Here is a 57,671-nt window from a genome sequence, read left to right as displayed (position 1 = left end):
CATCGCCATGATGCTGCTGATCATCGGTGGTGGCGGTGCGTTCAAACAGGTTCTGGTTGATAGCGGCGTGGACAAGTACATCGCTTCCATGATGCATGAAACCAACATCTCCCCCATCCTGATGGCATGGTCTATCGCGGCGGTCCTGCGTATCGCGCTGGGTTCCGCAACCGTTGCGGCTATCACCGCGGGTGGTATCGTTGCACCACTGATTGCGACCACCGGCGTCAGCCCTGAGCTGATGGTTATCGCGGTCGGTTCCGGTAGCGTGATTTTCTCTCACGTAAACGATCCGGGCTTCTGGCTGTTCAAGGAGTACTTCAACCTGACCATCGGTGAGACCATCAAATCCTGGTCCATGCTGGAAACCATCATCTCGGTTTGCGGGCTGATCGGGTGTCTGCTTCTGGGTATGGTTGTCTGATGTGACATTGCCGGGTGGCGGCTACGCCTTACCCGGCCTACAAAACTGAACCGGTGAACGTGCGACAATTATCCGCATAATCCCCGTAGGCCCGGTAAGCGCAGCGCCACCGGGCAATAAAAAACCCGCCATCTGGCGGGTTTTTGTTTTACTTCTTCGCAGCCGCTTTTCGCCGCTTGTCCAGGTCCTTAATCAGCTTGTTCACCCCTTCGTCAGCAAACATCGCTTCAAGCGAGGTGGACAACTTACGCCGCCAGTTTTTGTACTGGTAGCTGGTGCCCGGAATGTTTACCGGCTCCGCCATATCGATCCAGTCTTCCGGCTGCAGCCCTAACAGGGCGCTGTTACTGTCGGCGATGTAACGCTGCAGGCCGCGGTTAAGCGTGGCGGTCATCGACATCATCGACGCCTTATGCCCGGTGCGTTTCGGCAGGCAGCCGTGCGCGTGCAGCGCATCCAGCAAACCCTGCTTCGACAGCTCGCGATCCTGGTACAGGCCGCGCAGCATCACGTCGTCAGGGTAGAGACCCAGCGTCTTGCCCAGGGTAAGGTCACCGCTGTCCCACCAGCCCCGAAGCGTAGGAAGGTCATGCGTCGTCGCGACTGCCATTGATTGTTCTGGATACGCCTCCGGCGCGCGGAAGTTCTTCTCAAGGTCGTTTTCAAAATAGAGCACTTTGTAGGAGTAAACGCCGCTGTCACGCAGCTTGCTGACGATTTCCACCGGCACGGTGCCGAGATCTTCGCCAATCACCATGCAGTTGTGGCGCTTACTCTCCAGGGCAAGGATAGAGAGCAGATCGTCCACCGGATAGTGCACGTAGGCCCCGTGGTCGGCGGTTTCGCCGTACGGGATCCACCACAGGCGCAGGACCGACATCACGTGGTCGATACGCAGCGCGCCGCAGTTCTGCATGTTGGCGCGCAGCAGTTCGATAAAGGGCTCGTAGGCGCGGGCCGCAATCACGTGCGGATCCATCGGCGGAAGGCCCCAGTTCTGACCCAGAGGGCCAAGAATATCCGGCGGCGCACCAACAGACGCTTTCAGGCAGTAGAGCTCGCGATCGCACCAGGTCTCCGCCCCGCCCTCGGCCACGCCCACCGCCAGGTCGCGGTAAAGACCAATCGGCATGTCATAGCCCTGGCTCTCCTGCCAGCAGGCCGCAAACTGGCTGTAAGCCAGCCACTGCAGCCAGAGGTAGAAATCGACTTCTTCGGCATGCTCTTCGCAAAACGCTTTTACCGCCGGGGAATCGACGGACTGATACTGCTCAGGCCAGACCGGCCAGCCCCAGCGCATTTCGTCCTCTTTCACCTGATACGCATGCAGCGCGTCAAACGCCGCCTGCCAGTAGAGGCTCTCCCCTTCCCGGGTAACAAACTCGCGGAACGCCGCCATCTGGTCGTCCTCACGCTGCGCAAAGCCTTTCCACGCCATGCGCAGGGCGGCCATCTTCAGCGCGGTGACGCTGGCGTAATCCACCCACTCGGCATCGCGGGCGCGCTGCAGCGCCTGACGGGTGGTCTCCATGCCCCACCACGCCTGGGCCTCGTCGCTGTTGCGGAAATCTTCAACGGCGTTCACGTCGATGTAAATCACGTTCAGCCAGCGACGGGACGACGGGCTGTACGGGCTGGCGCTCTCCGGGTTGGCCGGATAGAGGGCGTGAATAGGGTTGAGGCCGATAAAGGCCCCGCCGCGCTTGCCGACATCGGTCAGCATCTTTTTCAGATCGCCGAAATCGCCGATCCCCCAGTTAGCCTCAGAGCGCAGAGTGTAGAGCTGCACGCAGGCGCCCCACAGCTTCTTGCCCTCTTTCAGCGCCTGCGGCTCGTAGCAGCGTTTTGGCGCCACAATCACCCGACAGTGCCAGCGACTGCCGTCCTGGGTCAGCGTCAGGGTGTGGTAGCCCTCCGGCAGTTTTGCCGGAAGGTTGAGTTTTTTACCGCCCGTGGCGTGGCCTTTGTGCTGATGCCCCTCTTCAGTGGTCAGCAGCCAGCTAAATTCGCCGCTGCCTTCGAGGGTCAGCGGCATCTTTTTCCCCGAGGTGTAGACCATCACGTTCGGGACGGGAGTGACCGCCGCTTTCGCGACGGGTTTGGCTTTATGCATGGCATCCAGCAAACGTCTCTTGGTTTCAGCACCAATAGACTGCGGTTTACCATGAGCATTGATGTAGCTGGGGCTGATCCCCGCCGCCAGCGCGGCATTATCGAGACGTTTACTTTCCATCGCGCTTCCTTAGCGTTTTGCCTGCCAGATGCGGGCCTGGTAGTCGCGGATTGAACGGTCGGAGCTGAACATGCCGCAGCGCGCGGTGTTCAGAATGCACGCCCGGGTCCAGGCTTCCTGGTCACGGTACAGAACATCAACCTGCTTCTGCGCCTCGACGTAGCCGGCGAAGTCCGCCATCAGCAGGTACGGGTCGCCGCCCTGCTTGCCGATGCTGTGCAGCATCTGGTCGAACGCGTGCTTGTCGCCGTCGCTGTATTTGCCGCTCTCCAGCTCTTTCAGTACCGCATCCAGCAGTTTGTCTTTTTTACGCCACTTCACCGGGTCGTAACCTTTGGCTTTGATGGCTTTCACCTCTTCCACAGTATGGCCGAAGATAAAGATGTTCTCGTCGCCCACCTGCTCGGCGATCTCCACGTTCGCGCCGTCCAGCGTACCCACGGTCAGCGCGCCGTTCAGGGCCAGCTTCATGTTGCCGGTACCGGAGGCCTCTTTACCGGCAGTCGAAATCTGCTCGGAGACATCCGCCGCCGGGATCAGCAGCTCAGCCGCAGAGACGCAGTAATCCGGCAGGAAGACCACTTTCAACTTGTCGCCCACTTTCGGATCGTTATTCACCGCGTCGGCCACTTTATTGATAGCGAAGATGATGTTTTTTGCCAGGTAGTAACCCGGCGCCGCTTTCGCGCCAAACAGGAACACGCGCGGCATGCGGTCGGCCTGCGGGTTCTCGCGGATCTCTTTGTAGAGCGCCAGAATGTGCAGCAGGTTCAGGTGCTGACGCTTGTACTCGTGCAGACGTTTAATCTGGATATCAAAAATCGCGTTCGGGTTGATCTCAATCCCGGTGCGGGTTTTGACGAACGCCGCCAGGCGCACTTTGTTGTCCTGCTTGATGGTGCGGTAGGTCTCGCGAAACGCCGCATCGTCAGCATACTTTTCCAGGTTGATCAGCTGGTCGAGATCGTTAGCCCACTCTTTGTCGAGCGAGGCATCCAGCAGCGCGGCCAGTTTCGGGTTGCACTGTTTGATCCAGCGACGCGGCGTGATGCCGTTGGTGACGTTGTGGAACCTGTTCGGCCACAGCTGGTGATATTCCGGGAACAGATCTTTCACCACCAGGTCGGAGTGCAGTGCTGCCACGCCGTTCACCGCAAAACCGCTGACCACGCACAGGTTAGCCATGCGAACCTGCTTGTCGAAGACCACCGCCAGCTTCGCCCAGACCGCTTTATCGCCCGGCCAGGTTTTATCGACCAGCTTCTTAAAGCGGTTGTTGATCTCATTGATGATCTGCATATGACGAGGCAGCAGGGTTTTAATCAGCTTCTCGTCCCAGCACTCCAGCGCCTCTGGCATCAGGGTGTGGTTGGTGTAGGCGAAGGTCTTGCTGGTGATGGCCCAGGCGTCGTCCCAGCTCAGCTGATGCTCGTCGATCAGCACGCGCAGCAGTTCCGGGATGGCGATGGTCGGGTGGGTGTCGTTCAGCTGGATCACTTCGTAATCCGCCAGCTCGGTGAGTTTGCGGCCCGCCAGGTGATGGCGACGCAGGATATCGGCTACGGAACAGGCGCACTGGAAGTACTGCTGCATCAGGCGCAGCTTTTTGCCCGCCAGATGGTTGTCGTTCGGATAGAGAACTTTGGTCAGCTTGTCGGCGTCGATGCCCTGCTGCTCGGCACGCAGGAAATCGCCGTCGTTGAATCGGGTCAGGTTGAACGGGTGAGCGTGCGTCGCCTGCCACAGACGCAGCGGCTGCGCCACGCCGTTACGGTAGCCCAGCACCGGCAGATCCCAGGCCTGGCCGGTGATGGTGAAGCCCGGCTCCCACTGGCCCGCTTTCGTCACTTTACCGCCAATGCCCACCTGCACATCCAGCGCTTCGTTGTGGCGGAACCACGGGTAGCTGCCGCGATGCCAGTCATCCGGGGCTTCCATCTGCTGGCCGTCGGCGAAGGACTGGCGGAACAGACCGTACTGGTAGTTCAGACCATAGCCAGTAGCCGACTGCCCTACCGTCGCCATCGAGTCAAGGAAGCAGGCCGCCAGACGACCCAGGCCACCGTTGCCCAGCGCCGGATCGATCTCCTCTTCCAGCAGGTCGGTCAGGTGGATGTTGTGCGTGCTCAGCACGTCGCTCACCTCCTGATACCAGCCGAGGTTCAGCAGGTTGTTGCCGGTCAGACGGCCAATCAGGAACTCCATCGAAATATAGTTGACGTGGCGCTGACCTTTCACCGGTTTAACCGCGGGTTGGGCGCTCAGCAGCTCGGCGAGCGCTCCGCTGACGGCCTGCCACCACTGGCGGGAGGTCATCTCTTCAGCGGCATGTAGTCCAAAACGCTGCCACTGACGCGTCAGGGCAGCCTGGAATTGAGCTTTGTTGAAAGTAGGCTGTGACATAGGGAATCTGCATCCTGTAGAGAGAAATTAACACGTTGGTGCTAGTGTGCCTGGCTCCTTATGGCTCTTCCTCCTCCCGCCGGGGATTAGGCGGGGAGGAGTAGCGGGGATGAGCGATAAAGTGTGATCGTGGCCACTTTCTGCTGCCGGAGTGTGGGGCATTGAGGATGAAATTAACGGGAAGAGGCTCAAAAAAATGAAATGCGGTTTCGCCTGAAATATACCGCACGGAAATAATTACTTACCCGACGTAATATCACTCAGAATTTACTGCATCTCAAATCGTTATTTCAGGAAAGTAATGATTCCGCGACTTAATTAACTTTTCACAGCATTTACGCTTCTATATTCCTTTTTATGCTTAACCGTCCGAAAACTCGCCAGGCCAGTATCCATGCGCTTTGGAGGCTCACTGGAAAAGTTCCCTTCCCCCCACATAACTTTTTGTGACAGAGTGCAAATTCAGGGACATAAAACCCGGACATAACTTGCAATAAAAAGGTTTCTGACCGACCTTATATGCATTAATTACGAAGCGCAAAAAAAATCAAAAATCTCGATTTCCACACAGTGAAGTGAAACCTATGTTGATTCCGTCCAAATTAAGTCGCCCGGTTCGTCTTGACCATACTGTGGTCCGCGAACGGTTGCTGGCGAAACTTTCCGGCGCGAACAATTTTCGACTGGCGCTGGTAACGAGCCCTGCCGGGTACGGCAAAACAACGCTCATTTCGCAGTGGGCATCCGGCAAAACCGATCTCGGCTGGTACTCCCTGGATGAGGGCGATAACCAGCAGGAGCGTTTCGCCAGTTACTTGATCGCCGCCATTCAGCAGGCGACCAACGGACACTGCGTGACCAGCGAAAGCATGGTGCAAAAGCGGCAGTACGCCAGCCTCTCCTCGCTGTTTTCCCAACTGTTTATTGAGCTGGCCGAATGGCATCGCCCGCTCTATCTGGTCATTGACGATTACCACCTGATCACCAACCCGGTCATTCATGAGTCGATGCGCTTCTTCCTGCGCCATCAGCCGGAGAACCTGACCCTGGTGGTTCTGTCGCGCAACCTGCCGCAGCTGGGCATTGCCAACCTGCGCGTGCGCGACCAGCTGCTGGAAGTGGGCAGCCAGCAGCTCTCCTTTAACCATCAGGAAGCGAAGCAGTTCTTCGACTGCCGTCTGAAATCACCAATTGAGGTGGCCGAGAGCAGCCGTCTGTGCGACGACGTGGCAGGCTGGGCGACCGCCCTGCAGCTGATTGCCCTCTCCGCACGGCATAACAACAGCTCGACGCAGCAGTCCGCCCGCCGCCTGTCGGGGATCAACGCCAGCCACCTCTCCGATTACCTGGTGGATGAAGTGCTCGACAGCGTCGATCAATCCACCCGCCAGTTCCTGTTAAAAAGCTCCCTGCTGCGCTCGATGAACGATGCGCTGATCGTGCGCGTCACCGGCGAAGACAACGGCCAGATGCGCCTGGAAGAGATTGAACGCCAGGGATTGTTCCTGCAGCGCATGGACGACTCCGGCGAATGGTTCAGCTACCACCCGCTGTTTGGCAGCTTCCTGCGCCAGCGCTGTCAGTGGGAGCTGGCGACCGAACTGCCGGAAATCCACCGCGCCGCCGCCGAGAGCTGGATGGCACAGGGTTTCCCGAGCGAGGCTATCCACCACGCGCTGGCAGCGGGCGACGCCCATATGCTGCGCGATATCCTGCTCAACCACGCCTGGAGCCTGTTTAATCACAGCGAACTGGCCCTGCTGGAGGAGTCGCTGCGCGCCCTGCCGTGGGAAAGCCTGCTGGAAAACCCGCGTCTGGTACTGCTGCAGGCCTGGCTGATGCAGAGCCAGCATCGCTACAGCGAAGTGAACACCCTGCTGGCCCGCGCCGAGCAGGAGATGAAAGGCGAGATGGACGCCGCCCTGCACGGCGAATTTAACGCTCTGCGCGCGCAGGTGGCGATCAACGACGGCGACCAGGAAGAGGCCGAGCGGCTGGCGATGGTCGCGCTGGAAGAGCTGCCGCTGGCAAACTTCTACAGCCGTATCGTTGCCACCTCGGTGCATGGCGAGGTGCTGCACTGTAAGGGCGATCTCACCCGCTCCCTGTCGCTGATGCAGCAGACCGAGCAGATGGCGCGCCGTCACGACGTCTGGCACTACGCCCTGTGGAGCATGATCCAGCAGAGCGAAATTTTATTTGCCCAGGGTTTCCTGCAGGCCGCCTGGGAGACGCAGGAAAAAGCGTTCAACCTGATCCGCGATCAGCATCTGGAACAGCTGCCGATGCACGAGTTCCTGCTGCGCATTCGCGCCCAGCTGCTGTGGGCGTGGGCGCGTCTGGACGAAGCCGAAAGCACCGCCCGTCACGGGGTCGACGTGCTCTCCACCTACCAGCCGCAGCAGCAGTTACAGTGTCTGGGCCTGCTGGTGCAGTGTTCCCTGGCGCGCGGCGATCTGGACAATGCCCGTAACCACCTTAACCGTCTGGAAAACCTGCTCGGCAACGGTCAGTATCACAGCGACTGGGTATCCAACGCCGATAAGGTGCGGGTGATCTACTGGCAGATGACCGGTGACAAAAAATCGGCGGCCAACTGGCTGCGCCAGACGCCGAAGCCGGCGTTCGCCAATAACCATTTCCTGCAGAGCCAGTGGCGCAACATTGCCCGGGCGCAGATCCTGTTAGGCGAGTTCGAACCGGCAGAGATGGTGCTGGAAGAGCTGAACGAGAATGCCCGCAGCCTGCGTCTGATGAGCGATCTCAACCGCAACCTGCTGCTGCAAAACCAGCTCTACTGGCAGGCAGGTCGTAAAAATGACGCCCAGCGCGTGCTGCTCGAAGCGCTGCAGCTGGCGAACCGTACCGGGTTTATCAGCCACTTTGTGATTGAAGGCGAGACCATGGCGCAGCAGTTGCGCCAGCTGATTCAGCTCAACACCCTGCCGGAGCTGGATCAGCACCGCGCCCAGCGCATCCTGCGGGAGATTAACCAGCATCACCGTCACAAGTTTGCCCACTTCGATGAGACCTTTGTCGAGCGTCTGCTGACCCACCCGGAAGTGCCGGAGCTGATCCGCACCAGCCCGCTGACCCAGCGCGAGTGGCAGGTTCTGGGGCTGATTTACTCAGGTTACAGCAACGAGCAGATCGCCGGTGAGCTGGCCGTGGCGGCCACCACCATTAAAACGCACATTCGTAATCTGTATCAGAAGCTGGGGGTTGCCCACCGTCAGGATGCGGTGCTGCATGCGCAGCAGCTGTTGAAGATGATGGGGTACGGGGTGTAATTCATTGCCCGGCGGCGCTACGCTTGCCGGGCCTACGCTTTTCGTAGGTCGGGCAAGCGTAGCGCCGCCCGACACCACCGTCAGCACAGTTCTAACTGCAACTTATTATCCCGAATCACTTTTAACACCCCTTCCGGCGGCATCACGTCCGTATAGACCGCATTCACCATGCTGATGCTGCCCATATTCACCATCGCGTTACGGCCAAACTTGGAGTGATCCACCACCAGCATCACGTGCCGCGAGTTCTCAATAATCGCCCGCTTGGTACGCACTTCGTGGTAGTCAAACTCCAGCAGCGAGCCGTCGCTGTCGATACCGCTGATGCCCAGGATGCCAAAGTCGAGGCGGAACTGGGAGATGAAGTCGAGGGTCGCCTCGCCGATTATGCCGCCGTCGCGGCTGCGCAACTCACCGCCCGCCAGAATGATGCGAAAGTCCTCTTTCTGCATCAGGGTGGTGGCCACGTTCAGGTTGTTGGTGACGATGCGCAGGTTTTCATGCCCGAGCAGAGCATGAGCCACCGCTTCCGGCGTGGTGCCGATGTCGATAAACAGCGTCGCGCCGTTGGGGATCTGGCTCGCCACCTTGCGGGCAATGCGCTCCTTCTCGGAGGTCTGCGTCGCCTTGCGGTCGTGCCAGGAGGTGTTCACCGAGCTGGACGGCAGCGCCGCGCCGCCGTGGTGGCGCAGGATGCGGTTCTGATCGGCCAGGTCGTTAAGGTCGCGGCGGATGGTCTGCGGGCTGACGGCAAACTGCTCCACCAGCTCTTCGGTACTGACGTATCCCTGCTTTTTCACCAGATCGATAATGGCGTCGTGACGTTGTGTTTGTTTCATCGGAGTTCCCTGCCAGAATTATGTTCGTTTTCGCGCATTTAGCGTATCGGCAAACGCCATCGCCAGCCCGACCGCCAGCCCGGCTACGTGTGCGCCGTTGGCAATCGCCATTCCAAACAGATCAAACCATCCGGCAATAATCCAGATTAAGGCAAAGGTCATCAACCCGCGCTGCAGGTAGATGCCGCTCTGGGGATCGCGCTCGCCGCGCAGCCAGACGTAGCCCATCAGCGCGTAGACCACGCCGGAAAGCCCCCCGAACCACGGGCCGCCAAACTTATGCTGGATAAAGCCGCTGAGCAGCGCGCTGATAAGGGTGAGTACGATGAGCTTGCCGCTGCCGAGCCGCTTCTCCACCGCCCCGCCGAGATACCACCACCACAGCAGGTTAAAGAGAATATGCAGGAACGAGAAGTGCATCAGCGCGTGGGTAAAGTAGCGCCAGAATTCGAACTCCACCGAGGCGTCATAGGGCCAGGAGAGCATCAGCATCACCTGCTGATCGCCCACCACGCTCATCATAATGAAGACCAGAATACAGGCCGCCATCAACACCAGAGTGAACGGCCCCGCGCGTTCGCGCACGGTCGCAAGGAAAGGAAAGCGCTGGTAACGCAAACCGCTCCCGGTATGGCCGGACTGCCAGCTCGCCGCCAGATAGCGCGCATCGCCGGGGTTTTCCATAAAGCGCGCCAGTTCAGCGTTAACCCGGTCTGCCTGGCTCTCATCCGCCAGCCAGACGTCGGTCTGCGTATGTTGTTGAATGGTGAGGATAACCCCCTGCGTCGCCATGTAGTCGACAAACGCCTGGGCAACGCGCGGGTTGTTAAAAGAGGTAATCAGTAGCATCGGCGGCAGTCGCTTATTCCACACAAAAGGGGACAGTATATACCCTAAATGCCGGCGTGCTCGACTTCTGCCGGGAAATGACGGTGCCAGGCATCGAATCCGCCGTCCACGCTGTAAACCGCGTCATAGCCCTGTTGCAGCAGATACTGCGCCGCACCCTTGCTGCTGTTGCCGTGATAGCACATCACCATCACCGGGGTATCGAAATCGTTGTCGCGCATAAACTCGCTCAGCGAGGCATTGGTCAGGTGGAATGCGCCCGGCGTGTGGCCCATGGCAAAACTTTGCGGATCGCGAATATCCACCAGCACCGCCGTTCCCTGGTGCATCTTCTGATGGGCTTCTTCTACGTTAATACATTCAAATTGTTCCATGGTGCTCTCTTGTCTGTTTGCTCCCTCGCCCCTTTGGGGAGAGGGCCGGGGTGAGGGGAAAAATATACCGCGTAGTGTACGTCGTGGCGGCGGGTAAACGCCATTATGTTAGCTCTATCACTCAAAATTGTTTTTTTGATGTTACAAAAATCCATTTCCTTTGCTAGTATGAGCGATATCGAACATTTTTGAGCTTTAACGAAAGCGGTGTGAGGATACAATGGAAACCAAAGATCTGATTGTAATAGGTGGCGGAATCAACGGTGCGGGCATTGCGGCTGATGCTGCCGGACGCGGGCTATCTGTCCTGATGCTGGAAGCGCAGGATCTCGCCTGTGCCACCTCCTCCGCCAGCTCCAAATTGATCCACGGTGGCCTGCGTTACCTGGAACACTACGAGTTCCGCCTGGTGAGTGAAGCCCTGGCCGAACGTGAAGTGCTGCTGAAAATGGCCCCGCATATCGCCACGCCGATGCGTTTTCGTCTCCCGCACCGTCCGCATCTGCGTCCGGCATGGATGATCCGCATTGGTCTGTTTATGTACGATCATCTGGGCAAACGCACCAGCCTGCCGGCCTCTGCCGGTGTGCGTTTTGGCGCAGACTCGGTGCTGAAGCCGGAGATCGTGCGCGGATTCGAATATTCCGACTGCTGGGTGGACGATGCCCGTCTGGTGCTCGCCAACGCGCAAATGGTTGAACGCAAAGGCGGCGAGGTCAAAACCCGCACCCGCGCGGTCTCGGCGCGCCGGGAAAACGGGCTGTGGATCGTTGAAGCCGAAGATATCGATACCGGCGAGCGTTTCAGCTGGCAGGCGCGTGGCCTGGTCAACGCCACCGGTCCGTGGGTGAAACACTTCTTTGACCACGGGATGCAGCTGCCGTCGCCATATGGTATCCGCCTGATCAAGGGCAGCCATATCGTGGTGCCGCGCGTGCACACCCAGAAGCAGGCCTACATTCTGCAAAACGAAGACAAACGTATCGTGTTTGTGATCCCGTGGATGGATGAGTTCTCCATCATCGGCACCACCGACGTGGAGTACAAAGGCGATCCGAAGAACGTCGAGATCGACGAGAGCGAAATCAGCTATCTGCTGAAGGTCTATAACGCACACTTTAAGAAGACCCTGGGGCGCGACGACGTGGTCTGGACTTACTCCGGCGTGCGTCCGCTGTGCGATGACGAGTCCGACTCACCGCAGGCCATCACCCGCGATTACACGCTTGATATTCACGATGACCACGGCAACGCACCGCTGCTGTCGGTGTTTGGCGGCAAGCTGACCACCTACCGTAAGCTGGCGGAGCACGCGATGGAAAAACTGGCGCCGTATTATAAAGGTATCGGCCCGGCCTGGACCAAAGGGGCAGTGTTGCCTGGCGGCGATCTCGGCGGCAACCGCGATGACTACGCGGCCAAACTGCGCCGTCGCTATCCGTTTATCAGCGAATCCATGGCCCGCCACTTTGCCCGCACCTACGGCAGCAACTGCGAGTTGATCCTGAAAGAAGCCAAGGATCTGACCGATCTGGGCGAACATTTTGGTCATGAGTTCTACGAGGCGGAGCTGCGTTATTTAGTCGACCACGAGTGGGTACGCCGCGCGGACGATGCGCTGTGGCGTCGCACCAAAGAGGGAATGTGGCTGAACGCGGAGCAGCAGTCGCGCGTAGCGCAGTGGCTGGCTGAGCAGACGGGAAAGCGTGAGCTGTCGTTAGCGTCGTGAGGAAATGCCCGGTGGCGCTGACGCTTACCGGGCCTGCAAGATTCGTGCGCGCTTCTCGCCCGGTGGCGCTGACGCTTACCGGGCCTACAAAAGACTAAGGAACGTAGGCCGGGTAAGGCGAAGCCGCCACCCGGCAAAAAAACAGCGGTGCGGCCTGATGCCCTCACCCCGGCCCTCTCCCACAGGGAGAGGGTGCAAACACTAAAAAAGGCAACTTTCGTTGCCTTTTTGCTTTTACAACCGCACCGGATCAATATGCCAGATCGTCTCGGCATACTCTTTGATGGTGCGATCCGACGAGAAGTAGCCCATGTTGGCGATGTTATGCATCGCTTTGGTGGCCCACTCTTCCGGCTTGCGGTACAGCTCGTCCACGCGGTCCTGACAATCCACATAGCTGCGGTAGTCCGCCAGCACCTGATAGTGATCCCCGAAGTTAATCAGCGAATCCACCAGGTCGCGGTAGCGGCCAGGCTCGTCCGGGTTGAATACCCCGGTGGCGATCTGGGTCAGCACCTGACGAAGCTCTTCATCCTTTTCGTAATAGTCACGCGGCGAGTAACCCTTCGCACGCAGCGCCTCCACCTCTTCCGTGGTGTTGCCGAAGATAAAGATGTTTTCTTCACCCACGTGCTCCAGCATCTCAACGTTGGCGCCGTCCAGCGTGCCGATGGTCAGCGCGCCGTTCAGGGCAAACTTCATATTACTGGTGCCGGAAGCCTCAGTGCCTGCGGTCGAGATCTGCTCCGAGAGATCGGCCGCCGGAATGATCAGCTGCGCCAGACTCACGCTGTAGTTCGGGATAAAGACGACCTTCAGCTTGTCACCAATCTGCGGATCGTTGTTGATCACCTTCGCCACGTCGTTGATCAGATGGATGATGTGTTTCGCCATGTAGTAGGCCGAGGCCGCTTTACCGGCGAAGATGTTCACGCGCGGCACCCACTCGGCATCCGGATCGGCCTTGATGCGGTTGTAGCGGGTGATCACGTGCAGCACGTTCATCAGCTGACGCTTGTACTCGTGGATACGTTTGATCTGCACGTCGAACAGCGCTTTCGGGTTGGCGACCACGTTCAGATGCAGCGCCATCCACACCGCCAGCCGCTTTTTGTTCAGCAGCTTGGCGTCGCGTACCGCTTTATTCACCGTCGGGAAGTCAGCGTGCTGCTCCAGCTCGCTCAGCTGGCTTAAATCGGTGCGCCAGGTACGGCCAATGTTCTCGTCGAGCACCTCGGAGAGCGGCTGGTTAGCCAGCGCCAGCCAGCGGCGCGGCGTCACCCCGTTGGTGACGTTGCAGAACCGCATCGGGAAGATTTTTGCAAAGTCGGCGAACAGCGACTGCACCATCAGGTTAGAGTGCAGCTCAGACACGCCGTTGACCTTGTGGCTGATCACCACCGCCAGCCACGCCATGCGCACCCGGCGGCCATTGGATTCATCAATGATGGAGGTGCGGCTCAGCAGGCCGGTGTCGTGCGGATACTGCTCCTGCAACGTTTTCAGGAAGAAGTCGTTAATCTCAAAGATGATCTGCAGGTGGCGCGGTAGGATTTTGCCGAGCATATCCACCGGCCAGGTTTCCAGGGCTTCACTCATCAACGTGTGGTTGGTGTAGGAGAAGACCTGGCAGGTCACCTCGAAGGCCTCGTCCCAGCTGAACTTATGCTCGTCGATCAGCAGACGCATCAGCTCGGGGATCGACAGCACCGGATGGGTGTCATTCAGGTGGATACAGGTCTTCTCGGCCAGGTTGGCGTAGGTTTTGTGCAGCTGGTAGTGGCGGCTCAGGATATCCTGAATGGTCGCGGAGACCAGGAAGTACTCCTGGCGCAGACGCAGCTCGCGCCCCGAGTAGGTGGAGTCGTCCGGGTAAAGCACACGGGAGACGTTCTCGGAGTGGTTTTTATCTTCCACCGCCGCGAAGTAGTCGCCCTGGTTGAATTTACCGAGGTTGATCTCGCTACTGGCCTGGGCGTTCCACAGGCGCAGCGTGTTGGTGGCATCGGTGTCGTAGCCGGGGATAATCTGGTCGTAGGCCACGGCGAGGATCTCTTCGGTCTCGACCCAGCGGCTCTTTTTGCCTTCCTGCTGAATACGGCCACCAAAGCGGACCTTATAGCGGGTGTTGTGGCGCTTGAACTCCCACGGGTTGCCGTACTCCAGCCAGTAGTCCGGGGACTCTTTCTGTCGGCCATCGACGATGTTCTGTTTGAACATGCCGTAATCGTAGCGGATGCCGTAGCCACGCCCCGGCAGGGCGAGGGTCGCCAGCGAATCGAGGAAGCAGGCCGCCAGACGACCCAGACCGCCGTTGCCTAAGCCGGGGTCGTTCTCTTCGTCAATCAGCTCTTCTAAATCCAGCCCCATCTCTTCCAGCGCGGTTTTGACGTCGTCATAAATACCCAGCGACAACAGCGCGTTGGAAAGGGTGCGGCCAATCAAAAACTCCATCGACAGATAGTAAACCTGGCGAGTCTCCTGTGAGAGCTGGGCGCGGTTGGAGCGCAGCCAGCGTTCAACCAGCCGGTCACGCACCGCAAACAGCGTGGCGTTAAGCCATTCGTGTTTGTTGGCGATGACCGGATCTTTGCCGATGGTGAACATCAGCTTGTAAGCGATAGAGTGCTTTAACGCCTCAATGCTTACCGTGGGAGACGCATAGGAAAAGGGTGCATTCATATCTCTGATTCCAGCGTTGTTACATCAAGCGTTGATAAAGATCGCGGTAGGACTGCGCCGCAACTTGCCAGCTAAAATCCATGGCCATCGCCTGGCGTTGAACAAAACGCCATAAAGAGGGACGTGACCACAACACGAAGGCACGACGAATCGCGCGTAACAGCGACCAGGCATTACTGTCCTCGAAGACAAATCCGCTGGCTATTCCGTCTGCCAGGTTCTCCAGCGAGGTGTCGGATACGGTATCCGCCAGCCCGCCGGTACGACGCACCAGAGGCAGCGTGCCGTACTTCAGGCCATACAGCTGGGTTAAGCCGCAGGGCTCAAATCGGCTCGGCACCAGGATAACGTCGGCGCCACCCATGATGCGATGGGAGAAGGCTTCGTGATAGCCAATCTGCACCCCCACCTGCCCCGGATGCTCGGCGGCGGCGGCGAGGAAGCCCTCCTGCAGCACCGGATCGCCGGCCCCCAGCAGCGCCAGCTGTCCGCCCTGCTCCAGCAGACCCGGCAGCGCTTCAAGCACCAGATCGAGCCCTTTCTGGCTGGTCAGACGGCTCACCACCGCAAACAGCGGCACCTTGTCGTTGACCTTCAGCCCCATAGCAATCTGCAGCTGACGTTTGTTCTCGGCCTTATCTTCCACCGAGTCGCGGTTATAGCGCGCGCTCAGCAGCAGATCGGTCTCCGGGCTCCAGATTTTTTCATCCACGCCGTTGAGAATGCCCGACAAGCGGCCTTCACGGTGGCGCTGGGTCAGCAGCCCTTCCATGCCGTAGCCAAACTGCGCTTCGGTGATCTCCCGCGCGTAGGTCGGGCTTACGGCGGTGATGTGATCGGCGTAGTACAGCCCGGCCTTGAGGAACGAAATCTGCCCGTTGAACTCCAGCCCATGGATATTAAAGAACGACCATGGCAGTTCTATTTCATCCATGTGTTTGGCTAAATACATCCCCTGATACGCCAGGTTATGCACGGTAAAGACCGATTTTGCCGGATGGCCACGCACCGCCAGATACGCCGGGGCCAGGCCAGCGTGCCAGTCGTGGGCATGCACGATGTCCGGACGCCAGAACGGATCCAGCCCGCAGGCCATCTCCGCACCGACCCAGCCGAGCAGCGCGAAACGCAGCACGTTGTCGGTATAGGCAAACAGGTTAGTGTCGTGGTACGGGCTCCCTGGGCGGTCATAAAGATGCGGGGCATCAATCAGGTAGATGCCCACGCCGTTGTAATGGCCAAACAGTAATGTGATGCGCCCGGCAAAGGTCTCACGGCGGCTGACAATCTGCGCGTCAGGCACGCCGCGACGAATATCCGGAAAAGCAGGGAGAAGCACGCGAGTATCGACCCCACCGGCGATTTGCGCCGCCGGTAACGCCCCAATCACATCCGCCAACCCGCCGGTTTTTAGCAACGGGAACATCTCAGAACAAACGTGTAAAACCTGCATCATCGCTCCTGTTTGATCTGCAGTTTACGCAGCATTTCACGCGTAACCAGCACGATACCTTCTTCTGAGCGGTAGAAACGGCGTGCGTCCTCTTCCGCATTTTCTCCAATTACCATGCCTTCCGGGATGACGCAGGCACGGTCGATAACGCAACGACGCAGGCGGCACGAGCGGCCCACCCAGACGTCGGGTAACAGTACTGACGAATCAATGTTGCAGAAGGAGTTCACCCGCACGCGCGGGAACAACACCGACTGCACCACCACCGAGCCCGAGATAATGCACCCGCCGGAAACCAGCGAGTTCAGCGTCATGCCGTGGCTGCCCGAGCGGTCCTGCACAAATTTCGCAGGAGGCAGAGACTCCATGTGGGTGCGGATCGGCCAGTTATGGTCGTACATGTCGAGTTCTGGCGTTACAGAGGCCAGGTCGAGGTTGGCCTTCCAGTACGCTTCCAGGGTGCCCACATCGCGCCAGTACGGTTCTGAATTCGGATCGGACTGTACGCAGGACAGTGGGAACGGATGTGCATAGGCCATGCCAGATTTGGTGATTTTCGGGATAATATCTTTGCCGAAGTCGTGGCTGGATTTCTCGTCCTTGTCATCCTCTTCCAGCAGCTGGTAAAGGTAATCGGCATCAAAGACATAGATACCCATACTGGCGAGCGACTTAGTGTCATCCCCCGGCATTGAAGGCGGGTTCGCCGGTTTTTCCACGAACTCGATGACTTTGTCGTTTTCATCCACCGCCATAACGCCAAACGCCGTCGCCTCGGCAACGGGCACCGGCATACAGGCCACGGTGCAGCGCGCCCCTTTTTCGACATGGTCGATTAGCATGCGCGAGTAGTCCTGCTTGTAGATGTGGTCCCCGGCGAGGATCACCACATACTCGGCGTCGTAGCGACGAATAATGTCGAGGTTCTGCGTGACCGCATCGGCGGTGCCGCGATACCAGTTTTCGCCGTGTACGCGCTGCTGGGCAGGCAGCAGATCGACAAACTCGTTCATCTCCTCACTGAAGAACGACCAGCCGCGCTGAATGTGCTGCACCAGGGTGTGGGACTGATACTGGGTGATCACGCCAATACGGCGAATACCGGAGTTAAGGCAGTTTGACAGAGCAAAATCGATAATACGGAATTTACCGCCGAAGTGGACGGCGGGTTTGGCACGTTTAATCGTTAAATCTTTTAATCGGGTACCGCGTCCACCAGCAAGAATCAGGGCAACAGACTTCAATGGCAGCTGACGCGCCAACATTAGAGGGTCGTTCTTATCTAACCTAACCATGATCAACTCCTTTTATTATCATCTCTGGAATACACATACACCGTGCGCAGGCCCATGCCAGGCAGTCATAACGACCGGATTATCCTCTCCGGCAAAGGGGGGGATAGCCCGCCACTCCCCTTCGGGTAAAGCAATTTCTGCGACTTCATTGGTGGCGTTGAAGGTGATGAGCCAGCAATCCGAAAGCAGGATCTGCAGGCACGGCACGCCGCTCTGCCACTCGTGCGCGTCCAGGGGTTGCGCCTTTTTATTTAACCAGCGAACATTGCCATCGCCCTCTTCCCACCACTGATTCAGGGTGAGCGCCGGGATCTGCTTGCGCAGATGCACCAGCGCGGCCGTAAAGGCGACCAATCCCTCGTTGGCCTGTTGCCAGTCCAGCCAGGTTAACGCGTTATCCTGGCAATACGCGTTGTTGTTGCCGTGCTGACTGTGGCCATGTTCATCGCCCGCCAGCAGCATCGGCGTCCCCTGTGACAGCAAAAGGGTGGTCAGCAGCGCATGCACGCTGGCGCGCCGCCGTTCAATCACATCCAGATTGCCACTTAATCCTTCAACACCATGGTTAAAACTGTGGTTATTGAAGGTGCCGTCACGGTTTTCTTCGCCGTTTGCTTCATTGTGTTTCTGATTGAAACAAACGCAGTCACGCAGGGTGAATCCGTCGTGCGCCGTCAGCAAATTGACCGACGCAGATGGCAAACGCCCGTTGCGTTTAAACAGATCGCTGGACGCCGCGAAACGTCCGGCAAAGGCCCCCAGCGACAGATCGCGCGCCAGCCAGAAGCGGCGCGCCGCATCACGATAGTGATCGTTCCACTCGGCAAACAGCGGCGGGAAATTCCCCACCTGGTAACCGCCCGGGCCGACATCCCAGGGTTCAGCAATCAGCTTCACGCCCGAGAGCAGCGGGCAGTTTTTGATGGCCTCAAACAGCGGCGCCTGCTGGCTGTATTCCGGCGTGCGTCCCATTACCGGGGCCAGGTCAAAACGAAAACCGTCGATGTGGAAGGTTTCAACCCAGTATTTCAGGCACGCGTACGCGTAATCTGTTACCGCCGGATGGCTGAGGTTGAGGGTGTTACCGCACCCGGTCCAGTTGTGATAATCCCCGTCCTCTCTTAACCAATAATAGCTAGGGTTATCAATTCCGCGCAGGGAGAAGGTCGGCCCCTCAAGATCCAGCTCGGCGCTGTGGTTGAGAACGATATCCAGAATGACCTCGATACCCGCTTCGTGTAGCGCCTTCACCGCGTCACGAAACTCATCCCGCGCCCGGTCGGGATGCGAGGCGTAGCGCGGCTCGAGGGCAAACATCGCCATCGGGTTATAGCCCCAGTAGTTGCTGAGGCCGAGGCGTTGCAGGCGCGGCTCGCTGGCGAAATGGGCCACCGGCAATAACTCCAGAGCCGTGATGCCGAGCTGCTTAAAATAGGCAATCATCACCGGATGGCTGAGCGCCTGATAGGTGCCGCGGATCTCTTCCGGGATTTCAGGGTGCAGCCAGGTCAGCCCTTTGACGTGCGCTTCATAGATGACCGTGTTGCCCCACGGCGTGTTGGGCGGGGCATCCTCTTCCCAGTCGTAATGATCGTTGACCACCACGCTTTTCGGCGCGACGGCGGCGCTGTCGCGGTGATCCGGGGTCTCTTTGCCGCTGTGCAGCAGAACGTCGTCATTCAGCGTGCCATCGACCTGATACGCGCAGGGGTCGAGCAGCAGTTTCGCCGGGTTAAAGCGCAGCCCTTTGGCCGGATCCCAGGGCCCATAAACCCGATAGCCGTAGCGCATGCCGGGGCGGGCATGTTCCAGATAGCCGTGCCAGATATCGCCGCTGCGCGCCACCAGATCGTAGCGATGTTCAATGCCTTTGCCGTCAAACACACAGAGTTCAACCCGATCCGCGTGGGCGGAGAAGAGCGTGAAGTTCACCCCCTTCCCGTCGTAGCACGCACCGAGCGGGGCGGGTTTACCGGCAGTGAGTTGCGTCATTCCCCCTCCCGGACCAGCCAGATAGTGGACAGCGGCGGCAGCGTCAGGCTCAGGGATTGTGGACGACCATGGCTCTCCTGTTCATCGCTCTGCACCAGCCCACCGTTACCCGCATTGCTGCCGTGGTAGTGCATGGAGTCGGTGTTCAGCACCTCGCGCCATTTGCCCGGCTGATTGATGCCGAACCGGTAGTGATGGCGCGTCACCGGGGTGAAGTTGCTGGCGACGATGATTTCGTTGCCCGCTTTATCACGACGGACAAAGATCAGCACCGAGCGTTCGTGGTCATCCACCACCAGCCACTCAAAGCCGTAATCATCGAAGTCCAGCTCGTGCAGGGCCTTGTGATGACGGTAGGTATGGTTGAGGTCGCGAACCAGGCGCTGAACGCCGTGGTGCCAGTTGTCGCCCCCTTCCAGCAGATGCCAGTCGAGGCTGGAATCGTGGTTCCACTCGCGGCCCTGGGCGAACTCGTTGCCCATAAACAGCAGCTTTTTGCCCGGGAAGGCGAACATCCAGCCGTAGTAGGCGCGCAGGTTGGCAAATTTCTGCCACGCGTCGCCCGGCATACGGTCGAGAATCGATTTTTTGCCGTGAACCACTTCGTCGTGGGAGAGCGGCAGGACAAAGTTTTCGGTGCCGTTATAGAGCATGCCGAAGGTCAGCTTGTTGTGGTGATACTGGCGATGCACTGGATCGAGCTTCATGTAATCCAGGGTGTCGTGCATCCAGCCGAGGTTCCACTTGTACCAGAAGCCGAGGCCGCCCATGGAAGGCGGACGGGAGACGCCCGGGAAGTCGGTGGACTCTTCGGCCATCGTCACCGCGCCCGGCGACTGCTCGCCGAGAATGCGGTTGGTGTTACGCAGGAACTCGATCGCTTCGAGGTTTTCGCGGCCGCCGAATTCGTTCGGGATCCACTCCCCCTCTTTGCGGCTGTAGTCGCGATAGATCATCGACGCCACCGCATCCACGCGCAGGGCATCAATGCCGAAACGCTCGATCCAGTAGAGCGCATTGCCCACCAGGTAGTTGGTCACTTCCCGACGGCCATAGTTGTAGATCAGGGTATTCCAGTCCTGGTGATAGCCTTCCCGCGGATCGCTGTGCTCATACAGGCTGGTGCCGTCGAACTGCGCCAGGCCAAAATCATCGGACGGGAAGTGGCCCGGGACCCAGTCGAGGATCACGTTCAGCCCGGCGGCGTGCGCGGCGTTGATAAAGTAGCGGAAGTCATCCCGGGTGCCGAAACGGCGGGTCGGGGCATACATCCCGGTCGGCTGGTAGCCCCAGCTGCCGTCAAACGGGTGCTCGTTGATCGGCAGCAGCTCCAGATGGGTAAAGCCCATCCATTTCACATAGGGGATCAGCTGGTCGGCAAGCTCCCGGTAGCTGAGCCAGAAGTTGTTATCGGTATGACGACGCCAGGAGCCAAGATGGACTTCGTAAATGGAGATCGGCATATCGAACTGGTTGGCCCGGGCGCGCTCTTCGCTCTGGGCGACTTTCTCCGGCAGGCCGCAAATCAGTGACGCCGTTTCCGGGCGCATCTGTGCCTCGAAGGCATAGGGGTCGGCCTTGATGCGCAGCTTGCCGTGAGCATCGATCATCTCATATTTGTACAGCTGGCCGTTTTGCGCGCCGGGGATAAACAGCTCCCAGATGCCGGTTTCACGGCGCAGGCGCATCGGGTGGCGGCGGCCATCCCAGTAGTTGAACTGCCCCACCACGGAGACGCGTTGGGCATTCGGTGCCCAGACGGTAAAGCGGGTGCCGGTGACGCCGTCCATCGTGTCGGCGTGCGCGCCGAGGGTTTCATAAGGCCGCAGGTGCGTACCTTCCGACAGCAGCCAGGCGTCCATCTCCTGCAACAGAGGACCAAAGCGATAGGGATCGTCGATCAGATTCTGCTGACCATGCCAGATCACGGCGAGCTGATAGCGGAAGAAGTTTTTACGGCGGGCCATCACGCCAGCGAAGAAGCCGCGTGAATCGATACATTCGAGTTTACCGACCTTGCGACCGGTTTTGGGTTCAATCACCCACACTTCCGTTGCGTCAGGTAACAGTGCCCGGACTTCCAGCCCGGCGTCAGTGCGGTGCATGCCAAGTACAGAAAACGGATCCGCAAAGTGACCCGCAATAAGCGCATTAATCACGTCTCTATCAATACGAACAGACATGGTGTTCATCCTGTTTTTTTAGTTGCCGCCCCTTTCGCGCGCCGGGTACGACCTTGATGTGACCTGAATGGAACAGCACACTGTGCATCCTCTCTGTTCCATCCAACCTCCAGGCGGAATATGTGGCATCCCGCATAAAGCATAGCCAACGCTTTATATGACTCCCGAAAAATAATGGATCATTTGCGTTTTCGTCCTTTAGTACGCAAAAAAAGGGGTGATAAATCACCCCTTAGTATTAAGTATTTATTACGCCAGCTGACGCAGCATCCTGCGCAGCGGCTCGGCGGCACCCCATAACAGCTGGTCGCCGACGGTAAAGGCGGAAAGGTATTCTGGCCCCATATTTAGTTTACGCAGGCGTCCAACAGGGGTAGATAATGTGCCGGTCACTGCCGCAGGGGTCAGCTCGCGCATGGTGATGTCGCGGTCGTTTGGCACCACTTTCGCCCACTGATTGTGCGATGCGAGCAGCTCTTCCACCGTCGGAATAGACACATCTTTTTTCAGTTTGATGGTGAATGCCTGGCTGTGGCAGCGCAGCGCGCCGATGCGCACGCACAGACCATCAACCGGGATCACGGAAGAGGTACGCAGGATCTTGTTGGTCTCGGCCTGGCCTTTCCACTCTTCGCGGGTCTGGCCGTTATCCAGCTGTTTGTCGATCCACGGGATCAGACCACCGGCCAGCGGTACGCCGAAGTTATCCACCGGCAGCTCGCCGCTGCGGGTCAGCTGAGTCACTTTACGCTCGATATCGAGAATGGCGGACGCCGGATTTGCCAGCTCTTGCGCAACGCTTGCGTGCAGCTGGCCCATCTGGGTCAGCAGCTCGCGCATATGACGCGCGCCGCCGCCGGAGGCTGCCTGATAGGTGGCAACCGAGACCCACTCCACCAGATCCTGAGCAAACAGGCCGCCCAGCGACATCAGCATCAGGCTGACGGTGCAGTTGCCGCCGACGAAGATTTTCACGCCCTTGTTCAGGCCATCGGTGATGACATCCTGGTTAACCGGGTCAAGAATAATGATGGCGTCGTCTTTCATGCGCAGCGAAGAGGCCGCGTCAATCCAGTAGCCCTGCCAGCCGCTTTCACGGAGCTTTGGATAAATTTCGTTGGTATAATCGCCGCCCTGGCAGGTCACGATAATGTCCAGCGCCTTCAACGCTTCCAGATCAAAAGCATCCTGCAACGTGCCTGTGGAACCCCCAAAGGACGGAGCAGCCTGGCCGAGCTGGGAAGTGGAGAAGAAGACCGGGCGGATAGCGTCGAAGTCGCGCTCTTCAACCATGCGTTGCATGAGTACAGAGCCGACCATACCGCGCCAGCCGATAAAACCAACGTTTTTCATAGCATTTTTTTCCTGCAGAGGGTGTGTGCTGTTTATGCAAGCCAGTATTGAACTGGGATATGCTTCACATTACAAAATGCTGCCAAAGTCGCAAGCGAAATTAATCGATGATTGCCCGGCTATCAGAAAAAGAGCTAATCATCCGAGAAACCATACAAGTATCAGGGATAACCTACGATGAGCGAAATCATTTCCGCAGCTGTTTTATTGATCCTAATTATGGATCCACTCGGAAACCTGCCTATTTTCATGTCGGTGCTGAAGCACACCGAGCCGAAGCGCCGTCGGGCCATCATGATCCGCGAGCTGCTCATCGCCCTGCTGGTGATGTTTATCTTCCTGTTTGCCGGCGAGAAAATTCTCGCGTTCCTGAATTTACGCGCTGAAACGGTCTCGATTTCCGGCGGGATTATTCTGTTCCTGATCGCCATCAAAATGATTTTCCCGAGCAGCGAAGGCAACAGCAGCGGCCTGCCTGCGGGTGAGGAGCCGTTTATTGTGCCGCTGGCGATCCCGCTGGTCGCCGGGCCGACCATTCTGGCGACGCTGATGCTGCTGTCGCATCAGTACCCGAATCAGATGAGCCATCTGGTGATTGCCCTGCTGATAGCCTGGGGCGGGACCTTTATCATCCTGCTGCAGTCGTCGCTGTTTTTGCGCCTGCTGGGGGAGAAAGGGGTGAATGCGCTGGAGCGATTGATGGGGTTGATATTAGTGATGATGGCAACGCAGATGTTCCTGGATGGGATTCGGGCGTGGATGAAGGGGTGACGAACGATCCCCTCGCTCCTTTGGGGAGAGGGTTAGGGTGAGGGGAACTTGCGGCAGAAGTGGTAATTCCGTTCACCTCACGTTCCCTGCTTCTCTGTTACTCCCGCACCGGTGAACGTGCCAGGGTGGCTCAATCGCCACCACCCTGGCAACCCGGGCTACCGGCAAGAAAATCGCCGCTTCGCGGTCCCTTCGTCTTATTCCTTCCGGCTATCGGGTCGGGCACCAGCCTGCATCCATGCAGGCTATGCCCTCTCGGCGCGTCCATGCGCCTCGCCCCGGCCTACAGGAAACGACTCAGCGATTTTCAGCCGGACCTGGGTGTCGCGGTAGTTTTTTTACTTTCCTTTAATTTGGTCATCGCGGTGAGTAATGTAGGCCGGGTAAGCGCAAGCGCCACCCGGCTTTTTACAGCAGCACGACACCTTCATCTGTACACAGCCAGCGCGGTGCTTTTAGCGTATCGCTATAAAATCCAACCAGTTCCTGGAGTAAATCTCCTGCCACTCTTTCATCATTTTTTGACAGCGATTGATTCAGCATCAGCTGGGTTAAAAGCTGGCAAAAACGCCCTAACTGATCCGCTGCCGGTTCAAATACAGGCTGTTCCAGCGGTAAGTCATCCACCGTCAGGCTCGCCTTTAAATGCTCGGGAACAGGTTCAAGCAGCGTTGGCTGAAGCAGCGCAAGACAGGCGGAAAGCCGCCCACACAGCGCCATTTTTTCGGCGGGATCGTCGCATTCAACCAATGCATCAACGAATTGCGCACAGTTGTCTGCCAGATCGGTGAAATCGGTGTTGTGATCGAATGGTGTAGTGAATAAAGAGTGAGAAAAGCTAAGGGTAGTAGTCATAAGACAGCCTCCGATGAGTAGTGTTTTTCCACCACTGGAGAGGCTAATCTCGCTGGTGGTGGAACCGAACAGGGTTAGCCTTACCGGCCTCATCGGATACCGGCGCGTCTTTCGACGCCCCCGCCCGGCCCACCCTTGGAGTGTAGCTAAGCGTGCGGCACAATAAACTTGTGCCGCCGATGAGGATATCAGAAGGCTAATTCCGGCGCCTGATTTTGCAGTCGCAACAAGAAGATACTGCGTTATCGGGCGGGTAGCAAGATAGAGAAATCAGGCTCTGGAAGGCTGCTCGCATAACCAGAAATTAAATCTTCAGCCGCGAGAATAGTCAGGTAAGCAAAACACCCGCAGCGGCTCCCTGGTCCGGCTGAAAATCGCCGAAGCGTTGACTGAAGGCCGGGGCGAGGCGCATGGATGCGCCGAGAGGGGCGACCTACAGGGATGTAGGATCGCCCCCGACCCGATAGCCGAAAGGAATAAGCTGAGGGTACCGCGAAGCGGCGATTTTCTTTGCCGGGAGCCGGGGTGGTCAGGGGGGCGGCGGCAAGCCCCCTGACACGTTCACGGATGACGTGGCATACAGAGAAGCAAGGAACGTAAAGTGAACGGAAACACCACCGTTGCCACATGTTCACGCCGGGTGGCGGCTACGCCTTACCCGGCCTACGTCCCTGCCCTCATATCCAGAAATTAAATCTCCAGCCGCGAAAATAGTCAGGTAAGCAAAACACCCGCAGCGGCTCCCTGGTCCGGCTGAAAATCGCCGAAGCGTTGACTGAAGGCCGGGGCGAGGCGCATGGATGCGCCGAGAGGGGCGACCTACAGGGATGTAGGATCGCCCCCGACCCGATAGCCGAAAGGAATAAGCTGAGGGTACCGCGAAGCGGCGATTTTCTTTGCCGGGAGCCGGGGTGGTCAGGGGGGCGGCGGCAAGCCCCCTGACACGTTCACGGATGACGTGGCATACAGAGAAGCAAGGAACGTAAAGTGAACGGAAACACCACCGTTGCCACATGTTCACCCCAGTGCGGGGTGCCAGAAGCCGGGTGGCGGCTACGCCTTACCCGGCCTACGGTTTACGGTCTGGTAGCCGCTAGCTCAACAGCGTAAACGCAATCATCCCCACAATCGCCCCGGTCGTCCCGAGGATGGTTTCCATCATCGTCCAGGTTTTCAGGGTCTGCGCTTCCGTCGCCCCGGTAAATTTACCGAACAGCCAGAAACCGGCGTCGTTAACGTGCGACACCACAATCGACCCACCCGCGATACAGATAGACAGTGCTGCCATCTGCGCGCCGGAGTAGTTCAACTGCTCAATCACCGGCATCACCAGCCCGACGGCGGTTAAACAGGCCACGGTCGCGGAGCCCTGAATGATACGCACCGCCGCAGCCAGCACGAAGCAGGTCACCGCAACCGGCAGGCCCATTCCGGTGAGCGCCCCACCCAATGCCGGGCCAACGCCGGAATCGACCAGCACCTGCTTGAACACCCCGCCCGCACCGATCACCAGCAGGATAATGCCCGCCGGCTGCAGCGCGTGACCGCAGATCTCCATTACCCTGTCTTTCGCCATACCCTGGCGCATCGCCAGACCGTAAATCGCCACCAGACAGGCCACCAGGATCGCGGTGAACGGATGGCCGATAAACTCAAACCACTCGTAAGCACTCGAGCCCACCGGCACAAAGCGCGCGGCAATGGTTTTCAGCCCCACCAGCACCAGCGGCAGCAGGATCAGCGCGAGGCTAAAGCCGAAGGACGGCATTTTGTTTTCGCCCAGATGCGGCTCGGAGACGTCATCAGGAATGTGCAACTCAACGTAACGGCTGATAAAATTGCCCCACAGCGGACCGGCAATCAGCATCCCCGGGATCGCCGCGCACAGACCAATCAGGATCATCCAGCCAAAATCCGCGTGCATCTGCGAGGCCAGCAGCATCGGCGCAGGCCCCGGCAGCAGGAACGCCGCGGCGGCGGCCACACCGGCAAACAGCGGGATCACCAGCTTCACCAGGTTGGTGCCGGTATGGCGGGCCATGGAGAAGGCCACGCTAATCAGCAGCACCACCGCCACTTCGAAGAACAGCGGCAACGCGCAGATCAGACCGGCCAGACCAATGGCGTAGTGCGCCCGGCTGTGACCGAAGGATTTCAGCATTTTGACGGCGATCTGATCGACCGCGCCGGTTTCATGCAGGATTTTGCCGAACATCGCGCCAAGCGCGACCACAATCGCCAGGAAGCCTAACGTGCCTCCCATCCCTTTTTCCATGGTCGCTGCGATTTTATCGAGCGGCATTCCGGAAAAGAGACCTGCACCAATAGAGACCACCATCAAAGCAACGAAGGCGTGCATACGGGCCTTCATTACTAAAAACAGCAGCAACAGCACGGAGCCGACTGCTGTTAAAACAAGCGTTAACGTACTCAAAACTTACTGCCTTTTGTTAATGACCTCGATGGTGCTTGCTACAACACCGTCCAGCGGTTGATCGATATCTACCACCAGCACATCGCTTTCGTCAGCGCCCGGTTCCTGCAGCGTTTCGAACTGCGTCACCAGCATCTGGGTTTTGAAGAAGTGCCCTTTGCGCGCTTTCAGACGGGTTTCGATCACGTCGAAATCGCCCTTCAGGTAGATAAAGGAGAGATTGGCATTACCTTCGCGCAGCTGGTCACGGTAGGTCTTTTTCAGCGCGGAGCAGACGATCAGCGACACTTTATTGGTGCGCTGCATGGCAAAGGCGGCATCGTTCAGCGCCTGCAGCCACGGCTTACGATCGTCGTCGTTCAGCGGCTCACCGGAGGCCATTTTGGTGATGTTGCTGCGCGGATGGAGAAAATCACCATCAAGGAACGCGGCATGAATTTGATGCGCCACTTCACTGGCAACGGCGGACTTACCGCTACCGGAAACGCCCATCAGGACATAAACGTGGTGATCAGGATTAGTGGTGCTCAAGGTATGTCCCTCAGTCGATTGTTACGGGTAACAGTTATCGGTAACATTGTCCTGCCGGGGCTATCGAGAAGCAATATCCAAACGTGCGCGAAGTGAATAAGTGTGAGCTAGTTCAAACTTGTCAGGCTAAATAGATCCACCTGGTGACAGCGTGAAACCTAAATCTAACATTTTAGGCGTCACCGTCTCACCGCGAATGCGCGCCAGCAGGCGTTCTGCACCGATACGCCCCATGCGCTCGCGCGGCGTCAGGACGCTCGCCAGACGCGGCTCCATCACCTGGCCGATGTCGTGACCGTGGAAACCGGCAATCGCCATATCCTGCGGGATGGAAAGCCCGAGACGCTGGCATTCGAAAGCGGCGCCCACCGCGAGGTCATCGTTGGTACAGAAGATGCCATCAAGCTGCGGATATTCACGACGCGCCTGACGCATCAGCTCAATGCCGGAGGTGTAGGAAGAGGATTGCTCGACCATCACACTGTACGGCGTTAAGTTCGCGTCGAGCATCGCCTGCTCGTACCCCTTCTGTTTGATGATAGTACGTTCATCCAGACGTGCGCCAAGATAGGCGACATGACGATGGCCGCGGGCGATGATCGCCGCCGTCATCTGGCGGGCGGCTTCAAAGTTGTCGAATCCGACCGCGATATCGAGACAGGGTGACTGGCTGTCCATCAGCTCCACCACCGGAATACCCGCCACTTCGATCATCTTCAGGGTGCGGGGGGTGTGGGTGCGCTCGGTGAGGATCAGACCGTCAATGTTCCAGGAGAGCATCGACTCCAGACGCTCCTCTTCCAGCTCCGGCTTGTAGCCGTAGTGGGCGAGCATGGTCTGATAGCCAAAGGCGTCGGTCACGCTTTCAATGCCGCGAAGCACTTCGGCGAAAACCTGGTTGGTCAGGGAGGGAAGCAGGACACCCACCGCGCGGCTGGTGGCGTTGGAGAGAATATCCGGGGCGCGGTTAGGAATATAACCCAGTTCATCGAGAGCAGCGGCAATCTTGCCACGTAACGCCACGGAGACCTGCTCCGGGTTACGTAAGAAACGGCTGACCGTCATTTTAGTCACACCGACGCGATCGGCTACATCCTGAAGTACGGGTCTTTTCTTTTTCATCGTCCTGAGAGAAATCGGTAGCAATAGATTTCCTCAGTTTATCACGGACAAAGACCAACCTTCCCCTGCGAAAGGAGAAGGCTGGAAATTATTTATGATTTAGACCGGCGGCAGGTCGAACAGCAGGATTTCAGCGGCGCTGTCGGCATGCACGGAGATCGCCTGCTCATCCCAGATAGCCAGACCGTCGCTGGTGGTGGCTTTAGTGCCGTTGATGGTCACTTCGCCTTTCACCACCTGGATCCACACTTTGCGGTTGGCGGCAATCTGGTGCACGGACTGCTCGTCTTTCGCCAGCGCCCAGCGGTAGAGCTCCATGTCCTGATGCACTTTCAGCGAGCCGTCACGCGCATCCGGGGAAAGCACCAGCTGTTTACCCTGCTGCGCGTCAAAGCGGCGTTGCTCGTAGCGCGGGGTGATGCCTTTCGCTTCCGGAATGATCCAGATCTGGTACAGACGCAGACGGTCGGTTTTGCTTGGGTTGTACTCGGAGTGACGCACCCCGGTACCGGCGCTCATAATCTGGAACTCGCCCGCCGGAACCTGCTCTTTGTTACCCATGCTGTCCTGGTGCTCAACCGCCCCTTCCAGCACGTAGGTCAGGATTTCCATGTCTTTGTGCGGGTGGGTACCAAAGCCCTGGCCGCCATCGATCACGTCATCGTTAATCACGCGCAGTGCCGAGAAACCCATAAAATTCGGGTCGTAATAATCGGCGAACGAGAAGCTGTGCCATGAGTCCAGCCAGCCATGGTTTGCGTGACCGCGGTCGTTTGCTTTGCGTAAGAAGATCATTGTTTTTACCCTCAGTTCGTTTCGATGGAGTAAGTGTGGACGCAATCGACCTGGGATCATAGAGGGTGAAAATTGACTCCTCTGTTCAAAATATCTGAACAAACACAGAGGAGTCATTCAGGCTTATCTCGCAAGGGTTACTGTGGCAGGTGAAGCCTGTTCAAAGGCCTGTTCAAGGATTTCAAGGTTGGTCATCACTTCAATTTCCTTGACGTAATTAGGGGCGCCGCTGGTGAGGGTCTCAAACAGCGCGTCGTAGACCTGACCGTAGTCGCCGGTGCCCGGTTTGATCTCCTCTTTCACCGTCACGCCCGCGTCGTTAACGTACTCCAGCACGCCCACGGAATCATCCGCCGCAAACCCCGGCTCACCCGGCATGATGTTGGCTTTCAGGCTGGTCTCCTGCTGGTCGATACCGTATTTGATAAACGAGCCTTTGGTGCCGTGGACGATGAATTTCGGGTAGTCGATTTTCACCAGATGGCTGGTTTTGACGATTGCCTTCAGGTCACCGTAGAACAGCTGCGCTTCAAAGGTATCGTCCGGGTTAGCTTTGTTACGCAGGCTGCGGATGTCATAGGCCACGTGGTCCGGGCGACCGAACAGGGAGATGATTTGATCCATGGTGTGCACGCCGAGGCCGTAGAACGAGCCATCCTGCGGCAGGCCGGGTTTGGTCTCGGCCACCGGACGGTAGTAATCGAAGTGGCTTTCAACTTCGACGATGTCGCCCAGCTTGCCGCTCTCAATGGCCTGTTTCGCGGTGAGGAAGCAGGTGTCGAAGCGGCGGTTCTGATACGGGCTGACGGTCAGCCCTTTGCTGCGGGCCAGCTCGAAGAGCTCTTTTGCTTCGGCCATCGTCGGGGTGAACGGCTTTTCCACCAGCACGTTTTTACCGGCTTCCAGGGCGAGTTTTGCGTACTCAAAATGGCTGTCGGCATGGGTACAGACGATCACCAGCTTCACTTCAGGATCGTTCAGCACCTCGTCGAGATCGCTGGTGAAGTGAATATGGGAGTACTGCGGGGACTGCTCTTCCGGTTTCGGGTGGCGGCGGAAGATGTGCGCCACGTGCCAGCTGGCTTTACGGGTAAGAACATACGGAAGGTGATAGCGGGTGGTGCTTTTGCCAAATCCAATAAATGCGCAGTGTAGTGTCATGGTGTTGTTCCTGGCTAAGGTCTCTGCTTTCAACCATAGCGCAACATGACGCTGAAATATATTTCTATAACGAATCCTAAAATGGCAGCCATGACCTTGATCCTGGCCGAAATTATCAGGATAAGGAGGCGGTCAAATCAATCTGCTCGCGAACGGAGTCGCGCTCATTTTCTATGGACAGAAAATATCTCGCGTTGAATAGCGCACTTCTCTTCTGGCTGCTCGCCCTGGTCGCCTGGTGCTTTAACGCTCGCTCCCTGACGTGGCTGTTCGCGGCATTGACCCTAATGGCTTTTGCTATTCCCCTCTTATCTAATCAGGTCAACCTTATGTTTAAAAAGCAAAAAATCACCGAAATTGACAAGCCAGAGATGATCGCACCGGCCCCGGTCAGCGAGAAAGAGCCCACCGCGGTGGAGAAACACGGCACCACCGTTATTGCCAGCGATGTGCACTTTGAAGGCAATATCGTCTCGGGCGGGCACGTCTACGTTCACGGTACGCTGACCGGCAATATCGACTCCAAAGAGAGCCTGATAAAAATCATGCGTGGGGGCCAGGTGGAGGGAAACATCACCTGCCGGGAGCTGATTGTCGATGGCAAGGTCATCGGCCAGTGCAGCGGCGATGCCATTGAGATCTGCGAAAACGGTCAGGTCACGGGCACCCTGCTCTACCGGACGCTGGCGGTCAAAAAGGGCGGTGTGTTTTCCGGCCAGGCGGAGGTGTTACCTGCTCTCGCCGAGAAGAACAACGTGGTGGGCCTGATGAAAGAGAACGTGCCTGACACGCCTGAACTCATACCGTTGCAAAAGCTTTAGGCAAAAAAAAGCCAGCGAAACGCTGGCTAAAATAATACTGGAAGCAATGTGAGCAATGTCGTGCTTTCAGGTTTCCGTCGCGGACTTCCTGAATGCAGGACAATAATAATCATTCTCATTCGCACTTGTCCACTCATTTTTGCAAAAAATGCTAGTTGACTCACATTTCAATCTCATGGATGTTGGAAAGGAACCTAACTAACTGAGGACGAAGGAATGAGTGAGATAGTGATACGCCACGTTGAAGCCGCCGATGCCGAAGCTTTACGCCAGCTAAATGCCCATCCAGGGGTGTATCACAACACACTACAACTTCCTCATCCTTCGATGGAGATGTGGCAGGAGCGGGTGATGAGAAAGCCAGGCAGACGCCAACTGGTGGCCTGCCTGGACGATAAGGTAGTCGGTCATCTGGTGCTGGATGTGATGGAAAACCCCCGCCGCAGCCATGTGGCAACCTTTGGCATCGGCGTTTCTGCCGACGTGCAGGGCCACGGTGTGGGCAGCGCGTTAATGCGGGAGATGATCAACCTGTGCGACAACTGGCTGCGCATCGAACGCATTGAGCTGACGGTATTTTCCGACAATCCGTCCGCCGTTGCCCTGTACCGCAAATACGGCTTTGTCGTGGAAGGCACCGGGAATAAGTTTGCCCTGCGCGACGGCGAATTTGTGGATGCGCTTTATATGGCGCGGGTGAAGTAGTTTTTGCCGGGTGGCGGCTTCGCCTTACCCGGCCTACGTTCGTGCAGTTGTAGGCCCGGTAAGCGCAGCGCCACCGGGCAACGGGCTAATATCCCGCTGTCAAATCATCCACCGTACGCGGATCCGACGCCCCATACAGCGTGCCATCCGGCCCGACCATAATGCTCTGGGTGCTGCCCATCGCCTCTTTCACCGCCACTTTCTGCCCGCGCTGCTCCAGCAGTTTCAGGGTGTCCGGGCTGAAGCCCTTCTCCACCCGCAGCTCATCCGGCAGCCACTGGTGATGGAAGCGCGGCGCGTTGGTGGCTTCCGCCACGTTCATCCCGAAATCGATGCTGTTGACCACCATCTGCAGGACGGTGGTGATAATGCGGCTCCCGCCCGGGCTGCCGGTCACCAGCCAGGTTTTACCGTCTTTCACCACGATGGTCGGCGACATCGACGACAGCGGACGCTTCTTCGGCCCGACGGCGTTGGCATCCCCGCCCACCAGCCCGTAAACGTTCGGCACGCCCGGCTTGGCCGAGAAGTCATCCATCTCGTTATTCAGCAGAATGCCGCTGTTGCCCGCCACGATCCCGGTCCCGAAGGTGGTGTTGAGCGTATAGGTCACCGCCACCGCGTTTCCGTCTTTATCCACCACCGAGAAGTGGGTGGTCTGGTTGCTCTCATACGGCGCCAGCTTGCCGGGGCGGATCTCGCTCGAGGGTCTGGCTTTGTTGATATCGATCTGATCGGCCAGGGATTTGGCATAGGCTTTGTTGGTCAGCGCCTGCCACGGCACCTTGACGAAATCCGGGTCGCCCAGATACTCCGAGCGGTCGGCATAGGCATACTTCTCCGCCTCGGCCATCACCTGCAACGTATCCGCGCTGCCGAAGCCAAATTTGTGCATATCGAAGTTTTCAAGAATGTTGAGGATCTGCACGATATGGATGCCCCCGGAAGACGGCGGCGGCATGGAGTAGACCTGATACCCGCGATAGTCGCCGCTGATTGGCGTGCGCTCCACCGCTTTGTAGGCGGCCAGATCCGCTTTGGTGATCAGCCCGCCGTTTTTACTCATCTCTTCGGCAATCTGGTCGGCAATCGGACCTTTATAGAAGGCATCCGGGCCGTTCTCCGCGATCATCTCCAGGCTTTTGGCGAGGTTGGTCTGCACCAGCTTGTCGCCCTTCTTCAGCGGCTCGCCATCCTTCCAGAAGATCGCTTTGCTGTTCTCATGGTTGGGGATCACTTCGCTGCCGTAGGTTTTCAGATCGTCGGCCAGGGCATCGTTGACCTCAAAGCCGTCGCGCGCCAGCTTGATGGCCGGCTGCACCACCTTGTTCAGCGGCAGGGTGCCGTATTTATCCAGCGCCAGCGAGAAGCCCGCCACAGTGCCCGGCGTGCCGGTCGCCAGATGGGAGGTAAGCGATTTTTTACTGTCGGCGTTGCCCTGCTCGTCGAGGAACATGTCGCGCGTCGCCTGATCCGGGGCCATTTCACGGAAGTCGATGGCCGTGGTCACGCCCTCTTTGGTGCGCAGCATCATGAAACCGCCGCCACCGAGGTTACCAGCCTGCGGGTGGGTGACCGCCAGCGCGTAGCCCACCGCCACCGCCGCATCTACCGCATTACCGCCCTGCCTGAGGATATCCACCCCGACCTGGGTGGCGAGAGCATCTACCGAGGCAACCATCCCCTTCTGCGCCCGTACGGGATGGAACACATCCTCCTCCACGCCGTAGGATACCGGCGGTGCCGCCGGAGGATTCGCCGCCACGCAAAACGTACCGCCTGCCGTCAGGGCAGCAATCGCTACCCAGCGTATAAACGTTGGTTTCATCTTTATAATTCTCCAGGTGATGGGACTCGGGCTCCCGCTTAATCCTGGTTCATAACTCTTAAAAAATCATCGTAATGGCGGATTCGAGGTAAACTTAGGTAAGGCCTCAGAAGGAGGGAATGACCATGAAACGACTCATTCTTGTTGCGGCGTTACTGCCGTTTGCCGTGTTCGCGCAGCCGATCAACACCCTGAATAACCCCAACCAGCCGGGCTATCAGAACCCCAGCCAGCAGCGAATGCAAAATCAGATGATGATCCAGCAGCAGCAGCAGACAGGGATGCTCAACCAGCAGCTGCAGACGCAGACCCGCGTCCAGCAGCAGCATCTGCAAACCCAGATGAATAACGACACCCTGCGGATTCAGCAGAGCCAGCCGGGGGTGCAGGTTCTGCCTAACACCAACGGCGGGATGCTCAGCGGTGGCGGGGTCGATGCCAGCGGCGTGCAGCAGCAACATATGCTGCCGCAGCAGCAGAATGGTTCGATGCTGAATAACCCTTAGGGCTGAAAGTCCGGGCCAATAAGAGCAATCGCATCGGTACAGATGCAATCCACACCCCAGCGCAGCAGTTCGGCTGCACGCTGGGGCTGGTTGACGGTGTAAACCAGGATATGTAATCCCGCGGCTTTCAGCGCCTCTACCCGCCCTTCATTCAGCAGACGATGGTTCAGGTGAATCGACACGCAGCCCAGCCGGGTGGTCAGCTCGCGCCAGTCTTCCCGCCACTCGTCCAGCAATAGCCCGCGCGGCAGTTCCGGAGCCGCAGCCTGGGCCGTTTCCAGGGCATCAATCTCAAACGACGACAGCAGCGGCGGCGTCATGCCTGCCCACAGCTCCCGGGCCGCTAACGCAATCACCTTGCCGGTTAACGCCCCCGTGCCGGTGGTCGGTTTAATTTCGATGTTGGCCATCATCCCGTGCTGGCGACAGCGATCGGCCACTTCCGCAAGCAGCGGCAGCGGCTCGCCTTTGAATTCGCCGCTGAACCAGCTTCCGGCATCCACTTTCAGCAGGTCGCGCCACGGCAGCTCCCCCGCCACGCCCCAGCCGTTGCTGGTACGCTCGAGGTTGTCATCATGCAGGAGGAAGATCTCCCCGTCTTTCGATAGTTTGGCGTCGAACTCGATCATGGTGTGACCGTAGCGTGCGCCGGTGTCGATGGCCGCCAGCGTGTTTTCCGGGGCCAGTTTACCGCCGCCCCGGTGGGCGACGATGCGGGGATAAGGCCAGTTACTCATATGCGTTGTCCTGTTTCACCATCAAATAAGTGCAGATGATTTTCCGGCAGGTGCAGCCACAGCGTGCTGCCCGCTTTCGGGCGCTCCTGATGCGACATGCGCACCACCAGCTTCTGCTCGCCCCAGCGTCCGTGCGCCAGGTTATCGGCCCCCAGCATCTCCAGGGTGTCCATCACCAGCGGTACGCCGCCTTCCGCCTGCGAGCTTAGCGCAATATGTTCCGGGCGGATACCCAGGGTCATTTTGCGTCCGGCATAGCCGCGATAGAACCAGTTGATGGGCAGCGCCATGCCGCTGTCCATTTCAAAATGGGTGCCCGCAGCGCTGATGCGCCCCTCCAGCAGGTTCATCGCCGGGCTACCGATAAAGCTCGCCACAAAGCGGCTGGCAGGCTTTTCGTACACCTCCACCGGGGTGCCAATCTGCTCGGCGACACCTTTGTTCATTACCATCACCCGCTGGGCGAGAGTCATCGCCTCGACCTGATCGTGGGTGACGTACAGGGAGGTGGTTTTCAGGCGGCGGTGCAGCTGCTGCAGCTCAAGACGCATCTGCACGCGCAGCTTGGCGTCGAGGTTTGAGAGCGGTTCGTCAAACAGGAATACCGCCGGATCGCGCACGATGGCGCGGCCCATCGCCACGCGCTGACGCTGGCCGCCGGAGAGCTCGCGCGGGCGTCGCTTCAGCAGGCCGTCCAGCTCCAGAATACGCGCCGCCTCTTTGACGCGCTCCTCAATGTGGCTTTTGCCCATGCCGCGGATTTTCAGCCCCCAGGCCATGTTCTCCTCCACGCTCATGTGCGGATAAAGCGCGTAGTTCTGGAACACCATCGCGATGCCCCTGTCTTTCGGCTCCATCTCGGTGACGCGCTTGCGGTCGATCCAGATATCGCCCGAGGTGACGCGCTCAAGGCCAGCCACCATGCGCAGCAGGGTTGATTTGCCGCAGCCCGACGGGCCGACCATCACGATAAATTCTCCGTCCGCCACGTCGAGGGTGAGGGGCTGAATGACCTGGGTTTTGCCGTCCCAGCTTTTGGTAACTGCCTGTAGTTTTAAACCTGCCATCTTATTTCTCGCTATCGACCAGGCCGCGGACAAACGCACGCTGCATGGCTAAAACAATGACTACGGGTGGGATAAGGGTGAGCAGCATCGCCGCCATCACCTGGTTCCAGAGGGTGGTGCCTTCGCCGGTGGCGATCATGCCTTTGATGCCCGCCACGGCGGTGCCGAGGTTGACGTCCTGGATAATCAGCAGCGGCCACAGATACTGGTTCCAGCCGTAGATAAAGGTGATCACAAACAGCGCCGCAAGGTTGGTTCTCGACAGCGGCAGCACGATGTCGCGGAAGAAGCGCATCGGCGACGCGCCGTCGATACGCGCGGCCTCAATCAGTTCGTCCGGCAGGGTCATAAAGAACTGGCGGAACAGGAAGGTGGCGGTGGCCGAGGCCATCAGCGGCAGGGTTAAGCCCGCATAACTGTCCAGCATGCCGAGGTTAGCGATCACCTCTACCGTCGGGAAGATACGCACCTCAACCGGCAGCATCAGGGTGATAAAGATCATCCAGAAGAACAGGTTACGCAGCGGAAAGCGGAACCAGACGATAGCGAAGGCCGACAGCATCGACACCACTATTTTGCCCACCGTAATGCCCAGCGCCATGATGAAGCTGTTGAGCATCATCAGCCAGAACGGGGCGCTGTTAACGCCGACGCCGTGGGTCCAGATAGTCGCCATATTTTCAAAAAGATGGCCGCCGGGGATAAGCGTCATCGGGGTTTCGAATATGGCGTTGCGATCCAGCGTGGCGGCAACAAAGGCCACGTACAGCGGGAACAGGATGACGACGATTCCCAGAATCAGCATGGTATGGCTGAAAATCGTCAGCCCGCGACGGTTCTCAATCATTGGTAGCGCACCTTACTTTCGACATAGCGGAACTGCACCACCGTGAGGATGATGACGAGGAACATCAGCACCACCGACTGGGCGGCAGAGGCCGAGAGATCCAGACCGGCAAACCCTTCGCGGTAGATCTTATAGATAAGCGTGGTGGTCGCCTGCACCGGGCCGCCTGCGGTGGCGGCGTCGATCACCGGGAAGGTGTCGAAGAAGGCGTAGACCAGGTTGACCACCAGCAGGAAGAAACTCACCGGGGCGATCAGCGGCAGCGCCAGTTTAAAGAAGCGGCGGATCGGGCCTGCGCCGTCAATCGCGGCGGCTTCCACCAGCGAGCGCGGGATGGACTGCAGCGCGGCAAAGAAGAACAGGAAGTTGTAGCTGATCTGCTTCCATACCGAGGCGAACACGACCAGGAACATCGCCTGGCCGCTGTTCTGGGCGTGGTTCCAGTCATAGCCGAATTCACCGAGGAAATGGGTGATCAGCCCGCGCCCGGGGTTGAAGAGGAAGATCCACAGCACGGCGGCGACGGCGGGCGCCACGGCGTAGGGCAGCAGCATCAGGGTCTGATAGAGACGGCTGCCGCGCACCACGTAATCCACCAGCGCGGCGAAAAACAGCGAGGCGATCAGGCCGCTGAAGGTAACCAGGGTGCTGAACTTGATCGTCGTCCAGAAGGCGTCGATGTAGTAGCTGTCGTGCCACAGGGCAGCGAAATTATCCAGGCCAACAAACTGGCTGGAGAGCCCGAACGGATCGACGCTCTGCACCGAGTACCACAGCGCTTCGCCCGCAGGCCAGATAAAGAAGATAACGGTGATGACCAGTTGCGGCGCGACCAGCAGGTACGGCAGCCAACGGGAACGAAACACCGGACGGGATGAGGACATGGAGATTGGATTCCTGAACAGTGCCGGGTGGCGGCTACGCCTTACCCGGCCTACATGGGGCACATCGTAGGCCCGGTAAGCGCAGCGCCACCGGGCATTTTTTACGATTTAGTCGACTGCTCAAAGCGGCGCAGTAGCTGGTTGCCACGCTCGACGGCCGCATCCAGCGCCTGCTGTGGGGTTTTCTTACCGGTCCACACGCTCTCAAGCTCTTCATCCACGATGGTACGGATCTGCGGCATGTTGCCCAGGCGCAGGCCTTTGGTGTACGGCAACGGCGGCTTGTTCAGCATCTGGCGCGTGGCGATATCCGCCCCCGGGTTCTTGTCGTAGAAGCCCTGCTCGCGGGTCAGGTCATAGGCGGCTTTGGTGATCGGCAGGTAGCCGGTCTTCTGATGCCATTCCGCCGCGTTTTCTGGTTTCGCCAGGAAGTCGAGGAACTCGGCTACGCCTTTGTAGGTCTCCTTGTCTTTGCCCTGCATCACCCACAGGCTCGCCCCGCCGATGATGGCGTTCTGCGGCGCGCCTTCAGAATCAGCGTCGTACGGCATCATCCCCACGCCGTAGTTGAATTTGGCGTAGTGGCGAATATCCGCCAGCGAGCCGGACGAGGCGGTGGTGATGGCGCAGTCGCCGCTGTAGAACTTCTCGGTGGATTCGTCTTTACGCCCGAAGTAGCTGAAATCACCCTTCTTGTTCAGTTCTTCCAGCAGGGCGATGTGCTTCACCTGCTCCGGCTTGTTGAATTCCAGTACCGCATTAGTGCCGTTGAAACCGTTGTTTTCAGTCGCCACCGGCTTGCCGTGCCAGGCGCTGAAGTTCTCGATCTGGATCCAGCCCTGCCAGCCGCTCGCGTAGCCACACTTCATGCCGGCCGCTTTCAGTTTGGCGGTGTACGCCGCCAGATCCTGCCAGGTTTTCGGCGGCTGCTCCGGATCTAAACCGGCTTTTTTGAAGGCGTCTTTGTTGTAGTACAGCACCGGGGTGGAGCTGTTAAACGGCTGGGAGAGCAGATGGCCGGATTTGGAGTCGGTGTAGTAACCGGAGACGGTCGGCACGAACTGGGACTCGTCGAAGTTGATACCCGCATCTTTAAACACTTCATACACCGGCTTGATGGCTTTGGAGGCCATCATGGTGGCGGTGCCCACTTCGTAAACCTGCAGCAGCGCAGGGGCGTTGCCGGTACGGAATGCGGCAATGCCCGCGCTCAGGCTCTGCTCGTAGTTGCCTTTATACACCGGCACAATCTTGTAGTCCGGGTGGCTGTCGTTGAAACGTTGCGCCAGGGAGTCAACTTCTTTACCCAACTCCCCTTCCATGGAATGCCAGAACGGAATAGTGGTGACGGCCATTGCGTTAGTCGCAAACGCCAGACCCATTGCCAGACCCAAAGCTGTGTGTCGTAACGATGTCATTGTCATCTCTCTTATTGTGCCGGATGCGCGATATCACGCGTTTTGTGCTCGCGAGGTAACATGACATGCTCGAATTACAGAAAAATAACTTTTTGTTTACAGAGAGATGACAGCAAGGCGTCAGGGGGATGATGGAAATATGAAAAAGTTGGGTGCGGTCGGTTGCCCTCACCCCGGCCCTCTCCCACAGGGAGAGGGTGCAAACATTAAAAAAGGCAACTTGCGTTGCCTTTTTGCTTTTACCTACCCGCCCAGGTACGCACTCCGAACCGCTTCGTTCGCCAGCAGCGCGTCGCCGGTGTCTTCCAGCACCACGCGACCGTTCTCCAGCACGTAGCCGCGATCCGCGAGCTTCAGCGCCTGATTGGCGTTCTGCTCCACGAGGAAGATGGTCATCCCTTCGCTACGCAACTGCTCGATGGTGTCGAAGATCTGCTGAATGATGATCGGCGCCAGCCCGAGGGACGGTTCGTCGAGCAGCAGCAGGCGCGGCTGGCTCATCAGCGCACGGCCAATCGCCAGCATCTGCTGTTCACCGCCGGACATGGTGCCCGCTCGCTGAATACGACGCTCAAACAGACGCGGGAACAGGTCATACACGCGCTTGATGCGGGTCTGGAACTGCTCGCGCTCGGCAAAGAAGCCGCCCATCGCCAGGTTCTCTTCCACCGTCATGCGCGAGAAGACGCGACGCCCTTCCGGGACAATCGCCACCGCTTCACGCATGATTCTGGCAGTCTGCCAGTCGGTAATGTCTTTACCGTCAAAAACGATACGCCCGCTGGTGGCGCGCGGATCGCCGCACAGGGTGCCGAGCAGGGTGGTTTTCCCCGCGCCGTTGGCCCCAATCAGGGTGACGATCTCCCCCTGGTTGATGTGCAGGCTGACGTCGTGCAGCGCCTGGATCTTGCCGTAGTGGGCATTAACCTTGTCAAAAGATAACATCGCTTTTTCCATCTTATGCCTCACCCAGATAAGCGCGGATCACGTCCGGGTTGTTGCGGATCTCTTCCGGCGTCCCGTTCGCCAGCGGCGTGCCCTGGTTCACCACGTAAATACGATCCGAAATGCCCATCACCAGCTTCATATCATGCTCAATCAGCAGGATGGTGGTGTCGTGATGGTTACGCAGCTCGACAATCAGCTCGTCCAGCTCTTTGGTCTCTTTCGGATTAAGCCCTGCCGCCGGTTCGTCGAGCATCAGGATCTCCGGCTGAGTCACCATGCAGCGGATAATCTCCAGACGACGCTGGTCACCGTAGGCCAGGTTGCTGGCCTGACGGTTAGCGTGCTGCAACAGACCGATACGGTCGAGCCAGGTGGCGGCGCGATCTAAAGCTTCATCCTGGGCACGGCGAAACGCCGGGGTTTTCAGCAGGCCGGAGAAGAGCCCGGTTTTCAGCTGCTGATGTTGCGCCACCAGCAGGTTCTCGATCACCGTCATCTCGCGGAACAGACGCACGTGCTGGAAGGTACGCACCACGCCCATGCGGGCAATCTGCTGGCCCGGCAGCCCTTCCAGGTGCTGGTCGCGCAGCATGATGGTGCCGCCCGTCGGTTTGTAGAAACCGGTCAGACAGTTAAAGACCGTGGTTTTACCGGCACCGTTCGGGCCGATCAGCGAAACAATCTCTTTCTGATGCAGATCCAGAGACACATTGTTGACCGCCAGCAGGCCGCCAAAACGCATCATCAGGCCGTTAACGGATAATAATGGCTGACTCATGCCTGCTCTCCTTTCGCTTGCCCGTTTTTCAGTTTCAGCTGTGGACGGGTCATCGGCAGCAAGCCCTGCGGACGCCAGATCATCATCAGTACCATCAAACCACCGAGCATCAGCATGCTGTATTCGTTAAAGTCGCGCATCAGCTCACGGGAGACCACCAGCAGGATGGCCGCGAGAATAACGGCAAACTGCGAACCCATCCCGCCGAGCACCACGATAGCCAGCACGAACGCGGATTCCGCAAAGGTAAAGGATTCCGGGCTGACGAAGCCCTGGCGCGCGGCAAACAGCGTTCCGGCGAAACCGGCAAACGCGGCGCTGATGGTAAAGGCGGTCAGCTTGATGCGGGTCGGGTTCAGGCCCAGGGAGCGACAGGCGATCTCATCTTCACGCAGCGCTTCCCACGCACGTCCCAGCGGCATGCGCAGCAGACGGTTAATCACGAACAGGGTGATGACCACCAGCAGCAGCGCCACCAGGTAGAGCCAGATCACGCGGTCGGACGGATCGTACTTCACGCCGAAGAAGTTGCTGAAGGTGTCCCAGCCGCCTTCACGGGCGGAACGGCTGAACTCCAGACCGAAGAAGGTCGGTTTTGGGATCTGGCTGATGCCGTTCGGGCCGCCGGTCACTTCGGTATTGTTGAGCAGCAGGATACGGACAATTTCGCCGAAGCCTAAGGTCACAATCGCCAGATAGTCACCGCGCAGGCGCAGCACCGGGAAGCCGAGCAGGAAGCCCGCCGCCGCAGAGACCAGCCCCGCCAGCGGCAGACAGGTCCAGAAGCCGAGACCGTAATAGTGGTTCAGCAGGGCAAAGGTGTACGCGCCGATGGCGTAGAAGCCGCCGTAGCCCAGCACCAGCAGGCCAGACAGGCCCACCACCACGTTCAGGCCGAGGCCCAGAATGACGTAAATCATGGTCAGGGTGGCGATATCCACCGTCCCGCGCGAGACCACGAACGGCCACGCCACGGCAGCCACCAGCAGCGCCACCAGGAACAGCTTCTGTTTAACGGTCGAGCCGTCGATGGCCGGCAGAACAAACTTCGGCCCGGAGACGTTTTTCAGCGCCTTCTGGAACAGCGGACGCAGCAGCTGGAAGAAGAAGACCACTGCGGTGCCGACAAACACCCACTGCCAGCGGATATCAGAGGCGGAATCCACCACCAGCTTTGTGCCGCTCAGCTGCAGCTGCACGCCCATAAAGACGCCCGCCAGCAGGAAGAACATCGCCGCAGAAAGCAGCGCCATCGCAAAATGCATCGGTTTCATACTTTCTCTACCTCCGGACGACCCAGAATACCGGTAGGCATAACCAGCAGAACCAGAATCAGCAGGGCAAACGACACCACATCTTTATATTCGGTACTCAGGTAAGCAGAGGAGAGCGCTTCGGCCACGCCCAGAATCAGGCCGCCGATCATCGCGCCCGGAATGCTGCCGATACCGCCCAGTACCGCCGCGGTGAAGGCTTTCATCCCGGCCATAAAGCCGATGTACGGGTTGATCACGCCGTAGAACTGGCCGAGCAGAACACCAGCAACGGCCGCCATCGCCGCACCAATCACGAAGGTCAGGGCGATCACGCGGTCGGTGTTGATGCCGAGCAGGCTCGCCATTTTCAGGTCTTCCGCACAGGCGCGGCAGGCGCGGCCCATACGGGAGTAGCGGATAAACAGGGTCAGCGCCAGCATGGCGAGGAAGGTCACAATCCAGATCACCAGCTGCATGGTGGTAATCGACGCCGAGAAGTTCTCGCTGGCACCCACAATCCACTGGCCGTTAAACAGGCTTGGCAGCGCCACGTCGCGGGACCCTTCGGTCAGGCTAACATAGTTCTGCAGGAAGATGGACATACCAATCGCGGAGATCAGCGCAATCAGACGCTTGGAGCTTCGCACCGGGCGATAGGCCACCCGTTCGATACTCCAGCCGTAGGCGCTGGCAATGACAATCGCCCCGACAAATCCGGCGGCCACCAGCAGCCAGCTGCTGTCGATCCCCATCATCATCAGTGCGGCGATAATCATAAAGGAGACATAACTGCCGATCATATACACCTCGCCGTGGGCGAAGTTGATCATGCCGATAATGCCATACACCATCGTGTAGCCGATGGCGATCAGTGCATAGGTGCTTCCCAGCGTAACGCCGTTAAACATCTGCTGCAGAAAATAGAGAAACTGCTCGGACATAAGGTAACCTTTCTATTCCCGCCCGGACCTGCCGGGCGGTGGGATCATGATTATTTGGCGACCGAGGACGAACCGTCGGCGTGCCACTTAAAGACACCAAACTCAAATCCCTTCAGATCGCCTTTCTCATCCCAGTTCAGCGGCCCAATCACGGTATCTGCCCCGTGTGCTTTTAAATCTTTAATCAGATCCTGCGGCGCTTTGCTGCCGGTACGATCCATGGCGGTGGCCAGAGACTGTACGGCGGCATAGGTGATCCAGACGTACGGACCACTTGCGTCTTTCTTCTCGGCTTTCAGCGCGTTCACGATAGCGCTGTTCGCCGGATCCTGGTCATAGCGTTTTGGCATCGTCACCAGCATGCCTTCGCCCGCATCGCCCGCAATGTTCGACAGCGAGGCGTTACCCACCCCTTCCGGCCCCATAAACTGGGTTTTCAGGCCGATAGAACGCGCCTGGCGCAGCATCTGGCCCATTTCCGGGTAGTAGCCGCCGTAGTAAACGAAGTCGATATTCTCTTTTTGCAGACGCGCCAGCAGCGCGGAGAAGTCTTTTTCGCCTGCGGTAATGCCGTCGAAGAAGACCACGTTAGCGCCGCCTTTCTTCAGGCCGTCCTGGACGGAGCGGGCCAGCCCTTCGCCGTACTGCTGCTTATCGTGAATGATGGCAATACGCTGCGGCTTAACGCTTTCGAGGATGTACTTCGCCGCGGTCGGCCCCTGAGACGAGTCGAGCCCGGCGGTGCGCATGATGTACTGATAGCCGCGCTGGGTCAGTTCCGGGTTAGTGGCGCCCGGCGTGATCATCAGAATGCCTTCGTCCTCGTAGATATCGGACGCTGGCTGGGTGGAGGAGGAGCAGAGATGGCCAATCACATACTGAATGCCATCGTTAACAATTTTGTTGGCAACGGCAACGGCCTGTTTCGGGTCGCAGGCATCGTCATATTCCACGGCAACCAGTTTGTCGCCTTTGATGCCGCCTTTGGCGTTGATGTCTTTAATTGCCTGCGCGCGCCATTGAACTCCATATCACCCCATTGGGCAACAGGGCCGGACAACGCACCTACTACGGCAACTTTAATATCTTCCGCCATGGCTGCCTGTGAAACTGCCAGTGCAACCATTCCCGCGAGTAATGCTTTCGCGTTCCTTTTCATCGGTGAATCCCCATTCGTGACGTGATGTATATATTTTGTTTTATTATGGTTAAAAAGCATTCTGTACTTTTAATAAACAACGCAACTTTTGCTATTGCCTTTAATGGTTTAGCGCAGTTTTTTCACAAAAATCAGACTAAAATCTCTATATTTCAGGCGATTAAGCAAAGATAATATTCTGAAATCAGGCAGAGATAAACAAATAAAAGCACGAATTGCAGCATAAAATAACGGTACAATGCGCCGAATAAAACGCTGCCTTTTAGGTTAAAATTCTGCTTATTTTTCGATCCCTGCGTTTTAAAACTACGCAACGCAACGCTAAAAAAGTAATCAGCTAGGTAATGGGTTTAAAAAGTGGAAGCGTCTGACAGAATAAATTGAGTACACTGCCTGCACTCTTTTTGATTTGGACAAGCGGCTAATGAAACTGACCATCCACCGTCTGGAGAACTTTAGCGACCAGGATCATATCGACCTCAACAAGATCTGGCCGGAATATTCCCCCTCCTCCCTCAACGTTGACGACACCCACCGTATTTATGCTGCGCGCTTTAACGAGCGGCTGTTAGGCGCGGTGCGGGTAACGCTGAGCGGGACGCAAGGGGCGCTGGATTCCCTGCGCGTGCGCGAAGTCACCCGCCGTCGCGGCGTGGGGCAATATTTGATTGAGGAAGTGATTCGCGACAACCCGAGCGTGGCCTCGTGGTGGATGGCGGACGTCGGCGTGGAAGACAGGGGCGTGATGGCGGCCTTTATGCAGGCGCTGGGGTTCACGGCGCAAAGTAATGGTTGGGAGAAGCGTTAAAAAAGCCGGGTGGCGCTACGCTTACCCGGCCTACATGCTCCGCAGCATTTTCCCAAGAATTTCGTGTTGCAGGAAGGCGGCAAGTTATGAAATCCCCGGGAGCTTACATAAGTAAGTGACCGGGGTTGAATAACGCAGCCAACGCACCTGCGGCGCGAAAGGCGACGGGAAAATTATTTGGCGTCGGTCGCTGTACCGTTAGCATGCCAGTCGAATACACCAAACTCGAAGCCTTTCAGATCGCCCTTCTCATCCCAGGACAGCGGCCCCATTACGGTTTCAACGGAGTTCGCTTTCAGCCAGGTGGCGATTTCAGCCGGTTCTGCTGACTGATTCAGGCCCGCCTGCAGGGTTTGCAGCGCAGCGTAGGTGGTCCATACGAAAGCACCGCTTGGATCCTGTTTCTTCGCCTTGATGGCATCTACGATAGGTTTGTTCGCAGGAACCTGGTCGTAGTTCTTCGGCTTGGTCACCAGCAGACCTTCAGCAGATTCACCGGCGATGTTAGACAGGGAGACGTTCGCAACGCCTTCCGGGCCCATGAACTGGGTTTTCAGACCGGCCGCACGAGACTGACGCAGGATCTGGCCCATCTCCGGGTGGTAGCCACCGTAGTAAACGAAATCGATGTTCTCTTTCTTCAGGCGCGCCACCAGGGTAGAGAAGTCTTTCTCACCGGCGGTGATACCGTCGAAGAACACTACGTTGGCGTTAGATTTTTTCAGGTTGTCCTGCACGGAACGCGCCAGGCCTTCACCGTACTGCTGTTTGTCATGAACGATTGCGATACGCTTCGGCTTCACTTTATCGACGATGTATTTCGCCGCAGTTGGGCCCTGGTCGGAGTCCAGACCGGTGGTACGCATCACCATCTTATAGCCACGGGAAGTCAGCTCCGGCGCGGTGGCGGCAGGGGTGATCATCAGAATGCCTTCGTCTTCGTAGATGTCAGACGCTGGCTGTGTGGAAGAGGAGCACAGGTGGCCGATAACATATTTGATGCCGTCATTCACCACTTTGTTGGCAACCGCAACCGCTTGTTTCGGGTCACAGGCATCATCATATTTTACGATCTGCAGCTTTTCGCCTTTGATACCGCCCTTGGCATTAATGTCGGCAACCGCCTGCTCTGCACCTGTAAATTCCTGGTCGCCGTATTGCGCTACCGGACCGGACATGGCGCCAACCACGGCCACTTTGATATCCGCCTGAGCCATAGTGCTGAATGCCAGCGCGATACATCCTGCCAGTAAGGCTTTACCCTTCATATTCATCCTGAGAATCCCCATTGTGATGGTTATTGTGTTTGTTGTGATGTTGTTTTATGGCGCTTTATTTCGATTATGTGTCTGCCGTGCGCGCCTTTTCAGCATACTCTGCTAAAACATACCCCATTTTTATCTATTTGGAATAGCTATTTTGAAATGTATATAAGGTAAGCGAGGCTTTAACGAGTCAGCACACAACGCTGCGATAAGTGTTTGCGAAGGAGGGAGAATTCGCCAGGAGGGGGGCTAAAAAAACAAAACCCCCGAATTTGCATTCGAGGGTTATCGGGGCACTTCGCGAGGATTAGGCTTCGATAGCGGCGCGAAGTTTTTTCATGGCGTTCTTTTCCAGCTGACGTACACGTTCAGCGGAGACGCCGTAGCGGTCGGCCAGCTCCTGCAGGGTGGACTTGTTGTCTTCGTCCAGCCAGCGGGCACGGATAATATCCTGACTACGCTCGTCGAGGCCTTCCATTGCATAGGTCAGCTTGTTAGCGGCCTGCTCTTCCCAGTTGTCGTCTTCAATGCCGTCAGCAAAGTTGGACGATTTATCCTGCAGATACAGGACCGGGGCCATCGGCTGGCTGTCGGAGGCATCGTCGTCGGAGGACATATCAAAGGTCATGTCCTGCGCGGCCATCCGCGATTCCATTTCACGCACGTCTTTGCTGGAAACGCCCAGCTCGCGGGCAACCATTTCAACTTCATCCTGGTTGAACCAGCCCAGACGCTGCTTGGTTTTACGCAGGTTAAAGAACAGCTTACGCTGTGCTTTGGTGGTCGCGACCTTCACGATACGCCAGTTACGCAGCACGTATTCGTGAATTTCCGCTTTGATCCAGTGCACGGCAAAGGAGACCAGACGCACACCCACTTCCGGGTTAAAGCGACGCACCGCCTTCATCAGGCCGATGTTACCTTCCTGGATCAGGTCTGCCTGCGGCAGGCCGTAGCCCGCGTAGTTACGAGCAACGTGAACAACAAAGCGCAGGTGAGACAGGATCAGCGTCTTAGCTGCTTCCAGATCGCCCTGGTAATGCAGCTTTTCAGCAAGCTCCTTTTCTTCCTCAGCCGTCAACATCGGCCAGGTGTTAGCGGCCCGGATGTAAGATTCCAGGTTACCAACAGGGGCTAAAGCTAAAGTTTGCATTTCTTTGGTCATTCATTCCTCTCAATCTATTCTTTCTGGCGGCGGTTTGTCCCCATCAGGCAACGAACATGCCAGAATTAATGAGCAACGAGAATATCATTCACTCTTTTATCAGACAGTGATTTTATCCACAAGTTCCGTATGTAACTGTGAATAAATTACGCACAAAATGTGACACGGGGATGATAATGCGGGTCAGAGACAACAGGGGGACTCTTTCCCTGCACGGTGATTCTCAATGCAGGGAAAGATTATACCAGAGATTTTTTAGTCAGGGGTAAAGTGACGTAAATGTTGCACAGTTGCTAACCAGGCGGCTATCCAGCCAATCATCGAGCAAACCAGCAGCAGTAACAGGCACTCATCGAAGGATAAGCCACTGATATTAAACTTGGTTCCGAAAACCTGCGCCACATCGGTCACCGCAGCGGAAAGACGCATCACCAAAATTTCTGACAAAATCAGTGAAAGAAATGCGCCGGCAAAACCGAGCAGTGCGCCGCCATAAAGGAACGGACGTAGGATGAAACCATCGGTGGCGCCAATCAGCTTCTGCACGTTGATGGTGTCGCGACGGGCGAAGATGCTCAGACGCACGCTGTTACCGATCACCAGGAACACCGCCGCCACCATCAGCACGCCGATCATCGCCGCCACGCGCCCGACCAGACCGGTTAACGCCGTGAGGCGGGCGAACCAGCTGTCGTCCATCCGCACTTCATCAATCCCGTGAATACGGGAAACGCGATCGCGCAGGGTGTTCAGCGACTCGGTGCCCTGGAAATCCAGTTTCGGGATCACCACCGCCACCGCAGGGAGAGGGTTCTCTTCCAGCATATCCAGCGCGCCGCCAAACCCGGACCAGTTACGGAACTCGCCCAGGGCGTCTTCCCGCGACAGGTAGTTCACCTTCTCGACGCCCTGCTCGGCCTGCAGCTGCCCTACGACCTGCGCAGCGGCGTTATCGTCGAGGGATTTATCGAGATAGACGGTGATCTGCGGGGAAGGATAGTACTGCGATGCCGCCTCATTGACGTTTTTGTAAACCATGTAGCAGACGCTGGGCAGGGTCAGGGAGATGGCGATAACCATCACCGTCAGGAAGGTGGCGAAGGGTTTGCTTTTCAGATCCTGCAGCGCGCCCTGGAAGGCGTAACGCACCTGCTCGTTAAAGACGTTCGTCTTGCGCGAGTTGGGTTTTGGCGAGGATTTGCTGCGCTTCGGTACGTTGCGGTTGCCGTCACCCGGGCCGCCTGCCGATTTGCGAAAACGGTCGAGTTTGCTGCCAAACTGCCGCATATGGTTCATTGCGTCACGCTTATTCACCGAGGCCTCCGTGCAAATGCCCGTCGCTGAGCGTCAGCATGCGGTACGAACGGCGGGAGATAAGCCCCATGTCGTGCGTCGCCATCAGTACTGTCACTCCCACGCGGTTAAACTCCTCAAACAGACGCAGGATCCCTTCGGAAAGGGCGTCGTCCAGATTACCGGTCGGTTCATCCGCCAGCAGCACCGCCGGTTTGTTCACCACCGCACGGGCAATGCCGACGCGCTGCTGTTCACCGCCGGAGAGCTGGATAGGGAAGTTCTTCGCTTTGTCCAGCAGCCCGACCTTATCCAGCGCTGCCGACACGCGACGACGAATATCATCCCCGCTGGCGCCCGCGATAATCAGCGGGATCGCCACGTTGTCGAATACCGTGCGGTCCATCAGCAGATGGTGATCCTGGAAAATCATGCCGATCTGCCGACGCAGGAACGGCACTTCGCGGTTTTTCAGGCGGCTGATGTCATGGCCGCTGAACCAGATTTTCCCGGCGCTGGGCCGTTCGATCCCGCAGATAAGCTTGAGCAGGGTACTTTTCCCCGCGCCGGAGTGGCCGGTCAGAAATGCCATCTCGCCCGGCTGCAGGTGGAAATTAACCCCCTGCAGCGCTTGTCTCCCACCGAGATAGGCCTTGCTGACGTGTTCAAAGCGAATCATTGTTAATCCTCTCGGGCAAAAAGTGCCTCAATAAAGTCGCCCGATTTAAACGGACGTAAATCCTCGATACGTTCGCCAACACCGATGTAACGGATAGGAATACCAAACTGGTCCGCCACCGAGAAGATCACCCCGCCTTTCGCGGTGCCATCCAGCTTGGTCAACGTGATCCCGGTCAGCCCTACCGCTTCATGGAACAGCTTCGCCTGGCTGATGGCGTTCTGCCCGGTGCTGGCATCAATAGTCAGCATAATTTCATGCGGTGCATCTTCGTCCAGCTTCTTCATGACGCGGACGATCTTCTTCAGTTCTTCCATCAGGTGCGATTTATTCTGCAAACGCCCTGCGGTATCGGCAATCAGGACATCCACATTACGCGCTTTCGCCGCCTGAATGGCATCGAAAATTACCGATGCGGAGTCTGCGCCAGTGTGCTGGGCAATCACCGGAATATTGTTGCGCTGGCCCCACACCTGCAGCTGCTCAACGGCGGCAGCACGGAAGGTATCCCCCGCGGCCAGCATCACCGATTTGCCCTGCTGCTCAAACTGACGCGCCAGCTTGCCGATGGTGGTGGTTTTACCCACGCCGTTAACGCCGACCATCAGAATAACAAAAGGCATTTTGCCTTCAATATTAAGCGGTTCGTCAACTTTTGCGAGGATTTCGCCCATCTCTTCTTTCAGCAGTCCGTACAGCGCTTCGGCGTCGCGCAGCTGCTTACGGCTGGCGCTCTCGGTCAGGCTGCTGATGATTTTGCGGGTAGTTTCCACACCAACGTCGGCAATCAGGAGCTGTTCTTCCAGCTCTTCAAAGAGATCATCGTCGATTTTCTTGCCGCGGAACAGGCTGATAAATCCGGAACCGAGGTTCTCTTTGGTCTTGATCAGGCTGCGTTTCAGGCGGGCGAAGAACCCTTCTTTGGTCGGTTTTTCCTGCTCCTGAGCGATCTCTTCGACCGGCTCGTCTTCTTCAGCGACCGGAACAACGATCACCGCCTCTTCTGCCGCCTCGGCCGCCAGCGCCTGAGCTTCCAGCTCTTCGTCGCTGATTACCTCTTCTTCAGACTCTGGCAGATACTCTTCCGGAATGACTTCTTCAATCTGTTCGGCGATCTCTTCCGGCAGCGGCAGCTCCTCATGCTCAACCGCCTGCACCGGCTCGGCTTCAGGCTCGGGCTCGACAACCGGTTCTGGTTCTACGGCGACAGGCTCCGGCTCGACCGGCTGCGGTTTTTCGCTCTCCTGAACCTGCTCAGTAACCTCAACCACCTCTTCAGCAAAGGCTTCAGTCTCTTGCTGGCTGTGGGCGTGTTCTTCTGCTTCTACGTCAGCGACGGTTTCAACAGGGGTTTCAGGCTGCGGCTGTTCAACAACCGCCGGCTGCTCTGCGACCTGTTGTTCTTCGTTCTGCTGCTCGGTTTCCTGCTCTTTTTGACCAAATCCCAGCCAGGAAAAGAAGCCACGTTTTTTCTCTTTTGCCATCTGCGACTACACCCCTCGCGGTTAATTACTGGCGCTATATACATGGAAGCTAAAAAAATGATGAAATAGTTTATCACTTAACTTAACGCACATCACCGCCTGCAAGCGCAGGCCGTACGAGTGACCTGAGCAACAATATGAAGAAACCCAACCGTGCCGCCGCTGGCCAGATCCGCATTATCGGCGGCCAGTGGCGAGGCCGTAAACTTCCCGTACCGGACAGCCCCGGCCTGCGCCCGACCACCGACCGCGTCCGCGAGACGCTGTTTAACTGGCTGGCACCTTCAATGGTAGATGCCCGCTGCCTGGACTGCTTCGCCGGAAGCGGCGCGCTCGGCATCGAAGCCCTGTCGCGCTACGCCGCCAGCGCCACGCTGCTGGAGATGGATCGCAGCGTCGCCCAGCAGCTGCAGCAAAATCTCGTTATGTTAAAAGCGGCGCACGCCCGCGTCGTTAACACCAACTCCCTCGCGTTTCTGGCCCAGGCGGGCACGCCGCACGATGTGGTGTTTGTCGATCCGCCGTTTCGTAAAGGGCTGCTGGAAGAGACGTTAACGCTGCTGGAAAACAACGGCTGGCTGGCGAATGATGCGCTAATCTACGTCGAGAGCGAGGTAGAAAACGGTTTACCGCCGGTGCCTGCCCACTGGGATCTGCACCGGGAAAAAGTGGCCGGACAGGTCGCCTATCGTCTTTATCACCGACAATCACAAGGAGAGACTGATGCCGGTACTGATTAATCTGGGTCGTTTGCTGATGATTGGGGTCTGGGCATTTTTACTGCTCAACCTCGTCCACCCGTTCCCGCGCCCAATGAACATTTTCGTCAACGTGGCGCTGATTTTTACCTCATTCATGCACGCCCTGCAGATGGTGATGCTGAAAAACGGGATGCCGAAAGATGGCCCAAAAATGACCGGCTGGCAGCAGTTCCGGGTCTTTGTTTTTGGCGTGTTTGAGCTGCTGGTATGGATGAATAAGTTTAAGGCGCAGGCGAAGAAGTAACGTGCGCGCTGTTGCCCGGTGGCGCTTCGCTTACCGGGCCTACGGGTTCGCCGCACATCACGGCGCCGGATCAAACCCCTCAAACCGCGATCCCTTGTAGCTCAGCACCCCTTTATCCCCCACCGTCAGCTGATGGTACTGCTTCTCGTCGAGGCGAAAGGTCATCTCCAGGCCGCCGCTTTCCGGCTTAAAGCTCGCTTCATAGCGCATGGTGGTGCCGGCAGGCGTCACCTGCTGCTGGCGCGAGCGCCTGTCGTTGAGGGCTTTTTCCCGTTTATTGCTCACCACCACCCGCTTTTGCAGCAGCGGCGCGGCGTCGTTATCGGCCTTTTCCCGGCGCTGCTGCACAAAGCGAAATGACGCTGCAACGACGATAATCGCCAGCACGATAATAAAAAAGAGCGGTATCTTGCTCATTAGACCATCCTATAAGACCAGGCTGAAATCAGAATAGCGTGCCGCGTCAGGCATTGCTATTGGCCCGTCTGCACCACTACACTGAAGTGAAACTGTTTATTCAACAATAACAGATACAGGGACTTAATATGCTTTGGTCATTTATCGCTGTCTGTTTCTCCGCATGGCTGTATGTCGATGCGTCCTACCGCGGCCCAGCCTGGCAGCGCTGGCTCTTTAAACCCGTCACCCTGTTGCTCCTGCTGCTGCTGGCCTGGCAGGCACCGATGTTTAACGCGATCAGCTACCTGGTTCTCGCCGGGCTCTGCGCGTCGCTGGCAGGCGATGCTCTGACCCTGCTGCCGCGCCAGCGTCTGCTGTATGCCGTGGGGGCCTTCTTCTTATCCCACCTGCTCTACACCATCTACTTTGCCAGCCAGATGACACTCTCCTTCTTCTGGCCGCTGCCGCTGGCGCTGCTGGTGATTGGCGCACTGCTGATCGCGGTGATCTGGTCGCGTCTGGAAGAGCTGCGCTGGGCGGTGTGTACCTTTATCGCCATGACCCTGGTGATGGTGTGGCTTGCGGGCGAGCTGTGGTTCTTCCGTCCAACGGCTCCGGCGCTGTCGGCCTTCATCGGCGCTACGCTCCTGCTGCTGGGCAATATCGTCTGGCTGGGTAGCCACTATCGTCGCCGTTTCCGCGCCGATAACGCCATTGCCGCCGCGTGCTACTTTGCCGGGCACTTCCTGATTGTGCGTTCGCTCTATATTTAACGCTTGACTCTGGAGTCGACTCCAGAGTGCATACTGCGGTTAATGAGAAAATTATCATTGCCGGAGAGTGCCATGTCGACTCCAGAAACACCGAAAAAAGTGCCGCAGTTCTCGGCGCTTAAACTTGCCCCCCTTCCCGCTAAAGACGCCTGTTGCGCCGTGGATCACGCTGCGCCGCAGGCCGAAACCGTGCCGCCCGTAGAAGGCCAGCGTTACAGCTGGGTGGTCAACGGCATGGACTGCGCCGCCTGCGCCCGCAAAGTGGAAACCGCCGTTCGCCAGGTGCCGGGCGTGAATCATGTTCAGGTGCTGTTTGCCACGGAAAAACTGCTGGTTGATGCGGCAAGCAACGTCAGCGCCCAGGTCGAGGCCGCGGTGGTGAAAGCGGGCTACACCCTGCGCAACGAAAACGCCCCGGCTGAAAAAACCTCTCTGCTGCGCGATAACCTGCCGCTCATCACGCTGGTGGTGCTGATGGCGCTGAGCTGGATCCTTACGCAGTTCAACCACCCGCTCGGCAACCTTGCCTTTATCGCCACCACCCTCGTCGGGCTATGGCCGGTAGCCCGTCAGGCGCTGCGCCTGATGAAAAGCGGCAGCTGGTTCGCCATCGAAACGCTGATGAGCGTGGCCGCCATCGGAGCGCTGTTTATCGGCGCCACGGCGGAAGCGGCGATGGTGCTGCTGCTGTTTCTGATTGGCGAGCGGCTCGAAGGCTGGGCGGCGAGCCGGGCGCGTAAAGGGGTGAGTGCGCTGATGGCGCTGAAGCCCGAGACCGCCACCCAGGTGATTAACGGCGAGCGCAAAACCGTGCCCATTGCCGCGCTGCGTCCGGGGGATGTGATCGAAGTCGCCGCCGGGGGCCGTCTGCCCGCTGACGGAACGCTGCTTACCGCCGCGGCCAGCTTTGACGAAAGCGCGCTGACCGGCGAATCCATCCCGGTCGACCGTGCAGCGGGTGAAAAAGTCCCGGCGGGCGCCACCAGCGTCGATCGGCTGGTCGAGCTGAGGGTGTTGTCCGAACCCGGCGACAGCGCCATCGATCGCATCCTGAAGCTGATCGAAGAGGCCGAAGAGCGCCGCGCCCCGGTGGAGCGTTTCATCGACCGTTTCAGCCGCATCTATACCCCGGTGATTATGCTGGTTGCCCTGCTGGTGGCCGTAATGCCGCCGCTGCTGTTCAGCGCCCCGTGGGAGGGCTGGATCTATAAGGGGCTGACCCTGCTGCTGATTGGCTGTCCGTGCGCGCTGGTGATCTCCACCCCGGCGGCCATCACCTCCGGGCTGGCGGCGGCGGCGCGACGTGGCGCGTTGATTAAGGGCGGCGCGGCGCTGGAGCAGCTGGCGCAGGTGCATCAGGTGGCCTTCGATAAAACCGGCACTCTGACGGTCGGCAAGCCGCAGGTGACGGGCGTTTATCCTCTCGACATCAGCGAAAACGATCTGCTGGCGCTGGCGGCGGCGGTGGAGCAAGGTTCCACCCACCCGCTGGCGCAGGCGATTGTGCGTGAAGCAAAAGCCCGGAGTCTGACGATTGCGGCAGCGAGTGCCCAGCGCGCGCTGATGGGTTCGGGCATCGAGGCCAGGGTAGCGGACAGCACGATCCTGATTTGTGCGGCGGATAAATTCCCTGCTCCGCAGCTGTCCGGGCAAATCGCGTCCCTCGAGCAGGCCGGACAAACTGTGGTCATGCTCGTGCAGGATGGCGTGGCAAAAGGGCTGATTACCCTGCGCGACACTTTGCGTGAGGATGCGAAGGAGGCGGTTCAGGCCCTGCACCAGCTTGGGGTCAACGGGGTGATTTTGACCGGGGATAACCCGCGCGCCGCCGCCGCCATTGCCGGGGAGCTGGGGCTGGACTTCCGCGCTGGCCTGCTGCCCGCCGATAAAGTGCAGGCGGTGACGGCGCTGAATGCGCAAGCGCCGCTGGCGATGGTCGGGGACGGGATCAACGATGCCCCGGCGATGAAGGCAGCTACGATTGGGATCGCGATGGGCAGCGGCACCGACGTGGCGCTGGAGACCGCCGATGCGGCGCTCACCCACAACCGCCTGACCGGGCTGGCGCAGATGATTGCTCTTGCCCGCGCCACCCGGGCCAATATCCGGCAGAACATCGCTATCGCGCTGGGGTTAAAGGGGATTTTCCTGGTGACCACGCTACTGGGAATAACGGGATTGTGGCTGGCGGTGCTGGCGGATACCGGGGCGACGGTATTAGTGACGGCGAACGCGTTGCGGTTGTTGCGTGGCCGGTAAGAAAACGCCCGGTGGCGGCTGCGCCTTACCGGGCCTACAAAACATGTGCACTGGCCGTAAAACGCCCGGTGGCGGCTGCGCCTTACCGGGCCTACAACGTCCTCGAACCGTAGGCCGGGCAAGCGCAGCGCCGCCCGGCATTTTCACTACTGCATACCCAACATCCTCGGCAACCACAACGATATCGCCGGAATGTAGGTCACCATCCCCAGCACCACCAGCAACATGCCGTAGAATGGCAGCATCTCCCGCACCACCGCTTCAATCTTCTGCTTGCTCACCGCACTGGCAACAAACAGCACCGATCCTACCGGCGGGGTAATCAGGCCGATCCCAAGGTTTACCATCATGATCATGCCGAAATGCACCGGATCGATGCCCAGCGAATTGGTCACCGGCAGCAGGACAGGGGTCAGGATCAGGATGATCGGCGCCATGTCCATCAGGGTGCCAATCAGCAGCAGCATGATGTTGAGGTACATCAGGATCACGTACTTGTTATCTGAGAGCGAGGTAAAGAACTCGGTGATCCGCATCGGCAGCTGCATGTAGGTCATCACCGCGCCAAACGCCGCCGCGAAGCCGATCAGGATCATCACGATGGTTACCGTCTTCACCGTGCGGCACATCAGCTTCGGCAGTTCGTTCCACTTGTAGTCGCGATAGATAAACATGGTGACAAAGAACGCCCACAGACAGGCGACCGCCGCAGATTCCGTGGCGGTAAAGATCCCCGACAAGATACCGCCAAGGATAATCACCACCGTCATCAGCCCCCACAGGGCATCGAAGAAGATCTTCAGCGCCTGTTTGAAAGGCACCCTTTCGCCTTTTGGATAACCCCGTTGCGCGCAAGCCCAGGCACAGCACCATCAGGCTTAACCCGAGGATCAGCCCCGGCAGCACGCCCGCGATAAACAGCGTGGCGATGGAGACGGTGCCTCCGGCCGCCAGCGAGTAAATCACCGAGTTGTGGCTGGGCGGGATCAAAATCGCCTGCACCGAACCGCTGGCCGTCACCGCCGCCGCGTATTCGCGCGGATAGCCCTTCTTCTCCATCTCCGGGATCATCACTGTCCCGATGGAGGCGGTATCCGCCACCGAGGAGCCGGAAATCGCGCCGAAGAAGGTCGAGGCGACGATATTCACCAGCGACAGCCCGCCGCGAATAAAGCCGACGAAGATATAGGCAAAGTTCACCAGACGGCGGGCAATGCCCCCTTCCGCCATGATCGCCCCGGCGAGGATAAAGAACGGGATCGCCAGCAGGGTGAACTTATTCACCCCGCTGGTTATCTGGATCATCAGCGCTTCCAGCGGCAAGTCAATCCACAGCGCCCCGGCCACGGCGCTTAAGCCGACGGCAAAGGCCACCGGCATCCCCAGCGCCAGCAGAATGGCGAGGGTGAATAACAAAACAAATGCATCCATTGTTCACCCCTTAACTGTGGTTGCCGATCAGCACGACCGGGCGATGTTCCTGAGAGCCAAACATCAGACGCTCAAGCACAAACAGGATTAACACTGCCGATCCGATCGGCAGCGGCAGATAGCTTTCGCCGGAGGTCAGGATCGGGAACTCCGCCACCGGCTGCTCCCAGAGTTCAATGCACAGCAGGTAGCTGTACCAGAACATGATCCCCGAGATCGCCAGCATCAGCAGATCCACCGTGCGCGCGCAGAGCGTTTTCAGTGAAACCGGTAATCTGTCAGTGAGCATATTCACCGCAATATGCGAGCCGGCGCGGTAGCTCACCGCCGCGCCGATAAAGGTGAACGTCACCATGCAGATAATGGCAATCGGCTCCGGCCACGACTCACCGCGGTTGAGTACGTAGCGCGAAAAGATGCCAATGGGGATAACGATAGTCATCACCA

General features: G+C 58.2%; 46 protein-coding genes and 2 pseudogenes (2 of these 48 running past the window's edge). 12 read left to right on the top strand and 36 right to left on the bottom strand.

Going from position 1 to position 57,671, the window contains the following annotated elements; genetic code table 11:
• Positions 1 to 424, top strand: the end of a protein-coding gene (gntT, locus tag K5I40_RS19625) for a gluconate transporter (protein WP_223075731.1). It extends 893 nt beyond the left edge of the window; 424 of the gene's 1,317 nt are visible here — the last part of the coding sequence; the start codon falls outside the window, past its left edge; its stop codon occupies positions 422 to 424.
• Positions 425 to 572: 148 nt separating this feature from the next.
• Here gntT and malQ read toward each other — a convergent pair whose 3' ends face one another.
• Positions 573 to 2,657 carry a 4-alpha-glucanotransferase gene (gene malQ, locus K5I40_RS19620; RefSeq protein ID WP_223075732.1) on the bottom strand — a complete coding sequence of 695 codons (2,085 nt, stop codon included), beginning with the start codon at positions 2,655 to 2,657 and terminating at the stop codon, positions 573 to 575.
• A 9-nt stretch (positions 2,658 to 2,666) separates the two neighbouring features.
• A complete protein-coding gene (gene malP, locus K5I40_RS19615) occupies positions 2,667 to 5,060 on the bottom strand; it encodes a maltodextrin phosphorylase (RefSeq protein ID WP_223075733.1) in 2,394 nt (797 codons plus the stop codon).
• Positions 5,061 to 5,644: 584 nt separating this feature from the next.
• Between malP and malT the strand changes: the two genes are divergently transcribed.
• Positions 5,645 to 8,350 (top strand): HTH-type transcriptional regulator MalT, encoded by a 2,706-nt coding sequence (malT, locus tag K5I40_RS19610; protein ID WP_223075734.1) that lies wholly within the window; start codon positions 5,645 to 5,647, stop codon positions 8,348 to 8,350.
• 80 nt (positions 8,351 to 8,430) lie between these two features.
• Here the strand turns inward: malT and K5I40_RS19605 are convergent, their stop codons facing one another.
• The 3 genes from K5I40_RS19605 to glpE are packed head-to-tail and all read right to left on the bottom strand — an operon-like array spanning position 8,431 to position 10,412.
• Positions 8,431 to 9,189: a DeoR/GlpR family transcriptional regulator gene (locus tag K5I40_RS19605; protein WP_039031497.1), complete on the bottom strand. Its 759-nt coding sequence runs from the start codon at positions 9,187 to 9,189 to the stop codon at positions 8,431 to 8,433.
• A gap of 18 nt (positions 9,190 to 9,207) precedes the next feature.
• On the bottom strand, positions 9,208 to 10,038 hold the full coding sequence (gene glpG, locus K5I40_RS19600) for a rhomboid family intramembrane serine protease GlpG (RefSeq protein WP_039031496.1): 831 nt from the start codon (positions 10,036 to 10,038) through the stop codon (positions 9,208 to 9,210).
• 44 nt (positions 10,039 to 10,082) lie between these two features.
• The gene (gene glpE, locus K5I40_RS19595) at positions 10,083 to 10,412 is read right to left on the bottom strand and encodes a thiosulfate sulfurtransferase GlpE (RefSeq protein ID WP_039031495.1); all 330 of its coding nucleotides are present in this window, start codon (positions 10,410 to 10,412) and stop codon (positions 10,083 to 10,085) included.
• A gap of 220 nt (positions 10,413 to 10,632) precedes the next feature.
• Here glpE and glpD point away from each other — a divergent pair, with 220 nt between their 5' ends.
• Positions 10,633 to 12,141 (top strand): glycerol-3-phosphate dehydrogenase, encoded by a 1,509-nt coding sequence (glpD, locus tag K5I40_RS19590; RefSeq protein WP_039031494.1) that lies wholly within the window; start codon positions 10,633 to 10,635, stop codon positions 12,139 to 12,141.
• A gap of 234 nt (positions 12,142 to 12,375) precedes the next feature.
• Here glpD and glgP read toward each other — a convergent pair whose 3' ends face one another.
• The 6 genes from glgP to asd all read right to left on the bottom strand — a co-directional run bounded on the left by glgP (position 12,376) and on the right by asd (position 23,099).
• Positions 12,376 to 14,823 carry a glycogen phosphorylase gene (gene glgP / locus K5I40_RS19585; protein WP_223075735.1) on the bottom strand — a complete coding sequence of 816 codons (2,448 nt, stop codon included), beginning with the start codon at positions 14,821 to 14,823 and terminating at the stop codon, positions 12,376 to 12,378.
• Positions 14,824 to 14,842: 19 nt separating this feature from the next.
• Complete coding sequence (gene glgA / locus K5I40_RS19580; RefSeq protein ID WP_039031492.1) at positions 14,843 to 16,276, bottom strand: glycogen synthase GlgA; 1,434 nt, start codon at positions 16,274 to 16,276, stop codon at positions 14,843 to 14,845.
• Positions 16,276 to 17,571, bottom strand: a complete 1,296-nt coding sequence (gene glgC, locus K5I40_RS19575) for a glucose-1-phosphate adenylyltransferase (RefSeq protein ID WP_039031491.1) — start codon at positions 17,569 to 17,571, stop codon at positions 16,276 to 16,278. The genes glgA and glgC overlap by 1 nt, the downstream gene beginning before the upstream one ends.
• Before the next feature lie 18 nt (positions 17,572 to 17,589).
• Positions 17,590 to 19,563: a glycogen debranching protein GlgX gene (gene glgX, locus K5I40_RS19570; RefSeq protein ID WP_223075736.1), complete on the bottom strand. Its 1,974-nt coding sequence runs from the start codon at positions 19,561 to 19,563 to the stop codon at positions 17,590 to 17,592.
• Positions 19,560 to 21,746: a 1,4-alpha-glucan branching enzyme gene (gene glgB / locus K5I40_RS19565; protein ID WP_039031489.1), complete on the bottom strand. Its 2,187-nt coding sequence runs from the start codon at positions 21,744 to 21,746 to the stop codon at positions 19,560 to 19,562. Before glgB ends, glgX begins: the two co-directional genes overlap by 4 nt.
• A gap of 249 nt (positions 21,747 to 21,995) precedes the next feature.
• Positions 21,996 to 23,099 carry an aspartate-semialdehyde dehydrogenase gene (gene asd / locus K5I40_RS19560; RefSeq protein ID WP_223075737.1) on the bottom strand — a complete coding sequence of 368 codons (1,104 nt, stop codon included), beginning with the start codon at positions 23,097 to 23,099 and terminating at the stop codon, positions 21,996 to 21,998.
• Positions 23,100 to 23,276: 177 nt separating this feature from the next.
• On the opposite strand from asd, the gene yhgN reads away from it, so the two are divergent.
• Positions 23,277 to 23,870 carry an NAAT family transporter YhgN gene (gene yhgN, locus K5I40_RS19555; RefSeq protein ID WP_039031487.1) on the top strand — a complete coding sequence of 198 codons (594 nt, stop codon included), beginning with the start codon at positions 23,277 to 23,279 and terminating at the stop codon, positions 23,868 to 23,870.
• A 408-nt stretch (positions 23,871 to 24,278) separates the two neighbouring features.
• Here the strand turns inward: yhgN and K5I40_RS19550 are convergent, their stop codons facing one another.
• The 6 genes from K5I40_RS19550 to K5I40_RS19525 all read right to left on the bottom strand — a co-directional run bounded on the left by K5I40_RS19550 (position 24,279) and on the right by K5I40_RS19525 (position 30,768).
• The gene (locus tag K5I40_RS19550; RefSeq protein ID WP_223075738.1) at positions 24,279 to 24,725 is read right to left on the bottom strand and encodes a hypothetical protein; all 447 of its coding nucleotides are present in this window, start codon (positions 24,723 to 24,725) and stop codon (positions 24,279 to 24,281) included.
• Positions 24,726 to 25,818: 1,093 nt separating this feature from the next.
• Positions 25,819 to 27,159 (bottom strand): gluconate transporter, encoded by a 1,341-nt coding sequence (gene gntU, locus K5I40_RS19545; protein WP_139563760.1) that lies wholly within the window; start codon positions 27,157 to 27,159, stop codon positions 25,819 to 25,821.
• A gap of 3 nt (positions 27,160 to 27,162) precedes the next feature.
• The gene (gene gntK / locus K5I40_RS19540) at positions 27,163 to 27,690 is read right to left on the bottom strand and encodes a gluconokinase (protein WP_039032525.1); all 528 of its coding nucleotides are present in this window, start codon (positions 27,688 to 27,690) and stop codon (positions 27,163 to 27,165) included.
• 126 nt (positions 27,691 to 27,816) lie between these two features.
• Positions 27,817 to 28,812 (bottom strand): gluconate operon transcriptional repressor GntR, encoded by a 996-nt coding sequence (gene gntR, locus K5I40_RS19535; RefSeq protein WP_039032524.1) that lies wholly within the window; start codon positions 28,810 to 28,812, stop codon positions 27,817 to 27,819.
• A gap of 99 nt (positions 28,813 to 28,911) precedes the next feature.
• On the bottom strand, positions 28,912 to 29,607 hold the full coding sequence (locus K5I40_RS19530) for a pirin family protein (RefSeq protein ID WP_039032523.1): 696 nt from the start codon (positions 29,605 to 29,607) through the stop codon (positions 28,912 to 28,914).
• Between the two features lie 123 nt (positions 29,608 to 29,730).
• Positions 29,731 to 30,768, bottom strand: coding sequence for an oxidoreductase (locus K5I40_RS19525; RefSeq protein ID WP_223075684.1), 1,038 nt, complete (start codon positions 30,766 to 30,768; stop codon positions 29,731 to 29,733).
• A 173-nt stretch (positions 30,769 to 30,941) separates the two neighbouring features.
• Between K5I40_RS19525 and K5I40_RS19520 the strand changes: the two genes are divergently transcribed.
• Positions 30,942 to 31,589 (top strand): polymer-forming cytoskeletal protein, encoded by a 648-nt coding sequence (locus K5I40_RS19520; RefSeq protein ID WP_223075685.1) that lies wholly within the window; start codon positions 30,942 to 30,944, stop codon positions 31,587 to 31,589.
• 216 nt (positions 31,590 to 31,805) lie between these two features.
• Complete coding sequence (gene yhhY, locus K5I40_RS19515; RefSeq protein WP_139563763.1) at positions 31,806 to 32,294, top strand: N-acetyltransferase; 489 nt, start codon at positions 31,806 to 31,808, stop codon at positions 32,292 to 32,294.
• An 85-nt stretch (positions 32,295 to 32,379) separates the two neighbouring features.
• Here the strand turns inward: yhhY and ggt are convergent, their stop codons facing one another.
• Positions 32,380 to 34,122 carry a gamma-glutamyltransferase gene (gene ggt, locus K5I40_RS19510; RefSeq protein ID WP_223075686.1) on the bottom strand — a complete coding sequence of 581 codons (1,743 nt, stop codon included), beginning with the start codon at positions 34,120 to 34,122 and terminating at the stop codon, positions 32,380 to 32,382.
• Positions 34,123 to 34,247: 125 nt separating this feature from the next.
• On the opposite strand from ggt, the gene K5I40_RS19505 reads away from it, so the two are divergent.
• Positions 34,248 to 34,628, top strand: a complete 381-nt coding sequence (locus K5I40_RS19505; RefSeq protein WP_223075687.1) for a DUF2756 family protein — start codon at positions 34,248 to 34,250, stop codon at positions 34,626 to 34,628.
• Here the strand turns inward: K5I40_RS19505 and ugpQ are convergent.
• The 10 genes and pseudogenes from ugpQ to livK form a co-directional block, all read right to left on the bottom strand.
• Entirely contained in the window at positions 34,625 to 35,365 is a 741-nt protein-coding gene (gene ugpQ / locus K5I40_RS19500) for a glycerophosphodiester phosphodiesterase (RefSeq protein ID WP_223075688.1), read from the bottom strand. The genes K5I40_RS19505 and ugpQ overlap by 4 nt on opposite strands.
• Complete coding sequence (locus K5I40_RS19495) at positions 35,362 to 36,432, bottom strand: sn-glycerol-3-phosphate import ATP-binding protein UgpC (RefSeq protein ID WP_223075689.1); 1,071 nt, start codon at positions 36,430 to 36,432, stop codon at positions 35,362 to 35,364. Before K5I40_RS19495 ends, ugpQ begins: the two co-directional genes overlap by 4 nt.
• A 1-nt stretch (position 36,433) precedes the next feature.
• A complete protein-coding gene (ugpE, locus tag K5I40_RS19490) occupies positions 36,434 to 37,279 on the bottom strand; it encodes a sn-glycerol-3-phosphate ABC transporter permease UgpE (protein WP_223075690.1) in 846 nt (281 codons plus the stop codon).
• Positions 37,276 to 38,163 (bottom strand): sn-glycerol-3-phosphate ABC transporter permease UgpA, encoded by an 888-nt coding sequence (gene ugpA, locus K5I40_RS19485; RefSeq protein ID WP_039032515.1) that lies wholly within the window; start codon positions 38,161 to 38,163, stop codon positions 37,276 to 37,278. The genes ugpE and ugpA overlap by 4 nt, the downstream gene beginning before the upstream one ends.
• A 101-nt stretch (positions 38,164 to 38,264) precedes the next feature.
• Positions 38,265 to 39,581 carry a sn-glycerol-3-phosphate ABC transporter substrate-binding protein UgpB gene (gene ugpB, locus K5I40_RS19480; RefSeq protein ID WP_039032514.1) on the bottom strand — a complete coding sequence of 439 codons (1,317 nt, stop codon included), beginning with the start codon at positions 39,579 to 39,581 and terminating at the stop codon, positions 38,265 to 38,267.
• Between the two features lie 243 nt (positions 39,582 to 39,824).
• Entirely contained in the window at positions 39,825 to 40,538 is a 714-nt protein-coding gene (gene livF, locus K5I40_RS19475) for a high-affinity branched-chain amino acid ABC transporter ATP-binding protein LivF (protein WP_039032513.1), read from the bottom strand.
• Between the two features lies 1 nt (position 40,539).
• Positions 40,540 to 41,307, bottom strand: coding sequence for a high-affinity branched-chain amino acid ABC transporter ATP-binding protein LivG (gene livG / locus K5I40_RS19470; protein ID WP_039032512.1), 768 nt, complete (start codon positions 41,305 to 41,307; stop codon positions 40,540 to 40,542).
• A complete protein-coding gene (locus K5I40_RS19465) occupies positions 41,304 to 42,581 on the bottom strand; it encodes a high-affinity branched-chain amino acid ABC transporter permease LivM (RefSeq protein WP_039032511.1) in 1,278 nt (425 codons plus the stop codon). Before K5I40_RS19465 ends, livG begins: the two co-directional genes overlap by 4 nt.
• Positions 42,578 to 43,504 carry a high-affinity branched-chain amino acid ABC transporter permease LivH gene (gene livH, locus K5I40_RS19460; protein WP_039032510.1) on the bottom strand — a complete coding sequence of 309 codons (927 nt, stop codon included), beginning with the start codon at positions 43,502 to 43,504 and terminating at the stop codon, positions 42,578 to 42,580. Before livH ends, K5I40_RS19465 begins: the two co-directional genes overlap by 4 nt.
• Before the next feature lie 50 nt (positions 43,505 to 43,554).
• Positions 43,555 to 44,663, bottom strand: a pseudogene (livK, locus tag K5I40_RS19455) (high-affinity branched-chain amino acid ABC transporter substrate-binding protein LivK).
• A 424-nt stretch (positions 44,664 to 45,087) separates the two neighbouring features.
• On the opposite strand from livK, the gene panM reads away from it, so the two are divergent.
• Positions 45,088 to 45,471, top strand: a complete 384-nt coding sequence (gene panM, locus K5I40_RS19450) for an aspartate 1-decarboxylase autocleavage activator PanM (RefSeq protein ID WP_039032508.1) — start codon at positions 45,088 to 45,090, stop codon at positions 45,469 to 45,471.
• 173 nt (positions 45,472 to 45,644) lie between these two features.
• On the opposite strand, the gene K5I40_RS19445 is transcribed toward panM, so the two are convergent.
• From K5I40_RS19445 to ftsY, 5 genes are all read right to left on the bottom strand, one after another.
• Positions 45,645 to 46,745, bottom strand: coding sequence for a branched-chain amino acid ABC transporter substrate-binding protein (locus K5I40_RS19445; RefSeq protein WP_082019626.1), 1,101 nt, complete (start codon positions 46,743 to 46,745; stop codon positions 45,645 to 45,647).
• Between the two features lie 298 nt (positions 46,746 to 47,043).
• Positions 47,044 to 47,901, bottom strand: coding sequence for an RNA polymerase sigma factor RpoH (gene rpoH, locus K5I40_RS19440; protein WP_032614938.1), 858 nt, complete (start codon positions 47,899 to 47,901; stop codon positions 47,044 to 47,046).
• A gap of 255 nt (positions 47,902 to 48,156) precedes the next feature.
• The gene (gene ftsX / locus K5I40_RS19435) at positions 48,157 to 49,215 is read right to left on the bottom strand and encodes a permease-like cell division protein FtsX (protein WP_223075691.1); all 1,059 of its coding nucleotides are present in this window, start codon (positions 49,213 to 49,215) and stop codon (positions 48,157 to 48,159) included.
• Positions 49,208 to 49,873 carry a cell division ATP-binding protein FtsE gene (gene ftsE / locus K5I40_RS19430; RefSeq protein ID WP_039032505.1) on the bottom strand — a complete coding sequence of 222 codons (666 nt, stop codon included), beginning with the start codon at positions 49,871 to 49,873 and terminating at the stop codon, positions 49,208 to 49,210. Before ftsE ends, ftsX begins: the two co-directional genes overlap by 8 nt.
• Positions 49,874 to 49,875: 2 nt before the next feature.
• On the bottom strand, positions 49,876 to 51,357 hold the full coding sequence (ftsY, locus tag K5I40_RS19425; protein WP_223075692.1) for a signal recognition particle-docking protein FtsY: 1,482 nt from the start codon (positions 51,355 to 51,357) through the stop codon (positions 49,876 to 49,878).
• A 137-nt stretch (positions 51,358 to 51,494) separates the two neighbouring features.
• Between ftsY and rsmD the strand changes: the two genes are divergently transcribed.
• Positions 51,495 to 52,097 (top strand): 16S rRNA (guanine(966)-N(2))-methyltransferase, encoded by a 603-nt coding sequence (rsmD, locus tag K5I40_RS19420; RefSeq protein WP_223075693.1) that lies wholly within the window; start codon positions 51,495 to 51,497, stop codon positions 52,095 to 52,097.
• Positions 52,081 to 52,362 carry a DUF1145 family protein gene (locus K5I40_RS19415; protein WP_039032502.1) on the top strand — a complete coding sequence of 94 codons (282 nt, stop codon included), beginning with the start codon at positions 52,081 to 52,083 and terminating at the stop codon, positions 52,360 to 52,362. Before rsmD ends, K5I40_RS19415 begins: the two co-directional genes overlap by 17 nt.
• A gap of 57 nt (positions 52,363 to 52,419) precedes the next feature.
• Here the strand turns inward: K5I40_RS19415 and K5I40_RS19410 are convergent, their stop codons facing one another.
• On the bottom strand, positions 52,420 to 52,779 hold the full coding sequence (locus tag K5I40_RS19410; protein WP_223075694.1) for a DUF2500 domain-containing protein: 360 nt from the start codon (positions 52,777 to 52,779) through the stop codon (positions 52,420 to 52,422).
• A 128-nt stretch (positions 52,780 to 52,907) separates the two neighbouring features.
• On the opposite strand from K5I40_RS19410, the gene K5I40_RS19405 reads away from it, so the two are divergent.
• Positions 52,908 to 53,534 (top strand): lysoplasmalogenase, encoded by a 627-nt coding sequence (locus tag K5I40_RS19405; protein ID WP_039032500.1) that lies wholly within the window; start codon positions 52,908 to 52,910, stop codon positions 53,532 to 53,534.
• A 72-nt stretch (positions 53,535 to 53,606) separates the two neighbouring features.
• Complete coding sequence (zntA, locus tag K5I40_RS19400; protein ID WP_223075695.1) at positions 53,607 to 55,793, top strand: Zn(II)/Cd(II)/Pb(II) translocating P-type ATPase ZntA; 2,187 nt, start codon at positions 53,607 to 53,609, stop codon at positions 55,791 to 55,793.
• 146 nt (positions 55,794 to 55,939) lie between these two features.
• Here the strand turns inward: zntA and K5I40_RS19395 are convergent.
• A pseudogene (locus K5I40_RS19395) lies at positions 55,940 to 57,224 on the bottom strand (TRAP transporter large permease).
• Between the two features lie 10 nt (positions 57,225 to 57,234).
• Positions 57,235 to 57,671, bottom strand: the 3' portion of a protein-coding gene (locus tag K5I40_RS19390) for a TRAP transporter small permease (RefSeq protein ID WP_223075696.1). Its footprint extends 73 nt past the window's final position; 437 of the gene's 510 nt are visible here — the last part of the coding sequence; the start codon falls outside the window, past its right edge; it ends in the stop codon at positions 57,235 to 57,237.

Source organism: Leclercia sp. LTM14, assembly GCF_023736175.1.
Taxonomy (GTDB): Bacteria; Pseudomonadota; Gammaproteobacteria; order Enterobacterales; family Enterobacteriaceae; genus Enterobacter; species Enterobacter barmai.
Note: the sequence above shows the minus strand (reverse complement) of the source record. Positions and strands in the feature narration are given on the sequence as shown.

What these genes read in the sequence shown, in the direction of transcription:
- malQ (WP_223075732.1), bottom strand. Translation starts at nt 2,657, where the DNA reads ATGGAAAGTAAACGTCTCGATAATGCCGCGCTGGCGGCGGGGATCAGC.
- malP (WP_223075733.1), bottom strand. Translation starts at nt 5,060, where the DNA reads ATGTCACAGCCTACTTTCAACAAAGCTCAATTCCAGGCTGCCCTGACG.
- malT (WP_223075734.1), top strand. Translation starts at nt 5,645, where the DNA reads ATGTTGATTCCGTCCAAATTAAGTCGCCCGGTTCGTCTTGACCATACT.
- K5I40_RS19605 (WP_039031497.1), bottom strand. Translation starts at nt 9,189, where the DNA reads ATGAAACAAACACAACGTCACGACGCCATTATCGATCTGGTGAAAAAG.
- glpG (WP_039031496.1), bottom strand. Translation starts at nt 10,038, where the DNA reads ATGCTACTGATTACCTCTTTTAACAACCCGCGCGTTGCCCAGGCGTTT.
- glpE (WP_039031495.1), bottom strand. Translation starts at nt 10,412, where the DNA reads ATGGAACAATTTGAATGTATTAACGTAGAAGAAGCCCATCAGAAGATG.
- glpD (WP_039031494.1), top strand. Translation starts at nt 10,633, where the DNA reads ATGGAAACCAAAGATCTGATTGTAATAGGTGGCGGAATCAACGGTGCG.
- glgP (WP_223075735.1), bottom strand. Translation starts at nt 14,823, where the DNA reads ATGAATGCACCCTTTTCCTATGCGTCTCCCACGGTAAGCATTGAGGCG.
- glgA (WP_039031492.1), bottom strand. Translation starts at nt 16,276, where the DNA reads ATGCAGGTTTTACACGTTTGTTCTGAGATGTTCCCGTTGCTAAAAACC.
- glgC (WP_039031491.1), bottom strand. Translation starts at nt 17,571, where the DNA reads ATGGTTAGGTTAGATAAGAACGACCCTCTAATGTTGGCGCGTCAGCTG.
- glgX (WP_223075736.1), bottom strand. Translation starts at nt 19,563, where the DNA reads ATGACGCAACTCACTGCCGGTAAACCCGCCCCGCTCGGTGCGTGCTAC.
- glgB (WP_039031489.1), bottom strand. Translation starts at nt 21,746, where the DNA reads ATGTCTGTTCGTATTGATAGAGACGTGATTAATGCGCTTATTGCGGGT.
- asd (WP_223075737.1), bottom strand. Translation starts at nt 23,099, where the DNA reads ATGAAAAACGTTGGTTTTATCGGCTGGCGCGGTATGGTCGGCTCTGTA.
- yhgN (WP_039031487.1), top strand. Translation starts at nt 23,277, where the DNA reads ATGAGCGAAATCATTTCCGCAGCTGTTTTATTGATCCTAATTATGGAT.
- K5I40_RS19550 (WP_223075738.1), bottom strand. Translation starts at nt 24,725, where the DNA reads ATGACTACTACCCTTAGCTTTTCTCACTCTTTATTCACTACACCATTC.
- gntR (WP_039032524.1), bottom strand. Translation starts at nt 28,812, where the DNA reads ATGAAAAAGAAAAGACCCGTACTTCAGGATGTAGCCGATCGCGTCGGT.
- K5I40_RS19530 (WP_039032523.1), bottom strand. Translation starts at nt 29,607, where the DNA reads ATGATCTTCTTACGCAAAGCAAACGACCGCGGTCACGCAAACCATGGC.
- K5I40_RS19525 (WP_223075684.1), bottom strand. Translation starts at nt 30,768, where the DNA reads ATGACACTACACTGCGCATTTATTGGATTTGGCAAAAGCACCACCCGC.
- K5I40_RS19520 (WP_223075685.1), top strand. Translation starts at nt 30,942, where the DNA reads ATGGACAGAAAATATCTCGCGTTGAATAGCGCACTTCTCTTCTGGCTG.
- yhhY (WP_139563763.1), top strand. Translation starts at nt 31,806, where the DNA reads ATGAGTGAGATAGTGATACGCCACGTTGAAGCCGCCGATGCCGAAGCT.
- ggt (WP_223075686.1), bottom strand. Translation starts at nt 34,122, where the DNA reads ATGAAACCAACGTTTATACGCTGGGTAGCGATTGCTGCCCTGACGGCA.
- K5I40_RS19505 (WP_223075687.1), top strand. Translation starts at nt 34,248, where the DNA reads ATGAAACGACTCATTCTTGTTGCGGCGTTACTGCCGTTTGCCGTGTTC.
- ugpQ (WP_223075688.1), bottom strand. Translation starts at nt 35,365, where the DNA reads ATGAGTAACTGGCCTTATCCCCGCATCGTCGCCCACCGGGGCGGCGGT.
- K5I40_RS19495 (WP_223075689.1), bottom strand. Translation starts at nt 36,432, where the DNA reads ATGGCAGGTTTAAAACTACAGGCAGTTACCAAAAGCTGGGACGGCAAA.
- ugpE (WP_223075690.1), bottom strand. Translation starts at nt 37,279, where the DNA reads ATGATTGAGAACCGTCGCGGGCTGACGATTTTCAGCCATACCATGCTG.
- ugpA (WP_039032515.1), bottom strand. Translation starts at nt 38,163, where the DNA reads ATGTCCTCATCCCGTCCGGTGTTTCGTTCCCGTTGGCTGCCGTACCTG.
- ugpB (WP_039032514.1), bottom strand. Translation starts at nt 39,581, where the DNA reads ATGACATCGTTACGACACACAGCTTTGGGTCTGGCAATGGGTCTGGCG.
- livF (WP_039032513.1), bottom strand. Translation starts at nt 40,538, where the DNA reads ATGGAAAAAGCGATGTTATCTTTTGACAAGGTTAATGCCCACTACGGC.
- livG (WP_039032512.1), bottom strand. Translation starts at nt 41,307, where the DNA reads ATGAGTCAGCCATTATTATCCGTTAACGGCCTGATGATGCGTTTTGGC.
- K5I40_RS19465 (WP_039032511.1), bottom strand. Translation starts at nt 42,581, where the DNA reads ATGAAACCGATGCATTTTGCGATGGCGCTGCTTTCTGCGGCGATGTTC.
- livH (WP_039032510.1), bottom strand. Translation starts at nt 43,504, where the DNA reads ATGTCCGAGCAGTTTCTCTATTTTCTGCAGCAGATGTTTAACGGCGTT.
- panM (WP_039032508.1), top strand. Translation starts at nt 45,088, where the DNA reads ATGAAACTGACCATCCACCGTCTGGAGAACTTTAGCGACCAGGATCAT.
- K5I40_RS19445 (WP_082019626.1), bottom strand. Translation starts at nt 46,745, where the DNA reads ATGAATATGAAGGGTAAAGCCTTACTGGCAGGATGTATCGCGCTGGCA.
- rpoH (WP_032614938.1), bottom strand. Translation starts at nt 47,901, where the DNA reads ATGACCAAAGAAATGCAAACTTTAGCTTTAGCCCCTGTTGGTAACCTG.
- ftsE (WP_039032505.1), bottom strand. Translation starts at nt 49,873, where the DNA reads ATGATTCGCTTTGAACACGTCAGCAAGGCCTATCTCGGTGGGAGACAA.
- ftsY (WP_223075692.1), bottom strand. Translation starts at nt 51,357, where the DNA reads ATGGCAAAAGAGAAAAAACGTGGCTTCTTTTCCTGGCTGGGATTTGGT.
- rsmD (WP_223075693.1), top strand. Translation starts at nt 51,495, where the DNA reads ATGAAGAAACCCAACCGTGCCGCCGCTGGCCAGATCCGCATTATCGGC.
- K5I40_RS19415 (WP_039032502.1), top strand. Translation starts at nt 52,081, where the DNA reads ATGCCGGTACTGATTAATCTGGGTCGTTTGCTGATGATTGGGGTCTGG.
- K5I40_RS19410 (WP_223075694.1), bottom strand. Translation starts at nt 52,779, where the DNA reads ATGAGCAAGATACCGCTCTTTTTTATTATCGTGCTGGCGATTATCGTC.
- K5I40_RS19405 (WP_039032500.1), top strand. Translation starts at nt 52,908, where the DNA reads ATGCTTTGGTCATTTATCGCTGTCTGTTTCTCCGCATGGCTGTATGTC.
- zntA (WP_223075695.1), top strand. Translation starts at nt 53,607, where the DNA reads ATGTCGACTCCAGAAACACCGAAAAAAGTGCCGCAGTTCTCGGCGCTT.